Annotated in this window: 50 protein-coding genes (2 of these 50 only partly in view); 20 read left to right on the top strand and 30 right to left on the bottom strand. The window is 55.6% G+C overall.

All coding sequences use genetic code 11. From position 1 onward, the window contains the following. Positions 1–317, bottom strand: partial view of a response regulator gene (locus B3K78_RS04850; protein ID WP_204995311.1) — the 5' portion only. It extends 46 nt beyond the left edge of the window; 317 of the gene's 363 nt are visible here — the first part of the coding sequence; the start codon lies at positions 315–317; its stop codon lies off the left edge, out of view. A gap of 448 nt (positions 318–765) precedes the next feature. Here B3K78_RS04850 and B3K78_RS04845 point away from each other — a divergent pair, with 448 nt between their 5' ends. The 4 genes from B3K78_RS04845 to B3K78_RS04830 all read left to right on the top strand — a co-directional run bounded on the left by B3K78_RS04845 (position 766) and on the right by B3K78_RS04830 (position 7673). Beyond that, complete coding sequence (locus B3K78_RS04845; RefSeq protein WP_286694527.1) at positions 766–3171, top strand: hybrid sensor histidine kinase/response regulator; 2406 nt, start codon at positions 766–768, stop codon at positions 3169–3171. A gap of 3 nt (positions 3172–3174) precedes the next feature. Next, a complete protein-coding gene (locus B3K78_RS04840; RefSeq protein ID WP_286694526.1) occupies positions 3175–4065 on the top strand; it encodes a diguanylate cyclase in 891 nt (296 codons plus the stop codon). A 120-nt stretch (positions 4066–4185) separates the two neighbouring features. Next, positions 4186–4959, top strand: a complete 774-nt coding sequence (locus tag B3K78_RS04835) for an alpha/beta fold hydrolase (RefSeq protein WP_286694525.1) — start codon at positions 4186–4188, stop codon at positions 4957–4959. Between the two features lie 170 nt (positions 4960–5129). Continuing rightward, the gene (locus B3K78_RS04830; protein ID WP_286694524.1) at positions 5130–7673 is read left to right on the top strand and encodes a TonB-dependent receptor; all 2544 of its coding nucleotides are present in this window, start codon (positions 5130–5132) and stop codon (positions 7671–7673) included. A 74-nt stretch (positions 7674–7747) separates the two neighbouring features. Here the strand turns inward: B3K78_RS04830 and B3K78_RS04825 are convergent, their stop codons facing one another. The 3 genes from B3K78_RS04825 to B3K78_RS04815 are packed head-to-tail and all read right to left on the bottom strand — an operon-like array spanning position 7748 to position 9390. Then, positions 7748–8422 carry a ChrR family anti-sigma-E factor gene (locus tag B3K78_RS04825; RefSeq protein ID WP_286694523.1) on the bottom strand — a complete coding sequence of 225 codons (675 nt, stop codon included), beginning with the start codon at positions 8420–8422 and terminating at the stop codon, positions 7748–7750. Further along, positions 8419–8979 carry a sigma-70 family RNA polymerase sigma factor gene (locus tag B3K78_RS04820; RefSeq protein WP_036256790.1) on the bottom strand — a complete coding sequence of 187 codons (561 nt, stop codon included), beginning with the start codon at positions 8977–8979 and terminating at the stop codon, positions 8419–8421. The genes B3K78_RS04825 and B3K78_RS04820 overlap by 4 nt, the downstream gene beginning before the upstream one ends. Positions 8980–8982: 3 nt before the next feature. Continuing rightward, positions 8983–9390, bottom strand: a complete 408-nt coding sequence (locus B3K78_RS04815) for a DoxX family protein (protein WP_286694522.1) — start codon at positions 9388–9390, stop codon at positions 8983–8985. Between the two features lie 155 nt (positions 9391–9545). Between B3K78_RS04815 and B3K78_RS04810 the strand changes: the two genes are divergently transcribed. From B3K78_RS04810 to B3K78_RS04795, 4 genes are read left to right on the top strand one after another with little or no spacing between them, the layout of a single operon-like run. Continuing rightward, positions 9546–10547, top strand: a complete 1002-nt coding sequence (locus B3K78_RS04810) for a cysteine synthase A (protein WP_204995304.1) — start codon at positions 9546–9548, stop codon at positions 10545–10547. Between the two features lie 38 nt (positions 10548–10585). Next, positions 10586–11161 (top strand): LemA family protein, encoded by a 576-nt coding sequence (locus B3K78_RS04805; RefSeq protein WP_204995303.1) that lies wholly within the window; start codon positions 10586–10588, stop codon positions 11159–11161. 6 nt (positions 11162–11167) lie between these two features. Further along, positions 11168–12064, top strand: coding sequence for a GIDE domain-containing protein (locus B3K78_RS04800; RefSeq protein WP_204995302.1), 897 nt, complete (start codon positions 11168–11170; stop codon positions 12062–12064). Between the two features lie 10 nt (positions 12065–12074). Then, positions 12075–12671 carry a TetR/AcrR family transcriptional regulator gene (locus B3K78_RS04795; protein ID WP_051171304.1) on the top strand — a complete coding sequence of 199 codons (597 nt, stop codon included), beginning with the start codon at positions 12075–12077 and terminating at the stop codon, positions 12669–12671. A 5-nt stretch (positions 12672–12676) separates the two neighbouring features. Here the strand turns inward: B3K78_RS04795 and B3K78_RS04790 are convergent, their stop codons facing one another. After that, positions 12677–13150 carry a DUF2489 domain-containing protein gene (locus B3K78_RS04790; RefSeq protein ID WP_286694521.1) on the bottom strand — a complete coding sequence of 158 codons (474 nt, stop codon included), beginning with the start codon at positions 13148–13150 and terminating at the stop codon, positions 12677–12679. 97 nt (positions 13151–13247) lie between these two features. Here B3K78_RS04790 and mtnA point away from each other — a divergent pair, with 97 nt between their 5' ends. The 10 genes from mtnA (at position 13248) to B3K78_RS04740 (ending at position 23205) form a co-directional block, all read left to right on the top strand. Beyond that, complete coding sequence (gene mtnA, locus B3K78_RS04785) at positions 13248–14306, top strand: S-methyl-5-thioribose-1-phosphate isomerase (protein ID WP_286694520.1); 1059 nt, start codon at positions 13248–13250, stop codon at positions 14304–14306. Then, positions 14303–14926, top strand: coding sequence for a methylthioribulose 1-phosphate dehydratase (locus tag B3K78_RS04780; RefSeq protein ID WP_204995299.1), 624 nt, complete (start codon positions 14303–14305; stop codon positions 14924–14926). The genes mtnA and B3K78_RS04780 overlap by 4 nt, the downstream gene beginning before the upstream one ends. 15 nt (positions 14927–14941) lie before the next feature. Next, positions 14942–15490, top strand: a complete 549-nt coding sequence (locus B3K78_RS04775; protein ID WP_204995298.1) for a 1,2-dihydroxy-3-keto-5-methylthiopentene dioxygenase — start codon at positions 14942–14944, stop codon at positions 15488–15490. Beyond that, positions 15487–16167, top strand: coding sequence for an acireductone synthase (mtnC, locus tag B3K78_RS04770; RefSeq protein WP_286694519.1), 681 nt, complete (start codon positions 15487–15489; stop codon positions 16165–16167). The genes B3K78_RS04775 and mtnC overlap by 4 nt, the downstream gene beginning before the upstream one ends. Positions 16168–16249: 82 nt before the next feature. After that, positions 16250–16729: a MerR family transcriptional regulator gene (locus B3K78_RS04765; RefSeq protein ID WP_349676112.1), complete on the top strand. Its 480-nt coding sequence runs from the start codon at positions 16250–16252 to the stop codon at positions 16727–16729. 1 nt (position 16730) lies between these two features. Further along, positions 16731–17900, top strand: coding sequence for an isovaleryl-CoA dehydrogenase (locus B3K78_RS04760; RefSeq protein ID WP_286694518.1), 1170 nt, complete (start codon positions 16731–16733; stop codon positions 17898–17900). A gap of 17 nt (positions 17901–17917) precedes the next feature. Continuing rightward, positions 17918–19525, top strand: coding sequence for a carboxyl transferase domain-containing protein (locus B3K78_RS04755; protein WP_204995294.1), 1608 nt, complete (start codon positions 17918–17920; stop codon positions 19523–19525). 11 nt (positions 19526–19536) lie between these two features. Then, the gene (locus B3K78_RS04750) at positions 19537–20331 is read left to right on the top strand and encodes an enoyl-CoA hydratase/isomerase family protein (RefSeq protein WP_286694517.1); all 795 of its coding nucleotides are present in this window, start codon (positions 19537–19539) and stop codon (positions 20329–20331) included. A 1-nt stretch (position 20332) separates the two neighbouring features. Further along, positions 20333–22303 (top strand): acetyl/propionyl/methylcrotonyl-CoA carboxylase subunit alpha, encoded by a 1971-nt coding sequence (locus B3K78_RS04745; RefSeq protein ID WP_286694516.1) that lies wholly within the window; start codon positions 20333–20335, stop codon positions 22301–22303. Between the two features lie 2 nt (positions 22304–22305). Continuing rightward, positions 22306–23205: a hydroxymethylglutaryl-CoA lyase gene (locus B3K78_RS04740; protein WP_286694515.1), complete on the top strand. Its 900-nt coding sequence runs from the start codon at positions 22306–22308 to the stop codon at positions 23203–23205. 14 nt (positions 23206–23219) lie between these two features. Here the strand turns inward: B3K78_RS04740 and B3K78_RS04735 are convergent, their stop codons facing one another. The 17 genes from B3K78_RS04735 to B3K78_RS04655 all read right to left on the bottom strand — a co-directional run bounded on the left by B3K78_RS04735 (position 23220) and on the right by B3K78_RS04655 (position 39056). After that, positions 23220–23945, bottom strand: a complete 726-nt coding sequence (locus tag B3K78_RS04735; RefSeq protein ID WP_286694514.1) for a sulfite exporter TauE/SafE family protein — start codon at positions 23943–23945, stop codon at positions 23220–23222. Then, positions 23938–24111, bottom strand: a complete 174-nt coding sequence (gene ccoS / locus B3K78_RS04730) for a cbb3-type cytochrome oxidase assembly protein CcoS (protein WP_204995289.1) — start codon at positions 24109–24111, stop codon at positions 23938–23940. The genes B3K78_RS04735 and ccoS overlap by 8 nt, the downstream gene beginning before the upstream one ends. Beyond that, positions 24104–26542, bottom strand: a complete 2439-nt coding sequence (locus tag B3K78_RS04725; protein WP_286694513.1) for a heavy metal translocating P-type ATPase — start codon at positions 26540–26542, stop codon at positions 24104–24106. The genes ccoS and B3K78_RS04725 overlap by 8 nt, the downstream gene beginning before the upstream one ends. After that, on the bottom strand, positions 26535–27053 hold the full coding sequence (locus tag B3K78_RS04720) for a FixH family protein (protein WP_286694512.1): 519 nt from the start codon (positions 27051–27053) through the stop codon (positions 26535–26537). The genes B3K78_RS04725 and B3K78_RS04720 overlap by 8 nt, the downstream gene beginning before the upstream one ends. Before the next feature lie 15 nt (positions 27054–27068). After that, positions 27069–28523 carry a cytochrome c oxidase accessory protein CcoG gene (gene ccoG / locus B3K78_RS04715; protein ID WP_286694511.1) on the bottom strand — a complete coding sequence of 485 codons (1455 nt, stop codon included), beginning with the start codon at positions 28521–28523 and terminating at the stop codon, positions 27069–27071. Positions 28524–28529: 6 nt separating this feature from the next. Continuing rightward, positions 28530–29420 (bottom strand): cytochrome-c oxidase, cbb3-type subunit III, encoded by an 891-nt coding sequence (gene ccoP / locus B3K78_RS04710; protein ID WP_204995285.1) that lies wholly within the window; start codon positions 29418–29420, stop codon positions 28530–28532. Further along, on the bottom strand, positions 29413–29583 hold the full coding sequence (locus B3K78_RS04705; RefSeq protein ID WP_084498078.1) for a cbb3-type cytochrome oxidase subunit 3: 171 nt from the start codon (positions 29581–29583) through the stop codon (positions 29413–29415). Before B3K78_RS04705 ends, ccoP begins: the two co-directional genes overlap by 8 nt. A 9-nt stretch (positions 29584–29592) precedes the next feature. Beyond that, on the bottom strand, positions 29593–30201 hold the full coding sequence (gene ccoO, locus B3K78_RS04700; protein WP_286694510.1) for a cytochrome-c oxidase, cbb3-type subunit II: 609 nt from the start codon (positions 30199–30201) through the stop codon (positions 29593–29595). Further along, the gene (ccoN, locus tag B3K78_RS04695) at positions 30198–31631 is read right to left on the bottom strand and encodes a cytochrome-c oxidase, cbb3-type subunit I (protein ID WP_286694509.1); all 1434 of its coding nucleotides are present in this window, start codon (positions 31629–31631) and stop codon (positions 30198–30200) included. Before ccoN ends, ccoO begins: the two co-directional genes overlap by 4 nt. Positions 31632–31819: 188 nt before the next feature. Next, the gene (locus B3K78_RS04690) at positions 31820–32428 is read right to left on the bottom strand and encodes a Yip1 family protein (protein ID WP_286694508.1); all 609 of its coding nucleotides are present in this window, start codon (positions 32426–32428) and stop codon (positions 31820–31822) included. 108 nt (positions 32429–32536) lie between these two features. Then, positions 32537–33274 (bottom strand): fumarate/nitrate reduction transcriptional regulator Fnr, encoded by a 738-nt coding sequence (locus B3K78_RS04685; protein WP_286694507.1) that lies wholly within the window; start codon positions 33272–33274, stop codon positions 32537–32539. Between the two features lie 141 nt (positions 33275–33415). After that, a complete protein-coding gene (gene hemN / locus B3K78_RS04680) occupies positions 33416–34807 on the bottom strand; it encodes an oxygen-independent coproporphyrinogen III oxidase (RefSeq protein ID WP_286694506.1) in 1392 nt (463 codons plus the stop codon). A gap of 17 nt (positions 34808–34824) precedes the next feature. Next, positions 34825–35388 carry a hemerythrin domain-containing protein gene (locus B3K78_RS04675; RefSeq protein WP_286694505.1) on the bottom strand — a complete coding sequence of 188 codons (564 nt, stop codon included), beginning with the start codon at positions 35386–35388 and terminating at the stop codon, positions 34825–34827. A 158-nt stretch (positions 35389–35546) separates the two neighbouring features. Next, a complete protein-coding gene (locus tag B3K78_RS04670) occupies positions 35547–36317 on the bottom strand; it encodes an acetoacetate decarboxylase family protein (protein WP_027874681.1) in 771 nt (256 codons plus the stop codon). 50 nt (positions 36318–36367) lie between these two features. Continuing rightward, positions 36368–37342: a Rieske 2Fe-2S domain-containing protein gene (locus tag B3K78_RS04665; RefSeq protein ID WP_204995277.1), complete on the bottom strand. Its 975-nt coding sequence runs from the start codon at positions 37340–37342 to the stop codon at positions 36368–36370. A gap of 164 nt (positions 37343–37506) precedes the next feature. After that, positions 37507–38109 carry a TetR/AcrR family transcriptional regulator gene (locus B3K78_RS04660; protein ID WP_286694504.1) on the bottom strand — a complete coding sequence of 201 codons (603 nt, stop codon included), beginning with the start codon at positions 38107–38109 and terminating at the stop codon, positions 37507–37509. Between the two features lie 68 nt (positions 38110–38177). Next, positions 38178–39056, bottom strand: coding sequence for an SDR family NAD(P)-dependent oxidoreductase (locus tag B3K78_RS04655; protein ID WP_286694503.1), 879 nt, complete (start codon positions 39054–39056; stop codon positions 38178–38180). A gap of 154 nt (positions 39057–39210) precedes the next feature. Between B3K78_RS04655 and B3K78_RS04650 the strand changes: the two genes are divergently transcribed. Beyond that, positions 39211–40458, top strand: coding sequence for a cytochrome P450 (locus B3K78_RS04650; RefSeq protein ID WP_286694502.1), 1248 nt, complete (start codon positions 39211–39213; stop codon positions 40456–40458). Between the two features lie 88 nt (positions 40459–40546). Beyond that, positions 40547–41971 (top strand): Na+/H+ antiporter NhaC, encoded by a 1425-nt coding sequence (nhaC, locus tag B3K78_RS04645; protein WP_286694501.1) that lies wholly within the window; start codon positions 40547–40549, stop codon positions 41969–41971. Here nhaC and B3K78_RS04640 read toward each other — a convergent pair. The 8 genes from B3K78_RS04640 to B3K78_RS04605 all read right to left on the bottom strand — a co-directional run. Then, on the bottom strand, positions 41968–42741 hold the full coding sequence (locus tag B3K78_RS04640) for a 4'-phosphopantetheinyl transferase family protein (protein WP_286694500.1): 774 nt from the start codon (positions 42739–42741) through the stop codon (positions 41968–41970). The two genes, nhaC and B3K78_RS04640, sit on opposite strands and share 4 nt — an antisense overlap. Next, complete coding sequence (locus B3K78_RS04635) at positions 42686–43999, bottom strand: glycosyltransferase (protein ID WP_286694499.1); 1314 nt, start codon at positions 43997–43999, stop codon at positions 42686–42688. Before B3K78_RS04635 ends, B3K78_RS04640 begins: the two co-directional genes overlap by 56 nt. Before the next feature lie 5 nt (positions 44000–44004). Beyond that, the gene (locus B3K78_RS04630; protein WP_286694498.1) at positions 44005–48060 is read right to left on the bottom strand and encodes a non-ribosomal peptide synthetase; all 4056 of its coding nucleotides are present in this window, start codon (positions 48058–48060) and stop codon (positions 44005–44007) included. A 469-nt stretch (positions 48061–48529) separates the two neighbouring features. After that, positions 48530–49525 (bottom strand): sulfotransferase, encoded by a 996-nt coding sequence (locus tag B3K78_RS04625; RefSeq protein WP_286694497.1) that lies wholly within the window; start codon positions 49523–49525, stop codon positions 48530–48532. A 169-nt stretch (positions 49526–49694) separates the two neighbouring features. Next, positions 49695–51158: a M20 family peptidase gene (locus B3K78_RS04620; RefSeq protein WP_286694496.1), complete on the bottom strand. Its 1464-nt coding sequence runs from the start codon at positions 51156–51158 to the stop codon at positions 49695–49697. A gap of 105 nt (positions 51159–51263) precedes the next feature. Further along, on the bottom strand, positions 51264–53783 hold the full coding sequence (locus tag B3K78_RS04615; protein WP_286694495.1) for a TonB-dependent receptor: 2520 nt from the start codon (positions 53781–53783) through the stop codon (positions 51264–51266). Between the two features lie 83 nt (positions 53784–53866). Continuing rightward, the gene (locus B3K78_RS04610; RefSeq protein ID WP_286694494.1) at positions 53867–56002 is read right to left on the bottom strand and encodes a molybdopterin oxidoreductase family protein; all 2136 of its coding nucleotides are present in this window, start codon (positions 56000–56002) and stop codon (positions 53867–53869) included. Positions 56003–56099: 97 nt separating this feature from the next. Next, positions 56100–57671, bottom strand: the 3' portion of a protein-coding gene (locus tag B3K78_RS04605) for a beta-glucosidase (protein ID WP_286694493.1). Its footprint extends 810 nt past the window's final position; 1572 of the gene's 2382 nt are visible here — the last part of the coding sequence; its start codon lies beyond the right edge, outside the window; its stop codon occupies positions 56100–56102.

The following is a 57671-nucleotide window of genomic DNA, read 5'->3' as shown; positions in this document are numbered from 1 at the left end:
AACGGCTTCACTATCCAGCCTGTTGCACCGGCCTGTTTGCCACGCAGCTTCATATCAGATGCCGACTCGGTCGTCAGGATTAAAATGGGGGTAAACCGACAGGTATCCAGCTTGCGTAGATTTTCGGTAAGCGTAATACCATCCATTATCGGCATGTGGACGTCGGTAATGACCACGTCGTAGGCATTGGCTTCCGCCAGCTCCAATCCTTCTTGACCATCGCTTGCCGATTCCACACTATGGCCGGCCTTACTCAGCGTGGCAGACACCAGCTTCCGAATAGATGGTGAATCGTCTACCGCTAAAATATTCGCCATAGCCCCGCTCCGACTTTCTCGCTGCACTGCTGATTTTTAGAGTCCCCAACGCTATTCAGTACATAGACTTCACGAAAGCCTAAGTATTCGTAATTGTACTAATCTGAGCGGGACATCACGCAGGCAGAGCGCGGACACACGCTATGACTTGCCGGCATCACGACTCGACAAAGCCCCAACTTCGTTATGCGAATATCAGCTAGGTACAAACTCGAATCCCCTCTCTGATAAACATCTCAGATACTCTAATTCACATTGAACGCCACAAGGGATTCGCCGCTATGGAACGCAAGCAACCATCGGGACTCGCTATCTTCGCAAATGTCTTACTTCTGTGCGTGAGTGCGGCTGTCGCGCCGACTGAAATTAGCATCATGAGCGGCATCGCTATGCTAGCGATCTTGCTTCTCAGCGCTGCGGCGTTAAGTGGTTGGCACCGACATAGCTAATGTCATTACGCAAGCAATTAACGCTGATCTTATGCGGCTTCGCACTCCTGCCGCTGCTGTTCTTTGGTGCAGTGGACTATTCCATGTCCGTCGCTCACCTAAAGGCCGCCGCTATGCGGGAGCTAACAGCGTTAAGTGACATCCAGCGAGAACGCCTACTCAATCAAGTTAATCAACACAAACAACAAATGCTAATGATTGCCCAGGCACCCGCTGTGACGCAGGCGGCCTACGCGGTGTGGCAGGGCGATGCCGACAACAACAGTTTGGGCTCAGCGCTGGAAGAGGCGCTTTCCCTAGCGCCAAACGTGACCGAGGCGCATATCTATGGCCCCGCTAATACACTGCAGAGTCGCGTGTTTGGTGCGGGATATCATGCCCAGACACCCACCGACGGCCGCCGATATTCTGAGATCTCTTTATCCCACGACACCAATGGGCAGGCGCTGCTCGTCGATGAAGCCCCTATCTACCACAGCGGAAAATTTGTCGGCCGGATTCGTCTGTACACAAATGCTGAACCACTACTGCATATATTTACCGACTACAGCGGCATGGGTGAAACCGGCGAATCAATACTGATCCAACCCGACCAGGACCTTCGAGTCAAAGCGCTACACAAACGCCGATATAACGACAGTGGCGAATTGACCTACAACCCCTTTCGCGCGCCCTTTAATAGCAACCATAAAGAGGCTTACGACGTTTTTGATTATCGCGGCGAAGCGGTGCTCTTAGTGGGGCAATTCCTTCCCGAGTTGAACTGGGGAATTATTGTTAAGCGCGATATCAGCGAGATACTCGGTCCTGCCAAAGCTATGCTATCGCGCCTCAACATATTCATTATTGCGATTGCCGGGCTCAGCATAATTATTGCCCTGCGCGCAGCAGCGATCATTCATCGCCCTGTGGCGAAGCTAACGCAAACCGCACAGCGCATTCGCACAGGCGATCTGCGCAAGCGGGCCGATGAGAGCGGTCACAATGAAATGGCGGTATTGGGTCGCGCGATTAACGGCATGCTCGACCAACTTATCGACGACAATACCCAGCTCGAGAAAGCCGTCGCGCAGCGCACCTTCGAGGCAGAGTCAGCAAGAGAGCGAGCCGAGGAAAATAGCCGACTACAAAGCGAGTTCCTGGCCAATATGAGCCATGAAGTTCGCACACCACTGAATGGCATTATGGGTATCGCGAGCATACTCAAACGGTCGGTCAGTGACGACCGAACACAAGAGTACCTCGACATCATCGAAAACTCTGGGCAAAACCTGCTTGTCATTATCGACGACATATTAGAATTGTCGCGCGCAAACACCGGGCAACTCTGTCTTCACAACGACGACTTTGTCGCCCGCGATGCCTTTTCCACGGTACTGAAATCATCTGCTGAAGCGGCCAGAGAGAAGGGGCTAGTATTTACGGTGGCGTTTTCCGACAATGTGCCACGCACCTTACACGGCGACGCCACACGACTTACGCAAGTGCTAAAGCAGTTACTTAGCAATGCGTTGAAATTTACCCAGTCAGGTAGCATCGAGGTTAACATTAGCTGGTCGGCAACGTCCGCTTCTCGCGGTCAGCTTTGCCTGTCGGTTACCGATACCGGCATCGGTATCCCGCCATCAAAACAGCAAGATGTCTTCAAGCCCTTTGTTCAGGCTGACGGTGGCAGCACTCGCCGCTACGGGGGCAACGGCTTAGGATTGAGTATCGCCTCCCACATCGTCGCCCTCATGGACGGACGTATTGACGTCACCAGCGCGGAGAACCGCGGCACGACATTCACCGTAACTACCGACTTACTCGTTGCTGAGTCAGCGCCACTGGCAAGCCAGAGAACGGAGCGATTTAGTAGCAAACCTGCCGATGCGGGCGCGACACACATAGAGCCCGGCTCGCCAGCGAGTGGGAACGTACATCAACTACAGCCGTCGGCCCAGCGAGCGGCGCCAACCAGAATGAGACCTGCAACGGCGAAACTCTCATCACAAGCGGCTACACTGGCGTTTATGGATGACTGCGCATCGTTGGCAGAACCAGCGGTAGAGGACGATAGACACATGATACTGGATGAACAACGCCTGCGTGATATTACCCGCAACAAGCCTGCACTCATCACCAGCATTTCTCAGCTCTTTATCGATGAGCTTCCAGATATGTTGCAAAGTGTCGATGACGCCTACACCAAAGGCGAACGCGACGAGCTCGCTCAGGCCGTACACAGGCTGAAAAGCGCGCTGGGGAATTTCGCAACGCAGGAATACTATCGCGACATTAGCGGACTGGAAGCTCTGGCCAAGGAGTCTGGCGAACCACTATCCCTGTGGCGCGAAAAATGGGATACAGTCACCCTAAAACTACAATTACTGGAAAATGAGTTAAAGGATATAGCGGGCCTCTAGCCGATGGATATATTACTGGTCGACGACGACCCAATCACTCGCCTCGCACTTTGCGCCGCAGTCGAAGACTGGGGCTTTACGCCCGTTGTCGCGAAAAGTGGTGAACAAGCGCTCGAGATCCTGAATGAAGACAGCCCGCCTCACCTTCTTATCATCGACTGGTCGATGCCGGGAATGAGTGGCCCTGAACTTTGCGAAAATATACGGCTGCGAGATGACGGCCAGTTCTTCTACATTCTTATGCTCACCGGCAAAGAGGGCAACGAGGCGGTTATCGAAGCGATGGAGTCCGGCGCCGACGACTTCTTGAGCAAACCCTTTGATCACCGCGTGCTCAAGGTTCGGCTCGCCGCAGGCAGCCGCATCGTTCGCCTGGAGCAAACGCTCAATCAACTGGCTTCCCGCGACTCCTTAACCCAGTGCTGGAATCGTCGGATGATCGATGAGCTACTCGACTCAGCGATTGCAGAAGCCCGCCGCAAAACCTCAAATCTGTCGCTGATGGTGCTGGATATCGACCATTTTAAGAAAGTAAATGACACCCACGGCCACGCCGCCGGAGATGTTGCCCTCAAGCATATGGTCAATATTCTCAATACAAATTTGCGCGAGTACGACCAGGTCGGGCGCTATGGCGGAGAGGAATTTGTGGTGATCTTGCCCTCGACCGACAAAGATTCCGCCTGGGGCGTTGCCGAGCGTATCAGGGCCTCTCTGCAATACCACCCAGCACAGGTTGATGCCGAGCTCGATATATCAATGACAGTGAGCATTGGTATTACCGAGTTCCGACACGACGGCAGCGACAGCCGCATAAGCCTGTTTGAACGGGCCGACCGGGCTCTGTATACCGCTAAGCACTCGGGCCGAAACCGCGTCGTCTATGGTGATTAGGCGGTGAACTTTCTTTGGTATCGCGCTCGTTTTAATATAGGCGAATTAAAACCACCATAACACATCTCACTCGCCACGAGTCGCGTATAACGCCATATCACCAACACAATGGAAATGATCATGCCTAGCCCCAGTCTCACATTGAGCCATGGCTCTGATATTCGGCCTCCGCGTCTCTCGAACACCCTCGGAGAATTCGGTCGCGCCGCCAAGGAATGTAGCTTGCTAATATCCCGCCACCGGCAGCTCGCAAAATTACCCAGAGGCGACGGCCACCCTGTTATTGCCCTCCCCGGCTACGGTGGTGACGATGGCAGCATGTCAGCATTGCGTTACTGGCTGCGACGCTGGAACTACCAGGCCGAACCGTGGAAGCTTGGCCGCAATATTCCTGCCGGGCGCATCTCACAAATGGAGCACATGCATGAGTTTCAAGAGCATATGCTCAGCCGCATCCAGCAGCGCGTAGATGATTTATACGAGCTGTGCGACAGGCAGCCCATCAGTCTAATCGGCTGGAGCCTGGGGGGCATTTACGCCAACGCCATGGCGCAGCGTGAGCCAGAGAAAATCCGTCGCGTGATTAGCCTGGGCACCCCCTACGGTGACCCGAAAGGAACCGCCGCCTGGAATGTTCTCAAGTTACTCAATCGCAGCACAACGCCCGACCACGAGCAAAACACGGATCAGTGGGTAGAGTTGAATGCCGGGCCGCGCACCGTGCCGACAACGGTGATCTACAGCCCCTGCGACGGGATTGTGTCGCCCTCTATCGCCCGACTTGAGGGGCCAAATATCGATAATATCGAGGTCGAATCCAGCCACCTCGCCTTTGCCTGGAATCCCGCTGTTATGGAGAAAGTTGCCGAGGTTCTCGCTCGCCCCCTCCCCTGAGCACATCATCGCCGCCACGATGCGGCGATCCCCCCCACATCGTAGCGGCGCGCTCCCCCAGCGCGGTGTGCCAACAGCCTCTAGTACAAATGGGCTGTTGCGTGCAGTAGTCGAATATGCTTTAACTGCACACTGCAACATAACAATAATCAGCACCAATGGAGCACTACGTGAAGAACACAACCCCTATTGCAGCAGGGCTGTGCCTGCTCGCCAGCTCAATCGCCCAGTTAAGCTACGCCCAAGAGAAAAATACGCCTCGCGGCCTGGAAGAGGTGATTGTGACCGCTCAGAAAAAAGCGGAATCCCTACAGGATACGCCCATTTCGCTGACTGCCTTCGGCGAAGAGCGCCTAGAAATTGACGGCATCAACAACTTGAACGATATCGGCTCCAAGGTCCCCAGCCTGACGATTGAGCCATTTCCGATCAACAATGCAACACTGCGAATCTTTATCCGCGGTATCGGCCTGTCTGACGTTCAGGTAACGCAGGATCCGCCGATCGGGATTTATGTGGACGGCGTTTATATCGCACGCTCCACAGGCACCGCGCTCGACGTTGCTGAATTACAGCGTATAGAAGTACTCCGCGGCCCCCAGGGCACACTATACGGCCGCAACACCACTGGTGGCGCCATCAACCTAGTGACTAAGCGCCCAACGACTGAGGCCTTCGAATTCAAAGAAAAACTCACATGCGGCAACCGCAACCAGTTCACCTCTAAAACCACCGCGAACATTCCTATCAGCGATACCTTGGCGGCCAAGGTCGCCTATCTGACAACGGAAATGGACGGTTTCATCGAAAACACCGGCCCCGGCGGTGATTTTGGCGACCGAGAAGTCGAAGGCTATCGCATCGACTTTCGCTGGGATATCAGTGACACCATGACCTTGGATTACGCCTACGACAAATCCGAGTATGAATACATAAACTACATGTATCAGTCGATTCGCCCCGGCGAACAAAATAAAGGGCAAGCGGAGCCCGTTAGAGAGTTTTCGGTAAGCCAAGCTAAGCACAGTGAAGACCGCTTCAACTCCATGGAAACGTTCCGCCCGATGGAGACGTCAGAAACCGAAATTGAAGGCCACTCCCTCATCCTGACCAAAGATTTTGAAAATGTTCAGGTGAAGTACATCGCGGCCTATCGCGAATTGTATGACGCGTCGTATGCCGACTTAGGCGGCGGAATAGGCTCAGGCCGCTACCGCACCGATTCGCATGAATACTGCGGACCCGCAGTCGAGGCACAAACTGGCGAGGAATGCCTGCCTCTCGTCGTGCCGCAAATCTCTCAAGAACAAACCTCTCACGAGCTGCAGTTTGCAGGGAGCCTGTTTAAAGATTCTGTTGACTACATCGTGGGCGCGTACTACTTCGAAGAAGAAGCCACTGAAAACAACGCTCCGCTCCACCACCAGTTCAGCTCAGAAATCAGTGATAACGTTATTCCTATCCCCGTTTTGGGACAAATTCTGGGAAGCACGCTACTCACGGCTGGCGACGTTAAGATCGTTAATATGTTGTCGCAGCGCTACGACATCGAGAACACCGCCAAAGCGGTATTCGGTCAGTTTACCTGGACACCTGGCATTCTCGATGAACGCCTACACCTGACCTTCGGCGCTCGCTATTCCAAAGACTCCCGCGAAGCACTGAAGAATCAGACGGACAAGACCTACTTGGAAATCCGCACCTTGAACCAGGCGATCGACATGCAGAACCTCGGCCCCTTGCAACCGGTGCTGGGTGCAGGTGGCTTCTTATTACCGGGCGATCGCGCCTTCGATAATATCTACGCATCGAAGGATTTCACCGATAGCTCCTTCAGCTTTATTGCCGAGTTTGACCTGACCGAGGACATCAACCTCTACGGTAAATTTATCCAGGCCTATAAATCAGGCGGCTTCAACACGCGCGACCCACAGCGCGGCTCCACAGGCACACCCTCAGGGCCAACCACACCAGAGGGACGCGGTGATGACACAGATCAGCCCGCGCCAGATGGCGTCGTCTACGGCTACGGCTTTGCTGACGGCTTCGACGAGGAACACGTGGACTCTATTGAAGCGGGGATCAAGAGCGAGCTTCTGGATCGCCGACTGCGCATAAATGCCAACCTGTTTTACAGCGAGTACACAGACATTCAGCTCAACTTTATTCTCGCCGGCACCATTGCCGACACCAAAGTAGCGAATGCGGGTGAAGCGGAAATGCGCGGCCTCGAAGCAGACATCACCTTCCTGGCGACAGACAACTTGATGCTGATGCTGAACTACGCTTACCTCGACGCAGAAGTGACCAAGGCCGTGGACAAGGCCGGTAATGATGTTACCGATACCTTCGTGTTCTATTCCGCACCCGAGCACAGTTACACCGCGTCTGCGGACTGGACGATCGGCTCTTGGGATTGGGGCGTGCTGTCGGCCAACGTGAGCTATAACTTCATGGACGACCGCAACGGCGGTGTGCGTGAAGCCAATGCCGTCAACACCTTCATTGGTAGCTACGGCCTGTGGAACGGTCGTTTAAGTCTCAGCCAAGTGCCGGTAAGTCGATTTGGTACATTAAATATCGGCCTATGGGGTAAAAACCTCGGCGATGAGGAATACGAAATCACGGCTATCGACAATCTGCCACACAGTGACCGGGCGGTTATCTGGGGAGAGCCTCGGACCTATGGTATCGACGTGATCTACGAGTTCTAAATACCCACACCGAGTGTGATACTAAGCAATAAAAAAGGCAGCCCATGGGCTGCCTTTTTTCTACGCAATCCCTTCTAGATTTTGATAAAGGGTTGCACCAATTTAGCGATCCACCCGCGGAACTCCAGTGGCGCATCCATCCCTGCCAAACAGATGCAGTCCTGGTCTGCATCGGCGATCGGCTGGTGCTCAACCGAACCGTCCAAATCAGCAAAGTCTCCGGCGTTGAACTTACCGAGACTGTCGCTATAACCACCGCGCAGAATCAGTGTCAGTTCGTGGCCGCGGTGGGTGTGAACGGGCATTTGCTTGCCAGCCGCTATTCTCAATAACTTGGCGTCCCCTTCCCCGCACTTCAAATCCACCTGTTTCATGCCGGGGACAATACTTTTCCACGGCAGAGAATCGAAGTCATCTTGGTCCACCAGGTTGCGCAGCAAACGAGGTAACTCGCTCCGAGACGCCGCCGCAGGTGAACTTTCGCGCGCCGCGGCTGGGCTTGCTTCGCCGCCCGGGTTCGCATCCAGCAACGCCATCATGGATTCGCGTCGCCCGTCTGAGAGCGGCTTCTCCTGCAACTGCGACATCAAGCTACCGCCAACGGCGTCAGCCTGCGCTACTCGTTCCCGGCATGCGCTGCAGTATTGCAAATGGCAACCCACAACCAGCGCCATGGCGGCTGGTAACGAGCCGGCCGCGTAGCTCAAAATTGTTTCATCGTTTGGATGATGTTCGATGTGCCCCATCATTCATTATCTCCAAAGTGCTGGCGAAACGCGCGTATCGCCAGCCGTAAACTAGATTTCACACTGCCTAGAGGCATCCCGGTCTCTAGCGCTATCTCACTGTGGCTTTTGCCTTCGTAATAAGACTTGTACACCACTTGAGCCTGGTTGTTTGGCAACTGCTCAATGACTCTCAAAAGTCGGTCGCCGTCTGCATTAATGCTCGGCTCGGGTTCGTAAGTCTCTGTCAAATTCTCGTCAGATTCATACGCTATCCCACGTTGTTTACGCAAACGATCGATCCACAGATTTCGCGCCACGCGAAAAAGCCACGTACTTACCGCGGCTTTTTCGCGCTTATACAAATGCGCTTTATTCCACAAAGCGAGCAGTGCATCCTGCGTCAAATCTTCCGCTAGTGAGGCTTCCACGCCTTGGCCCAGCAAATAGGCGTTCACCCTGGGTGAAAAGTGATCAAAAAGCAGCATAAAGCTCTTTTTATCCCTCTCACCGGCAACGCGCTCCATGCAATCCGCCCAGAATGCCCCTGTGCGCTCTTGTTGTGTGGCTTCTTTTGCCATGTATTAACCTCTTGAGGCCTCGTTTACGTTGGAGGACTGATTACGGATCATCCCTGATGTTGCCCATAAAATAGCGGCTATCAGCACAAATTGCAGCGGTATGCGCAACCATAGAACCGTGTCAGGTAGCTCGCCGCCGGGGCCTGCAACGCCCGCCATAGCTTGGTAGATATTGGCGGGCAGAACAGCGATGCAATACAGCGCCATAATCTGGCCAACTCGCTGGCGCCAACGAGATAAAAATATCAGTGGCGCAATCACCAGTTCGAACACACCGGTTAACCAAACAATCCAAACTGGGTATGGCAGAAACGGCGGCACGATAGCAGCAAACTCCTGGGCGAACAGAAAATGTGCAACCCCGCCCGCTAGAAAGAATAAACAGATCAAGCCACGAATTACTGCCTTCACCCTAATCTCCATTTTTGCAAAGGTGTACCCTAGCACCGCGCTGGCAGATTCTACACAGATGCTATCGGCATTTATCAACAATAGTCTAAATACAGGCGCTTGTGACCGCGTCCACCGCTCGTTAACATGGACGTATTCGCTGTGGAGAAGTAGTAATGACCTATAAGAGCATGCCGGAGCTCATCGGCAACACCCCTTTAATACAGCTGAAGGGAGTATCAGAACTCACCGGCTGCACTATTCTTGGCAAGGCGGAGTTTCTTAACCCCGGAGGCTCCGTCAAAGACCGCACAGCACTCGGCATTATTCGCGAAGCAGAACGCGACGGCTCACTGCGCCCCGGCGGCACAATTGTAGAGGGCACCGCTGGCAATACGGGTATTGGTTTGACACTGATCGCCAATGCTCTGGGTTATAAAAGTGTTGTTGTAATGCCGCAAAGTCAAAGCCGCGAAAAGATTGAGTTACTCGATCTCTATGGTGCAGATTTGCGGCTCGTTCAAGCCACAAGCTACAGCGACCCCAATCACTATATTCATACCGCCCGCCGCCTCGCTGAAAGCCTCAATGACAGCGAAGCCAACGGGGCCATTTGGGCGCGCCAGTTCGATAATACGGCCAATGCAAAAATTCACCAGGAAACCACCGGCGAGGAAATTTGGCGTCAGACCGACGGGCAAGTTGACGGCTTTATCTGCGCCGTGGGCACTGGCGGAACGCTGGCCGGCGTCAGTCGCGCACTCAAAGCCCACAACAAGGACATACACATCGGTCTTGCCGACCCACAAGGCTCTGCACTCTACAACTACTACACCCACGGCGAGCTGCAGGGCGAAGGCCGTTCAATCGCCGAAGGCATTGGTATTAGTTTAATCACCGACAATTTACGCTTGGCGGAAGTCGACAGTGCCCACCAGATCGCAGACGCGGAAGCGCTGCCCTACATCTTTGATTTGCTCCGCAATGAAGGCCTGTGTCTTGGCGGCTCATCGGCAATTAATATCGCGGGCGCCGTTGCACTGGCCCGCAAGTTGGGTCCCGGCCATACGATTGTCACGATTCTTTGCGACTATGGCGACCGTTACAAAAGTAAGCTCTACAACCCGGTATTTTTGGAAAATATGGGCCTGCCCGCTCCAGATTGGCCGGTGAACTGAGTCCTGCAATAACAATACAACACGGAGAGCACATCGCCATGGCCGTAGGCACGATGGTATTTCTAGCAGTACTGGTATTTACCGTACTCTACTTGGTTCTTATGTATAACGGCTTGGTGAATCTCAAGCACAACGTTGCCAAGCACCTCGCCAACATCGATGTGCTGCTCAAACAGCGCCACGACGAACTCCCCAAGCTCGTCGAGACCTGTAAACAGTATATGCAGTTCGAGCAGGACACCCTGCAAAAGGTTATCCTGGCTCGCCAACAAGTCGCTGACGCACAAGCTCAACACGACATAAAAAGCCTCGGGCAAGCGGAAAATGGCTTGCGCAGCAGCCTCGGGCAGCTCTTCGCTCTCGCGGAAAATTACCCAGAGCTCAAAGCAGATGGGGTATTTCAAAATCTCCACACCCGCATTTCTGCGCTCGAGAATGCCATTGCGGACCGCCGCGAGGTCTACAACGAAGCCGTCAACAATAACAACGTGCGTATAGAACAGTTCCCGGACGTACTGATTGCCCGAGCATTTAACTTCAAGGCCTTCGACTTGTTACAGTTCGAAAAAGCAGAATTGAAGGATGTGAATATCAGCACCTTGTTCAACAGCTAGCGCAATATGGAAGGGCTTTTCCATATTGCCTTATTGGGCGTAATAAGCACTGTTGCCGCCGTTGCCAGCTTTTCTCGGCTGGGACGCGCGCGCCTCATCGAGGACACCCCAACATCCAAGATCCGCTCAGCCTCTCAGGGCTATGTGGAGCTAATCGGCAGCGGCGAACGCCCGGAGCAAACCACGCCGTTGCTTAGTAAGCTATCGGCCAGCCCCTGCATTTGGTTTCGCTATCGCATAGAACGCTATGAGCGCAGTGGCAAAAACAGCCGCTGGCGTAAAATAGAAGGCTTCAGCAGCGAGCAGCCTTTTTTGCTCAACGACGGCAGTGGTCGCTGCTACATCTTCCCCGACAAAGCAGATATATCCAGCCACCGCAAACGCAGCTGGTATGGCAGTAGCCGCTACCCGATTTCGGGGCAGAAGCACTCGCTGTTTGGCCGGCGTTACCGCTATACCGAAGAGCTTCTCTGCGAGGGCGACCTACTCTACGCGCTGGGCCTTTTTGAAACCCGCCACCCGCCGAGCGACGCTCAGCGCAATCAATCGCGAATGGCGGAGATTCTCAAGGACTGGAAACAGGACTACGACAAACTCGTGCAGCGCTTTGACCGCGATAACAATGGCGAGATAGACCCGGCTGAGTGGGAGCTGGCGCGCAGGGAGGCCCTTCGCATGGCAGAGCGAGAAGCGCGTAAAAGCTCGCCGAGCCAAGCAGTGAATACGCTCCGTCACTCGCCCAATCGACAACAACCGTTTATCATCGCCACCTCAGAACCCGAATCCCTGAGTCGACGCTACCGCTGGCAGGCGCTAGCATGGTTAATAGTGAGTGTGGGCTGCGCCGCTGGCGTGGCCTGGCTTTTGCTTCAGGAAAACCTGTCGACGATAGGCGCAGTATAGGACCAGCACCATGACAACGCGGCGCAACACCCGTGAGCGCATTTTACAAGTGGCAGAGGAACTGTTTGCACAGCAGGGCTTCGCCGCGACTTCTATCAGTGAAATCGCCGTGCAGGTTGGTATCAGCAGCCCCGGGATCTACAAACACTTCAGCAACAAACTCGCCATATACGAGGAAGTTTGCGAACGCCTGATGGCCCCCCTGGTGGAAAAAACCAGCAAACTCCACACGGCTGCCAACTTCCTGGAGATCCGCGAGCAAATTCACACCATCATGAGTGACCTGAGCGCTCGCCCCAATATTGCTCGTCTGGTGCAACACGCCACACTGGCGCAAGATGAAACGCTGACTCTGCTCAGCGAGCGCTGGTACCGGAAAATATTCGCCTTTATCAGCGACGGCGCGAACAACCCCAATATCGAGTGGATACACGCCCCCACTGCAATGGCCTTCCACTGTATGATTTTGGGCTACGTGACACTGGCCCCATTACATCAATCCATCTTTGGCATAGACCCGATGGAGCCAAAACAGTTAGAGGCGCAATTGCAGCTGCAGCACGATATGGTCGACGGCTTCAATTTACTGCTGCCCGAGCAGCAATAAACCCATTACCTGGCTAATATTTCCGCAGCTTCTCGCATGGCAGCGCCGTGTTTCTCCTCGAGCGCAGCCATATGCTTGCGATAGTTCTCACGCTCCGTGCGACCCAGTGATTTCCAGGCTTCGTGAGTGGGGATATCTGCCAGTTCTGCCGCCATTTCAACAAACACCGCGGCTTGCTGCCGAACCCCAGCATCGATAGCCGGCTGATCAACCAGCACTGCGACCCGCAAGCACAGCTCACTGCCCCCCACCTGCCCGTCGAGGAAACACTTTGCCAACACGCGAATACTCTCGCGCGCCCCCAAGGCGTGCTCGTTGCTCGCTGGCTGAAATTCTACCACTGCGTCGTCTGCGGCCTGCACTGCAGCGCGCTGGGCCTTGGATAGCGCGCGCAACCGCATCAGCAGTATCGCGGCATAACTGGCCAATACCAAAATGATCACCGCACCCGCCACAAGCCACACTGTGTAGCCTTCCATAATTCCCCCAAGCCGTTTCGTAAAGGCGAGCATTTTACCCGCTATCAGCGGAGAACGCCCTGCCTTATAATGGCGCCCCCAAAAACGGAGGCTTGCCGTGTCTACGCCAGATGCTATCCGCTGGAACAACAACCAGCTAGAACTACTCGATCAACGCGCACTGCCCAATACCTGCGCCTACTTGAGCTACGACCGTGCTGAAGACGTTGCCCACGCAATACGCGACATGGTCGTACGCGGCGCACCGGCCATCGGCATTACCGCCGCCTACGGCATGGCATTGGCGTGTAGACAATGTGGTGAGCAGCCCAGTGTTGCCGCTTGGACAAACGCCTTAGCGGCACCTCGCCAGGCCCTGGCAGACAGTCGCCCCACTGCCGTGAACCTGTTTTGGGCGCTGCAACGTTGCGATCTCGTCGTGGAACAGTACGGCAACGGCCCGGGCCTTGGATCGGCGATGCTGGCATTGGCCCAGCAAATCCACCAGGAAGACATCGATATTAACCGGCGCATCGGCGACCACGGCGCGACATTAATCGAGCCCGATAGCCTGGTGTATACCCACTGTAATGCCGGCGCGTTGGCGACCGGCGGCTACGGTACAGCGCTCGGCGTCATTCGCTCTGCATGGCGTGAAGGCACTCTCCGCGGCGTGATTGCCGGAGAAACCCGGCCGTGGATGCAGGGTGCCAGATTAACCAGCTGGGAACTCATGCAAGACGCTATCCCGGTAACGCTGGCAACCGAGGGTGCAGCCGCTCAATTAATGCGCGAATTGACACCCAGCTGGGTCATTGTCGGGGCCGACCGCGTCGCCGCCAATGGCGATGTCGCCAACAAAATCGGCACCTACAACCTCGCCATTATCGCGCGTCACCACGGCGTAAAGATGATGGTGGCCGCGCCAACGAGCACCTTTGACCGCACGATGGATGGCGCTGACATCCCCATCGAGCAGCGCAGCGCCTCGGAGATCACTCACAGCCAAGGCACTGCCATTGCGCCGCAAGGTTGCCCGGCACACAACCCGGCCTTCGATGTCACGCCCGCGTCACTCATTGATGCCATCGTGACCGAACACGGTGTCATACATCAGCCAGGGCGAGACACCATCGCCGCTCATCTCGACAAAGCAGCAACCGGGAGCGCCTCATGAAAAAGACCAAGACCTTTTTCGACAAAGCGATCGCGCTGGCTGCCGCGGGCGCCGAGCTGTATCAGCGCGGCTGGGTGCCAGCCACTAGCGGCAACTTTTCGCTCCGCCTGGACAGTGATAGCGCGCTGGTAACCGCCTCAGGTAAACACAAAGGCCAGCTCGGCCCCACCGACTTTATTGCCGTCGACTTCGACGGCGCCGCGCTTAGCGACGGCAAGCCCTCGGCGGAAACCCTGCTCCACACCGCCCTGTACCGCCGCTTCGCAGACCTCGGCGCGGTCCTGCACTGCCACAGCGCAACGGCGACCATTCTGTCGCGGCTCCACGCCAGCGACGGCAAAATCACGCTGCGTGACTACGAGTTGCTAAAGGCTTTTCCCAACATTGACAGTCACGCGACGTCGGTTGATATTCCGATCTTTGCAAATACGCAAGACATCGCCGAGTTGGCCATAGAAGTAGATCAGTACCTTCAGGAATACCCAGCGTGCCCAGGCTATCTGATAGAAGGTCACGGTCTGTACTGCTGGGGGCAAACCCTGAACGACTGTTTACGCCACCTGGAAGCCCTTGAATTTATGCTGGACTGCGAGCTGGAAATGCATCGCTTGCGCCGCTAACCGAGGATCAACACCATGACAGCATTGCGCGTGTACCGCGACGATAACAGCGACGACATCGTTACCCAAAGCACTGACGCTGCCGAGATTCAACACCAGCTCGCCGCGCTCGGCGTGCGCTTTGAACAGTGGCGCACGCGCAGCGAGGTCAAAGCCGGTGATGATGCCGAGACGGTGTTAAAAACGTATCAAGCCGAGGTAGACGCCCTGGTTGCGCAACAGGGCTACCAGAGCGTCGACGTTATCAGTCTTGATAACAGCCACCCCGACAAGGCTGCCCTGCGCGAGAAATTTTTATCCGAGCACTGCCACAGCGAAGACGAGGTGCGCTTTTTTGCCGACGGTTGCGGCCTGTTTGCACTGCATATTGGTGCCATGGTCTACGAAGTGCTTTGCGAGCGTGGCGACCTGATTAGCGTCCCGGCAAACACCCCACACTGGTTTGACCTGGGACCCACTCCGGCATTGCTCGCGATTCGATTTTTTAACAATCCCGACGGCTGGGTGGCGCACTACACTGGTAGCGATATTGCCCAGCGTTACTCTCGCCTGGACACACTATGATCAAGGCTATTGTCACCGACATCGAAGGCACAACCAGCGCCATCGACTTCGTTACCCAAATTCTGTTCCCTTACGCCCGCAAACATCTGGGTGACTTTGTCGTCGCGCACCATCGCGAGCCGAAAGTCAGCGGAATACTTAAAGAAACCGCCCGCATTGCCAAACTCAATGCAGATGACCACTCGGCCATCATCCGTGTTCTGGAGCAATGGATAGATGAAGACCGAAAAATAACACCTCTGAAAAGCTTACAGGGCCTAATCTGGGAGCACGGCTATGCGAATGGCGACTTCCGCGCCCATGTCTACAACGACGCTGTCGCCGCCCTGACGCAGTGGCATAAACAAGGCATCGCCCTCTATGTTTACAGCTCGGGCTCGATCCTCGCTCAGAAACTTTTTTTCGGGCACAGCGAGGCAGGTGACCTTCGCAAGCTGTTCAGTGACTACTTCGACACGACCACCGGCCCCAAACGCGATGCCGCCTCCTACCGGGAAATCAGCCGCGCACTGGACATACCAGCCACGCAAACGCTCTTTTTGTCCGACATTGTTGAAGAGCTCGACGCCGCCGCCCAAGCGGGCATGCGCACGGTCTGGGTTCAGCGCAGCGGTGACCTTGTCGGTCACGCAACACATCAGTGCGTTAGCCACTTTGGCCAAATCCAGTTGAATTAAGGCTAGGTCCCTCGCCGCTGCTTGCGAACAAGCGGCGGCTCCCTCCCCCCCTTTGCTCAGTTCGTTACAGCACAGCGAAAAAGTGACACAAAAAGTTGACGTTAACGTAAACGTAATCTATAACATGCAACACAACCGCCTGAACCCATTCAAAATGACGCAACAGTACAGCATCTCCGACCTCGCCTCGGAGTTTGACATTACCACCCGCAGTATTCGCTTCTACGAAGAGAAGGGGCTCCTGCGCCCCATACGCAGGGGCCAAACGCGAGTGTATAGCAGCGCTGACCGCACCAAGCTGAAACTGATTCTGCGCGGTAAACGGCTAGGCCTGTCACTGGAGGAGAGCCGCGACATTATTGAAATGTACGCCCCCCAGCGCGACAACAGCCCGCAGTTGCAAAGACTGATCGACAAAATTCGCGAAAAGCGCCAGCAGCTAGAGCAACAACTCAACGATATTCAAACCCTATTACAAGAACTCGATGCCGCAGAGACGCGATGCCTTGACGCTTTAGACAACGCCTCGCCTGACCAGAGCATCACTGCTAAGGAGCCCTGATATGAGCACCGCCTACCCCAGCCTTAACTTCGACCTCGGCGAAGACATCGATATGCTCCGAGAAACGGTTTATCGCTTTGCACAGGCCGAAATTGCCCCGCGTGCAGAGAGCATAGACAAGGACAACCAGTTCCCCTTGGATCTGTGGCGTAAATTCGGCGACCTGGGCCTGCTGGGTATCACCGTCAGCGAAGAATACGGCGGCAGCGATATGGGCTACCTGGCGCACGTTGTGGCGATGGAAGAGATCAGCCGCGCCTCGGCCTCTGTGGGCTTGTCCTACGGCGCGCATTCCAATTTGTGCGTAAACCAGATCTTTAAAAACGGCAACGCGGCACAGCGCGAGAAGTATCTGCCCAAGCTATGCAGCGGCGAGCATATCGGCGCGCTGGCGATGTCAGAACCCAACGCCGGCTCGGATGTGGTGAGCATGAAACTCCGGGCAGAGAAAAAAGGTGACCGCTATATCCTCAACGGCAACAAAATGTGGATCACCAACGGCCCCGACGCTCACACCTATGTGATCTATGCCAAAACTGATCCACAGGGCGGCTCCAAGGGAATCAGTGCCTTTATTGTCGAACGCGATTTCCCGGGCTTCTCCCGCTCCCCCAAACTCGACAAGCTAGGTATGCGCGGCTCAAATACCTGCGAGCTGGTATTCCAGGACTGTGAGGTCCCTGCAGAAAACCTCATGGGCAATGAGGGCGACGGCGCGCGCATTTTGATGAGCGGCCTGGACTTCGAGCGCACGGTGCTGTCTGGCGGGCCCACGGGGATTATGCTGGCTTGCATGGACGTCGTGGTGCCCTACTTACACGAGCGCACCCAATTCGGCCAGAGCATTGGCGAGTTTCAGTTAATGCAGGGCAAGGTCGCCGACATGTACTGCGATCTCAATGCCAGCCGGGCCTATTTGTACACTGTCGCAAAAAGCTGTGATCGCCGAGAAGAAACCCGCAAAGACGCCGCCGCCGTCATTCTGTATACCGCTGAAAAGGCCACACAAATGGCTCTGCAAGCCATTCAAACTCTCGGCGGCAACGGCTACATCAACGACTACCCGACAGGCCGCCTACTTCGCGATGCCAAGCTTTACGAGATTGGCGCAGGCACCTCTGAGGTTCGCCGTATGCTGATCGGTCGAGAACTGTTTAACGAAACCCGCTAAGTGATTGGAGACCTGCTATGACCGTGCTTAACACCCGTGTCGACAAACACAGCGCTGAGTTTCAGGAAAACTACCAGGCCCTGGCCAAAGAGGTCGAGGCACTTCGCAACAAGTCGGAAGAAATTGCCCAGGGCGGTGGTGAAAAAGCGCGTGAGCGCCATCACCAACGCGGAAAAATGCTGGCCCGCGAGCGCATCGACGCCCTGCTGGACCCCGGCGCCGCCTTTTTGGAAATCGCTCAGCTGGCGGCTGAAGGAGTCTACGGCGAGTCCGTGCCTGCGGCGGGCGTCATCGCCGGTATCGGGCAGGTTTGCGGCATCGAATGTATGATTGTCGCCAATGATGCCACGGTTAAAGGCGGCTCCTATTACCCCCTGTCTGTCAAAAAGCACCTGCGCGCGCAGACGATCGCCGAACAAAACCACTTACCCTGCATCTATCTGGTGGACTCCGGCGGTGCCAACCTGCCCCGCCAGGATGAGGTTTTTCCAGACCGCGAACACTTCGGCCGTATTTTCTATAACCAGGCGAATATGTCGGCGAAGAATATTCCTCAAATCGCCGTGGTGATGGGCTCCTGTACTGCCGGCGGCGCCTATGTGCCTGCCATGGCTGACGAGACCATTATTGTTAAACAGCAGGGCACCATCTTTCTGGCTGGCCCTCCGCTGGTAAAGGCGGCAACGGGGGAAGTGGTCACGGCCGAAGAGCTTGGCGGCGCCGACGTGCATTGCCGCGAGTCGGGCGTTGCTGATCACTACGCGGAAAACGATGAGCATGCCCTGCAGCTGGCCCGACAGGCCGTCTCAAAGCTCAATCGCCAAAAGCCGCAACAGCTGGAGCAATGCGAAACCAAAGCACCGCTCTACGCCGCCGATGAACTCTACGGCGTTATTCCCAACGATAGCCGCAAGCCCTTCGATGTGCGCGAAGTGATCGCGCGTATTGTTGACGGCTCCGACTTCGACGAATTTAAGGCGCTGTTTGGCAGCAGTTTGGTCTGTGGCTTCGCGCGGCTATACGGCTACCCGGTGGGCATCGTCGCGAACAATGGCATTCTGTTCAGTGAATCTGCACAAAAGGGCGCCCACTTTATCGAGCTGTGTGCACAGCGCAAGATCCCGCTGATATTCCTGCAGAACATCACCGGCTTTATGGTAGGAAAGCAGTACGAAGCCGGCGGCATTGCTCGTCACGGCGCCAAAATGGTGATGGCAGTCGCCTGCGCCCAGGTTCCAAAATTCACCGTCGTTATCGGCGGCTCCTACGGAGCGGGCAATTACGGTATGTGTGGCCGCGCGTATGAGCCGCGCTTTATGTATATGTGGCCCAACGCGCGAATCGGCGTGATGGGCGGCGAACAAGCGGCCGGTGTACTGGCCGACATTAAACGCGCGCAATACCAACGCCAGGGCGAGAGCTGGAGCGATGAACAGGAGCAGGCCTTCAAACAGCCGATCCTGGATAAATTTGCCGAGCAGAGCCATCCCTTCTATGCCTCGGCACGATTGTGGGATGACGGCGTTATCGACCCTGCGGATACCCGCCGTGTGCTGGGCATGAGTTTGTCTGCCAGCTTAAATAAAACCATCGACGACAGCCGCTTCGGCGTCTTCCGGATGTAGGAGTGCAGCCCATGACAGATGCGACCCTTATCTGCGACGTCGACCAACGCGGCGTCGCGACTCTTACGCTTAACCGGCCAGCACTTCACAACGCCTTTGACGATAGCCTTATCGCAGAGATACATGCCGCACTGACGACGCTGGCGGCCAACCCCGCGGTGCGCTTGTTGATATTAGCCGCCAACGGGAAGAGCTTTTCTGCCGGTGCCGATGCCAACTGGATGCGGCGCATGGCCAACTACAGCGTAGAGGAAAATCTGCGCGACGCCCGCGCATTAGCGGCCCTGCTAGATGCGCTGAACGGCTTCCCCCATCCGACCATCGCCCGGGTAAACGGCGCGGCCTTTGGCGGCGGTGTCGGCCTGGTCAGCTGCTGCGATATGGCGATTGGAAATACGCGAGCAAGCTTCTGCCTGAGCGAAGTAAAGATTGGCCTGATCCCCGCGACCATCAGCCCCTATGTGATCAATGCTATCGGTGGGCGCGCCGCGCGACGCTACTTTCTTAGCGCCGAGCGATTTGATGCCAACACCGCCACCGAACTCGGGCTGCTGAGTGAGTGTGTCGATGACGAGCAGCTCGACGACCGTCTGGATCAACTGGTTACACAGCTGCTCGCCAATGGCCCCTGCGCCATGCGGGCGGCAAAACAGCTAGTGTTGGACTATCAAAATTGCGAAACCAATAGCGCGCTGATCGAAGATAGCTGTCAGCGCATCGCCGATATTCGCGTCTCCCCCGAGGGGCAAGAGGGCCTGACCGCCTTCCTGGAAAAACGCCAAGCTGCTTGGCATAGCGGAGAGTAAAATGTTCAATAAAATCCTGATCGCCAACCGCGGCGAAATCGCTTGTCGGGTCATCGCCACAGCCAAACGCCTGGGCGTGGCAACCGTTGCCGTATACAGCGATGCCGACCGCAACGCCCAGCACGTTGCCCAGGCCGATGAGGCCTACTATATCGGCCCTTCAGCCGCGACTGAGTCTTACCTCTGCGCTGACAAAATTCTCGACGTCGCACAGCGCAGCGGCGCCGAAGCCGTCCACCCCGGCTACGGTTTTCTGTCGGAAAACGCTGACTTCTGTCGAGCATGTGATGCCGCTGGCATCGTCTTTATTGGGCCGCCTGTCAGCGCGATTGAGGCCATGGGTTCCAAGTCGGCAGCGAAGGCGATTATGAGCGAGGCCGCCGTGCCGCTGCTGCCAGGCTACCACGGGGACGACCAGGACGACGCGCTGCTAAAACAGGCGGCGGCCGATATTGGCTACCCGGTGCTACTCAAGGCCAGCGCCGGTGGCGGCGGTAAAGGCATGCGCATTATCTGGCAAGCCGAGGACTTTGACAGCGCTTTGGCGGCCACCCGCCGCGAGGCCATCAATGCATTTGGCGATGACAAAATGCTGGTGGAAAAATACCTCACCGGCCCTCGCCACGTGGAAATTCAGGTATTTTGTGACGGCCACGGCAATGCCGTTCATGTGTTTGAACGCGACTGCTCGCTGCAACGCCGCCACCAGAAAGTCATTGAAGAGGCGCCGGCCCCAGGCATGAGCGCGTCACTGCGTGAGGCGATGGGCGACGCCGCCGTGCAGGCCGCAAAAGCGATTGGCTACTGCGGCGCGGGTACGGTGGAGTTTCTGCTTAACAGCGACAACAGTTTCTATTTTATGGAAATGAATACCCGCCTGCAGGTAGAACACCCTGTCACTGAAATGATCAGCGGCCAGGACTTGGTGGAGTGGCAGCTTCTGGTCGCCAGCGGTGAGCCACTGCCCTGCCAACAACAGGAGCTGCAAATTCGCGGACACGCCTTTGAAGCCAGGCTCTACGCCGAAGACCCCGAGCAACAGTTCTTGCCGCAGACGGGACGCTTGAGCACCCTGCACTTTCCCACTGAAAACGCCCATACTCGCGTCGACTCAGGGGTCATCGCTGGTGATACCATCAGCATGTACTACGACCCCATGATCGCCAAATTGGTCGTGTGGGATGAAGACCGCGAGCGTGCGCTCAAACGCTTACAACAGGCACTGTGTGAATGTCATATTGATGGCCTGACCACGAACAGAGACTTCCTGTATCAACTGGCCAGCCACACTGCCTTTGAAGCCGCTGACTTTGACACCGGCTTCATCGACAAACACTACGACGATATGCGCCGCGACGAGCAACAGCGTCAAGCGGAGCAACAGCCCCATCTGCACGCCCTAGCCGCTCTCCACTACCTGCTTTGCGAAAGCACTCAGTGCAGTAGCGACTCACCCTGGAAACAGGACAGTTGGCGCTTGAACCTATCCCGCTCACGTGAACTCGCGTTAACGATCGACGGGCAGCGAGTCAATGTTGGCGTCAGCCACCTCAGTGATGGCTGGGCCTTAACCATCGATGGCCAGCGCTTCCACGTGAACGGCAACCTCAATGGCAACAGCGTTACGGTGGAGATCAATGGTTGTCGAAAACAGCTGCGGCGCAGCACTAAAGAGGACTGCCTGTTGTTCACCGAACGTGGCCAGGCATTGCGCTGTGAGCCCCATCGCTATCAAAGTGCCAGCGACGAGCAACATGGCGGGCTGTTAGCACCGATGAATGGGCGCATCGTCAGTCTACTGGTAGAGCCCATGCAGTCAGTCCAACAGGGCGATGTACTGATGATTATGGAAGCCATGAAAATGGAACACAGCGTGACCGCGCCATCAGCCGGCCACGTTGCCAGCTTCCACTTCGGCGAAGGTGACCTGGTTGAGGGTGGCGCCAGCTTACTCAGTTTCGAGGAGGCCTAGCCATGCTCCCCAATCGCGTAAAGCTGGTAGAAGTCGGCCCCCGCGACGGCTTACAGAATGAAAAACACGCCATCAGCGTTGCCGACAAAGTGGCTTTGATTCAGCGGCTTGCAAACGCTGGCGTCAAGCATATTGAAGCCGGTAGCTTCGTGAACCCCAAGTGGGTGCCGCAAATGGCCAACAGCGAAGCAGTGTTTGCCGCCCTTCCCGACGACGAAGTCTGTTACAGCGCATTGACGCCCAACCTGCAGGGACTCGACCGCGCGCTCGCCGCTGGGGCAAAAGAAGTGGCGGTATTTGCCGCTGCATCGGAGGGCTTCTCGCAAAAGAATATCAATTGCAGTATTGCCGACAGTCTCAAGCGCTTCGAAGCGGTAATGCAAAGGGCCAACGACGCCAAAATACGCGTGCGCGGCTATGTATCCTGCGTGCTCGGCTGCCCTTACGACGGCAGCGTTTCACCACAGAAGGTCCTCGAGGTGAGCCGGGAAATGCTGGCGATGGGCTGCTACGAAATATCGCTGGGCGACACCATTGGCGTGGGTACCCCCGCGTCGATGAACCGTTTACTCGACTGTTTGCTTGCCGAAATATCGCCCGAGCAGCTCGCCGTGCATTGTCACGACACCTATGGTCAGGCGCTGGTCAACATTTACGCTGCAATGCTGCGCGGCATTGCGACCATCGATAGTTCGGTTGCCGGCTTAGGGGGCTGCCCCTACGCAAAAGGGGCGTCGGGCAATGTGGCAAGTGAGGATGTTGTGTACCTGCTCAGCGGCCTCGGCATTCACCACGGCATTGACCTGTCTGCGCTTATCGATGCGGGTAACGCTATCTCGGGGATCTTGGGCCGCCCCAACCAATCCCGAACCGCACAAGCGCTGACGGAGCAGTCAGCGTAGCGGATCAGTAATTGTCAGTGGTGATGGTGCTCCATTGACTGGCCAGCACCATCAGTCGCCCCCGAGTGACCACCGTGCGAACCAAACAGGGTCGACGCGGAAAAGACCGCCCACAGGATCATGAATACCGCAACGATATTTCGAAAGAAGCTGTTGCGCAGCCATGCCAGTGCACTGCGCTGCGCGGCACTGACTGCCAACATCGCCGGAAGCGTGCCCAGGCCAAAGAAAAACATCAGTGCCGCCGCCTGCGACGCGCTGCCACTGGTACTGGCCCACGCCAGGCTGCTGTATATCAGCCCACAGGGCAAAAAGCCCCACAGTACACCCAGCGCCAGCGCTTTGGGCAAACGGTCAGCCGGCAGTAGTTTCACGGTAAGCGGCTGGATACGACGCCAAATTTTCGCGCCGCCGCGTTCAATAAGGCCACCGCCCCGCCACCAGCCTGCCAGTGCGACGGCGACCATAATCAGTAGCACGCTCGCCAATAATCGCAACGCCTTGCCAACGACCATAAACTCCGCGCCAAGCCACGCGGCAATACCGCCGCCGATCGCGCCAATGAGGGCGTAGCTGCTGATTCGACCAAATTGAAAGCCCAGCATTAAGGTTGGCGATCGCCCCGCGCTGGACGCCGCGCTAAGCGCGCTGATGGCACCGCACATTCCCAAGCAGTGCGGGCTGCCCATCAAGCCGAGCATAAACGCCGCCGTGTAATTGATGTTACTGGGATCAATCATCGTTTTTGTCTGCGCGCTTCTTACGGCGTTCGTCATCGTAGAGAATCCGCTGCGCCTCGCGGTCAAGATCGTCAAATTGACGATGATTCACCGCCCAAAAAAAGAGCGCGCAAATGGCGACGAAAAACACCAACGCGACCGGAAGTAGAATATATAAACTAGACACTGGCCAACTCCACATGCTGAGCATTCAGCGATCGCTGTTGTTCTTGCCTATCCAAACGCAGGGCATTTAACACCACGACCAGCGAGCTCAACGACATACCGATTGCTGCTAACCACGGCGGCACCAAGCCCGCTGCGGCCGCTGGCAAGGCCGTGCCGTTATACAGCAAGGCCCAGAATATATTTTGCCGAAGAATACGCCCCATCTTGGCGGATTTGGTAAACAACAACTCGATCAAGCTTAAGCGATCACTCAATAGCGCCACATCTGCACAGGAGCGCGTCAGGTCACTCGCCCCCGCCATCGCGACTGAGACATCGGCGGCGGCAATAACCGGCGCATCATTAACGCCGTCACCGACCATAAGTACCGTGCCGCCCATTGCCTGCAGTGAGCTAATACGGGCCAGTTTATCGGCAGCCGTGCAGCCCGCTTGATACTCATCAAAGCCCAAAGCGTTGGCGAGAACGGCGACTTGATCAGAGCTGTCACCGCTTAACAACACACTGCGCACACCGCGCTGCTTTAAAAAGGCCAGCGCCTGCGCAGCGCCATCACGCAGAGTGTCTTCAAGGAAAAAACGCGCCGCAAGTTTTCCGTTTTTAGCAAGGTACACAGTCATCAGCTCATCGCTGTCACCTTGCTCGGCAAGGCCGCAAAACTCACGTCGGCCAATTTTATAGCTGTCGCCATCAATAACGGCGCTAATTCCCTGCCCGGCCTGCAAATCGAGCTGACTGGGCGCCAGCGCTTTCAGTGCGTACCCCGCAGCACCGAGGGCATCGACTGAAAAAGCCTGCGCAATCGGGTGGCTGGATGGGGCTTCAAGTGCGGCGGCAATACTCAGTGCCTGGCATTCGTCTAACTCGCCGGCAAGTTCCACTTTCAACAGGCGAGGACGACCCTCGGTAAGCGTGCCGGTTTTATCAAAAATAACATGGCTGATGCCTGCCAAATTCTCAAGCACCGCCGCATTGGCAACCAAGGCTCCGCGGCGACGCAGGCCGCTGACCGCCGCAGAATAACTGCTGGGGGTAGCCAGCGATAATGCACAGGGGCAACTCACCACCAACACCGCAAGTGCGGTGAGAAAAGCACTGTGGCCAGGGTTGAAAGACCAATAGGTATAGGCCGCCGCTGCGCAGAACAACACAAACAAGGTGAAGTAGCCACTGATCCGGTCGGCGAGCTCTGCTATCGGGGGTTTAGCAAGGCGCGCACTGTCGAGCAACTGATCAATTTGCGACAAGCGACTTTGCTCTGGGTGGCCCTGAAGGCGAAGACACAAGCTGCCATCAATATTGTGGCTACCCGCCAGTACGGTATCGCCGGGCACTTTACTGCGCGGCATAAACTCGCCGGTGAAGGCGCTATCCTCAACACTACTCTGCCCGCTGACGACCACACCATCCACGGGCACCAGCTCACCGGGCTGCACCAGCAGCTCATCGCCATCCTGGAGTGCCGACAGCGCCACCCACTGGTTTGCACCGTCGGGCGCAACTTTCCTTGCTGTGAGGGGAAGTAGTGGTCGAATCGAGGATTCGCGGCGCAACTGCACCGCATTTTGCAGGTAGCGGCTGAGCAGCAAGAAAAAGCAAAACATGCTCACCGTATCGAAATAGACGTGACCTTCCCCGCTTACCGTCGCCCTTAGGCTGGCACCATAGGCGGCGAGCATAGCGATAGAAACCGGCACATCCATGCCCGCTCGGCCTGCCTTGAGACCCCGCCACGCGCCGGAAAAAAACGGTTGTGCGGAATACAAAATCACTGGCGTGGCAATCGCCAAACTAAACCAACGCAGCAATTGACGGATATCGGTGTCGATGCCTTGAAAGTCGCCAGCGTAAAGTGCGATGGCAGTCATCATTAACTGCATCATCGCCACGCCAGCCAAACCAAGGCGCCTTAACAGGCTTTTCTGTCCTTCTTGCAGTTGCTGGAGATGGGCCTCAGCAGACCAGGCTTGAACGCCGTAGCCGAGCTGATGAACCGACGCAAAAATCTCGCTGAGCTGAACCTGGGCGGGACACCACTCTACTGTTGCCATGCCGCGCTGCAAATTGACACGGACTGCGTTGACACCATCGATTGCACCGAGGCGATTTTCGATTAACCAGGCGCAGGCCGCACAATGCATATCACTGACACTGAGCTGGCTCTGCCAACATTCACCATCGGCGTGGGAGAACTGCTCGAATACGGCGGGAGAATCGTATTGCAGATAATCTTCAGCGCTGGCCGCAGGGCGGTTAGCTTGCTGGTCCCGCATGCGGTAGTAGTCGTCCAGACCCGCTCCCAATATGCACTCCGACACTGCGACGCAGGCCGGGCAGCACATCAACCGCTCTTGGCCATCGATAATTAAGCTGTAGCGGCCTTTCGCTGGCAACGGCTCACCGCAATGAAAGCAGCTTGTCTCAGCCACCGATACGGCTCACCAAGAGGGCTTCCCGCCGGCTATTCAGATCGACCTCTCCCTTTAAGCGCCAACTTTCCGCCTCGGGCAAACCGACACTCTGTAAGGTCAGATACCAACGTCCCTGCGGAAGCGTGTCGACATCAACGCGATAGCCGCCCTGAGACTCACGAGACAACACCACACTGTGATCAAGCTCCTGGCTGGTCGGGTGTTGTAACAGCAACTGCACATGGTCTGGCCATGACACGGTATTGCCGGAGAGCTCGAGGAGAATACTGCCACCCGAAGCAAAATCGATCGCCGCGGAGATATTACTCTCTGCGGCGCGGCGATCCTGCGACAAACGCTGGTTAATCGCCAAACCTTCTTTGTAGTAATCGTCGGCAACCAGGTTATCGGCGTGCTTCATCGAAATGGCGACGGTGGACAGCCCCGCCACCACGACAGCGCCTGGCAGTACAATTAAGAACCACGGCCAAAACTGGCGATACCAAGGGGTGTTAGCGGCGGCATTCATAGGCACAATTTAACCTTAACGCTGAGGAACCGGACCAAAGAAACTGCTTTCAACTTCGGCAACACTGCTCTCCTTGTCCATTTGCCGTACGCTGATCGTGATCGGCGAACGACTGGAAGGAAGGCTGTCTGCGCGAGCCTGCAGTCGCATTGGTAAGTCTAAGAGCTCTCCGGATTGTAAACTGATTTCCTGCTTGTGGAAGTTCTCGAAGTTTATCTCACTCTCGACAACGACCTGATAGCGATGCTCCTGCTGCGTTTTATTCGCGATCTTTACGGTATAGCTATTTTCAATCATGCCGTCCTGCACTTCGGTGAATAGCGCCTGACGGTCGCGCAGCACGCTTAATTCAATCACATCGCGATCAGCAATATTATAGGCTAACAGCCCCACCATCAGCGTCATCGCTACCACATAACCCAGCAGGCGCGGACGCATGATATGGGTCTTCTTGCCCTTTAAGCTATTTTCCGTTGCGTAGCGAATCAGCCCGGGCTCGTAACCCATTTTATCCATTACCGAGTTACAGGCATCCACACACAAGGCACAGCCAATACACTCGTATTGAAGACCATCGCGAATATCGATCCCAGTAGGACAGACTTGCACACACAACTGGCAATCTATGCAATCACCCAGGCCAACGTCCTGGGATTGCGCTTCCCGTTTTCGTGAGCCACGGGGTTCACCGCGCTTACTGTCGTAACTGATAATTAGCGTGTCGGGGTCGAACATCGCTGATTGAAAACGCGCGTAAGGACACATATACATGCACACTTGCTCACGCATCCAACCGGCATTGAGGTAGGTCGCGGCGGTAAAGAACGCGATCCAGAAGAAAGCCCAGCCATTCGCTGAGAGGTCAATAAAGTCGACGGCAAGCTCTCGAACGGGGGTAAAGTAGCCGACAAAGGTGAAGCCGGTTAAAAATGCAAAGCCCAGCCACATAGAGTGTTTGTACGCCTTCTTGCGCAGCTTTTCGAAGGACCAGGGCGCCGCGTCAAGCTTGATACGCTGGTTCCGCGTTCCCTCAGCCTTCTGCTCCATCCACATAAAGATACTGGTCCATACGGTCTGCGGGCAGCTGTAGCCGCACCACACTCGACCAGCGAGGTTGGTCACCGCGAAAAGACCAAAGGCAGCGATGATCAATACCCAGGCCAACATCGTCATGTCTTGTGGCCAAAAGGTGAGCCCGAGAACGTGAAATTGCCGCGCGGGCAGGTCAAACAGGACCGACTGACGGCCATCCCAATTTAACCACGGTAGAATGATATAGCCCAACAACAGCGGCCAACCGGTGAATACGCGAATGCGCTGATAAAACCCTTCAATTGCGCGAGTGTATATTTTTTCTCGCTTTTGGTAGAGATCGATTTCCCCAACTTCCGCCGGGACTACAATTTCTACCGCTAGGTTTTCTGGCTTTGTTTCACTACCGCCAGCCGGTTGCCGCTCCTGAGTGTTCATAGCAGATTATGGTTCCTCTTCTGCAAGCTGATAAACATAGGCACTGAGTAGGTGGATCTTCGCTGCGCTCAAATTGTCAGCATGCGCCGGCATTTTTCCTGACCGGCCATTGGCGATACTGTGGATAATCTTGCCGGTGTCACCACCGTACAGCCAAATGTCGTCATTCAACCGGGGGGCACCCATAGCAATATTGCCCTCGCCCGATGCACCGTGACAGCCTGCACACAGCATGGTGAACTTCTCGCGCGATTCGGCATGCTCCGCCGAGGCGCTCGCCTGAGCATCGCGTAAGCTTTGCACGTAAGCCCCCATCGACTTGACACCCTCGGCGCCGAGTACCGACTGCCAACCAGGCATCATGCCACTGCGACCATCGCGAATAGAGTGAGCAATTTGATCCGGACTGCCTCCGTACAACCAGTCGTTGTCGGTCAAGTTCGGAAAGCCGTAGCTCCCTTTTGCATCATTGCCGTGGCAAATCGCACAGTTATTGGCGAACACCCGCTTGGCAATACGCATCGCTTTGGGGTCGGCAACCAAGGCCTCGGCATCTTTCTGCATAAACTCAGCGTAGAGCGCTTCGTTCTTTTGCTTTGCCGCATCCACATTGCCCTGCCACTGCGAAACCGACGTCCAATTCAACAGGCCGGGGAATTTACCCATGCCAGGGTAGGCCAACAGGTAGCCCGCACCGAACACCATGCTGAGCACAAACATCTTGATCCACCAAGATGGCATAGGATTATCGTATTCCTCGATACCATCGTAAATGTGACCTGTTGTCGCACCGTCTTTATGCTGATTGATCTTGCGATTTGACAGCAGAAGCCATGCCAAAAGCACATAGGAGACTGCCGTTAGGACAATGATCCAGCCACTCCAAAAATCACTCATCTCGGCTCTCCTGCTTGGCTTTACTTTCGTCTACAAATGGCAGCTGAGCTGCTTCGTCATACATCGATTTACGGCTTCTTCTATACACGTTGAAACACACACCCATGAAAGCCAGGAACAGCAACAACGTTGATAAAGCACGTAGATTGTCTTGATCAAACATACATCCTCCTCAACGCTTGTACTTGATTAGTGTTCCCAGCTGCTGCAAGTAGGCAACCATGGCGTCGATCTCTTTCTTACCTTCCACTTGGGAGGCCGCTGTGGCGATGTCGTTATCGGTGTAGGGCACACCCACTTTGCGCAGCGCTCGCATTTTCTTCCCAACTTCATCGCCATCGATCTCGTTCTTAAACAGCCAGGGATACGACGGCATAATGGATTCGGGCACGACATCGCGCGGGTTATACAAGTGAGCACGGTGCCACTCGTCGCTATAACGTCCGCCTAAGCGCGCCAAATCGGGTCCTGTTCGCTTGGAGCCCCACAGGAAGGGGTGTTCGTAAACAGATTCACCAGCAACAGAGTAGTGTCCATAGCGCTCTGTTTCAGAGCGCATAGGGCGAACCATTTGCGAATGACATACGTGGCAGCCTTCACGGATATAGATATCTCGACCGGTTAGCTGCATAGCGTTTAATGGTTTCAAGCCAGCAATCGGCTCTGTCGTTTGCTTTTGGAAGAAAAGCGGCACGATCTCCACCAAGGCTCCAAAACTAATGGCGACAATGATAAAAATAATCATCAAGCCGATATTTTTCTCGACGACGTCGTGATTCATGCTTCAGCCCCCGCAGTATTTGCCACCAGTTCCTTAGTTTCTTTGCTGGAAATGGTTTTCCAAACGTTCCAAGCCATCAACAACATGCCGACCAGGAACAGGAACCCACCAAACAGTCGCACTACGTAGCCTGGGTGGCTGGCGATAACCGATTCAGCAAAACTGTAGGTCAGGCTGCCATCGGCGTTGTAGGCGCGCCACATCAGGCCCTGAACAATGCCGTTTACCCACATGGATGCGATGTAAAGCACGGTACCGATGGTGGATAGCCAAAAGTGTGTATTGATCATATTGACGCTGTACATTTGCTTGCGATCAAAGAGCACGGGAATCAAGTGATAAACCATGCCGATGGAGATCATCGCCACCCAGCCCAATGCGCCCGAATGAACATGACCAATCGTCCAATCAGTGTAATGAGAAAGAGAGTTAACGGTTTTGATCGACATCATCGGACCTTCAAACGTCGACATACCGTAGAAAGAAAGCGACACAATCAGGAAGCGCAGAATGGGGTCAGTGCGCAGTTTGTGCCAGGCACCACTGAGGGTCATCATACCGTTGATCATACCGCCCCATGAGGGTGCCAGCAGGATCAGCGACATCACCATACCCAGGCTCTGTGCCCAGTCAGGCAGCGCGGTATAGTGAAGGTGATGAGGGCCAGCCCAGATGTATACAGAGACCAACGCCCAGAAGTGAACGATCGATAGCCGATATGAGTAGACCGGACGCCCAGCCTGCTTAGGAACGAAGTAGTACATCATTCCCAAGAAGCCTGCCGTCAGGAAGAAGCCCACAGCATTGTGCCCGTACCACCACTGGATCATGGCGTCGACAGCACCGGAGTAGGCCGAATAAGACTTGGACATGCTCACTGGAATCGCGGCGCTATTGACGATGTGAAGCACCGCAATGGTCACGATAAACGCGCCGTAGAACCAGTTCGCCACATAAATATGCGACATCTTCCGACGCATGATCGTGCCGAAAAAGAGCACCGCATAGGCCACCCAAACTACGGCGATAAGCACATCTATCGGCCATTCAAGCTCGGCATACTCCTTAGCGGAGGTAAGCCCCATGGGAAGCGTAATCGCCGCCAGCAAGATGACCAGCTGCCACCCCCAGAAGACGAATGCCGCGAGGCGGTCCGACAGTAGCGCCGTTTGACAGGTGCGCTGCACCACAAACAGCGAAGACCCCATCAGAGCACAGCCACCAAACGCAAATATAACCGCGTTAGTATGCAGGGGTCGCAGTCGCCCAAAACTAAGCCAGGGCGTGTCGAAGTTGAGTTGCGGCCAAACCAATTGCGCTGCGATGAGAACGCCGACGGTCATTCCGACGATGCCCCATATCACAGTCATAATGGTGAATTGCCGCACCACTTTGTAGTTGTAAGTTGGATGTTCTTGCGAAGATGTCATGACAGTTCACGAACCTCAGGTGGACTATGCGCGAACCGGCAACAAGCGCCGTTCGGGCAGACATGATGGAGGTGGGTATTGTCCCAGCAGGTGGGGGCCGCAATGCTGACCCAGATCAACAGAAAGCTAAACAGGCCTGCGACACTATGCCGCAGAAAATTTACCTTCCTACCGACTCATTTATGCCGCTAATCAGTGAACACCGGTGTCATTCCCATATCCCAGAGAATAACCACCGCGCCCATTAGCGCCATAAATATCACCATACAGATTGCGACTACCGCCGAGGCGTACAAAAAGCCGCGCTCTTCAGGAATTCCCATCGCCAGCGGAATACCTAAATACAGCAGGTATACAGACCAACCCAAGGCCAGAATACCCAGGGTCAAATCAAACCAGAAAAGAGGAAAGAAACCGCAAAGCCCCGCAATGAACAGCGGAGTTGCCGTGTATCCAGATAAAACGATGCCCTTGAGCACCGACGAGGAAGCGCCATAGGTCTCGGACATCCAGTGAACGAAATAACCGATCACCGCCAACGAGCCCAACATCGCAAAATAGAAGGCAATGACAATCTGCAGAGCACTCGCCTGCGTCAGGCGCACCACCTCGCCATCGCCCACCGTCCAACCCACTTGGCTGGCACCGTAGTACCACGCAACGCATGGCCCAATGGCAAGAATGATGGGGTACAGCAGCTTGGCCGCCAAACCCTCATCGCCGGCATCGGCAACCATGCGCCACTGCTTACGGGGACTGAACAAAAAACCTAGGGGATTGCTAATTATTGCACTCACGGCCTACTCACTCTTTCCGGGGAGATTTATTGAAAGTTTACCGCCCAACGGGCGGCTCCGGTTGATCTGAGTCAAGCCTGTGCCACTACGGCACAATGACAGCCACAATTACGGCTGAAGGTTTGCGGCTGCCTTAAGGCCTTCGACATCGAGATCGCTAATTTCCTTATTGTCGATTCGAATTAAGTCTTGTTTTGCAAAACGGCTGAGAACGCGGCTTACGGTCTCGACGGTGAGCCCCAGAAAGCTGGCGATGTCCGCACGCGACATCGGCAATCTAAAAGCGGATGCCGACAATTTACGGCGCGCCTGGCGAGCGGAGATGCTCACTAACAGCGATGCGACACGCTCGTCAGCCGTATTTTTACTGAGCAAGGTAATGTGTCGCTGATCATCAACGATCTCGCTACTCAACAGCTTGAAAAAGTGTCGTTGAAGATTGGGCAACTGGCCGCTGAGATCTTCGATCTGCGAAAAAGGGATTTCACAAATCGCCGACACCTCTAATGAAACAGCGGAACTCGCGTAGCGGTTTTGACCAATACCATCCAAGCCAACAACTTCACCCGGAAAATAAAAACCGGTGACCTGCTCCTCTCCAGCATCGGTAATGCTATACGTTTTTACAGCACCAGAGCGCACGGCAAATACAGACGTAAACGCATCACCTTCTCGGAAAATATGACGGCTCTTTGGCAGGGGGCGACCGCGCTGCACAATATTGTCCAGCTTTACAATTTCATCGCTTTCCAAAGCCAGCGGCAAGCAGATGCCACTCAGTCGACAATTGTTGCAGCTAACAGCAGGGTTGTGTGGGCAGGCTTTGGGGGCTTCCGCGCGTCGCATGTGGTCTCCTTACACATGTCGGGGGGGGGGGATTACTGCCGCCATTGAACGCCTTATCTCCGGGTGGGTCAAGTCTACTTTCGGCGTAGTCGCGATAAAGTTACTACACAATAAAATAGCGCGCCAAAAGCCTGTAAACCGCTACAAGGTTTTGGAATACGCTCCGCGGTGCAGAGACAAACTTTCATCAAATAGCATGCAAACATTTCGCAAAACCGCCCGCCCAGCTTCCGTTATTTTTATCCCCTCACCACTGAGTAACAACACACCTGAATTGTGAAATTCTTCTAGCGAAGGTAGGACGTCAGCAAATTTTTCTCTAAAGCTGACCTGATAACGACCGTGCAACTCCTTAAAGTCCAGCTTTAAGTTACAGGCCAACTGCATAATAACGTAGCGACGAAGCATATCTTCTGCTGAAAGCTCTAACCCGCGAGTCACCGGCAATCGTCCGGCTTCAATCTCGGCGTAGTAGGCTTCGAGATCCTTCTCATTCTGCGCATAGCAGCGTCCCAAAGAGCTTATCGCCGACACCCCCATTCCGAGTACATCGGGTGAATGGCAGGTCGAATAGCCCTGGAAATTTCGCTGCAGACGACCCTGCTGCTGATAAATGGCCAGCTCGTCATTGGGCTTAACAAAATGATCCATACCAATATGCAAATACCCCGCAGCTTGCAATCGCTGACTCGCCAGAGCAAAAATTTTCAGTTTCTCTTCGCTATCCGGCATTGGGTATCTATCCATCGACTTTTGCCATTTAAAACGCTGTGGCATATGGGCATAATGGTAGATGGCAATTCTATCTGGCGACATCGCAATTAACGCGTCCAGCGTCGCTTTAAAACTTTCCTCGGTCTGTAGTGGCAGGCCGTATATTAAATCTGCACTCACCGATCTAAATTTAAAACGCCGCGCCAATGACACCAGCTCGGCGATCATATCTTCACTCTGTACGCGATTAATGGCCTGCTGCACATCGGGGTTCGTATCTTGCACACCAAAGCTGACACGGTTAAAACCCAAGCCTTTAAGCAAGGCCAAATAATCCTCATCGACGCAACGCGGATCCAACTCGATGGAAAATTCCCGGTCGTCACTGTCATCGAGATTGAAGTGACTGGCAAGTTGATGCACGAGCTCGGTCATTTCCGCTTTGTCTAGGTAATTGGGTGTTCCACCCCCGAGGTGAAGCTGACTTACACGGCGGGACACACCCACATGCCGCGACAGGAGCTGTAGCTCTCTGTTTAAGTGGTCCAGATAACGACGACTTGCTCGCGGGTCTTTGGTAATAATTTTATTGCATGCACAGTAGTAGCAGAGGCTTCGACAAAACGGAATGTGCACATATAAGGACAGCGGCGATGGGCTATTTCTTGCATCGTCAAGAAAGCGCACATAATCGCGATCGGTAAACGCTTCGCTAAAGTTCAGTGCCGTAGGGTACGACGTGTAGCGCGGCCCCTGTACTGCATAGCGGCGCACCATATCAGTGGCGTTATCAAATTCTCTTGCGATCGCAGTCGGCATGTATATTCCCTTCAATACTACTGTTTGAATGCACCAGAGTAAGACGCGTGCTCAGGCTTAAATGTCGATAGATAATCATCTCGCTCGTGCTGACCAACCGGCCCGATGACGGCATCTATCTCGCACTCAATCGCCTGCCAATCAGCGTCGCCAAACAACTCTCCAGCCATCTGAAAGATGCCTCGCTCTTCATGAATGTGCGATATCTGACGACTGTGATAATGCTTACTTAAGCGAATAATTGCCGGCCGCACGGGCTTTTCACTCAGCCGTAATTCAGAAAATATCAACGACAGCTGATCACTCAGGGCCTCCAGCATGCCGTGGTCTCGCAACACATTTTCCACGGCGTAGTGATTCACTCCGGGCTTGGTGAGTAGCTGCCTGAAAATGATATCTTCAACAGGGTGGTGCCATACTTCGGGGTAGATCTGGATGTAATCCAGGCAACGCATCATTGCATCGACATCAGCCGGCGCATCATGTAAGCCAAAGTAGCTCTCAATCTGATGATTGAGGTCATACAGCATTCGCTGCATGCGCTGATGATCCGTTTCCAACTGCAAAAAAATGGGATGCATGGCCCGCTCCATATTATTTTAGCCAAGGCATCATAATATGCGGCAACACCATTCCCATTGACCTGAATCAACAGCAATGAGGGGGATCAGCTTATCGGCGCGACAAGCTCACAGAAAAGCGGAAAAAAGCCGGGCGGTGATACCCGGCGAGGGTGATTCTAGGACTGTTTGGGGCCACCATTTTCACCGGGCCAGCGAGAGCCACCGATGGTGTCGGCAAAGGGCATAAAGCCCTCGGGGTCCAGCGGGCCTTCGAGCGTGATGCGGCGGTCGAGGAAAATCGGCGTCCACAGCCATGCCTCTGCCTCCGTTCGCATAGGCAGTTTGCTGGCCAGAGGGTCCCAAGGGCTGTCATTTAGCGTGACCTGGCCCTGCAATTTCTCGATATGCGCCGTGCCGTATTTTGCGTAAACACGCACAACGTGAGGTGGGAAGTCCCAGCTGGGGTTTTCCATATCCACACCGCGCAGGTGCTTTATCCACCACTCATTCGTTTCGTGCTCCGGGGGAATCTCGCCCTCACCGGTCACCTGCCCCTTAAACTCCAGAAAGGTATATCCGCGGTGGCTCACCTTTGCTGATACATAGTCCATCAAGCGGAAGTACTGGGTCTCCCCATAATACTTCGGCTGCCCCCAGCGTTCGTGACTACCGTAAATTGCCGCTTCCTGATCGATGGCAATACCCAGAGTGTACTCACCTTCAATGCCATTGTAGTTAGCGTCAACATTCACCACGCAACCATACTCGGGCTCATTTAATACCGGGAAGTTATAAATGGTAATGGTCACGCCCGGTTCTTTACCTGGCTCAATACCGGGCGGTAAAAGTTTCGCTATCGCCTCAGCATCCGTTTTATAGCGAATTTTTAGCATCGGCCAGTTGAGAATATCGCCGGGCTTACCCATAGGGGCGTTGGAGTCAGTCATGGTAGTTATTCCTCGTTATTATGGTTTTGGGACGGGTTGAGCACCGCGATCTACGCCGCGTAAAATTGCTCAAACCACTTACGGTATTTTGCGATCGGGCCGTCGCCATCACACAGCGTGGGGTGCTCCAGATACACTTTGTTTTCCCAGATAGGGATATCCTGACCGACTTGGCGAACGATCTCGTCTCGGAAGGCATTGGCGTATAGGGTGTGCTCACCACTCTGCTGTTTAGGCATAGAGAAGTTAAAGCGCATGTGAATGTTCTGGTCGTCGATAGGTGTGATGGTTCCCATCATGACAATATCGAACATGCGAGAGAATTTTTGGTAAGTTTGTCCTGGACCAAATGAATAGGTTTCCAGACGCCCCTGGTCATAGTTCTCGCCACTCAGGTCTACATTACCCTCTTCATCGATGGCGTGCTGTAGGCTGTCCATCAGCGTGCTGCGTTTGTAACCGTCGATGGTGACGTGGCCATCCGGCATTTCCGGAGACTCATGAACGGTCACAAAATGCGCGATGTCCACAGCATTTTCACCGGTCTCCTGAATGATCGAGTTAATCTGCCAATCGAAGACATCCATCTCCGTCCACTCGTCGGAGTGCAACTCGGCGTGGCGCTCAACCTCCCACAGCGGCGCCACCCCTTGGGGGTGATACCAGGCCCAAATCATTTGATTCAGCTCCACCACAGGGTAGTTGCCAATTGCCTGCTTGCCATCGACTTTAGGCGGCATATTTTTCGCGTAGGGCACCTTGGTACAAAAGCCCTCGCCGTTAAATTCCCAGGCGTGGAAGGGACAAGCGATGCTCTCCCCCTTTACCTGACCACCGTGCCCCAGGTGGGCACCCAAGTGCGGGCAGTGGGCGTCTAGCAATACTGCCTCACCCGATTCCGTGCGAAACAGCACGAGGTCCCGGCCGAAATACTTCAGCGGCTTCACATCCTTAGGGGCGAGCTCTTTGCTGTACTCAATGGCAAACCAGCCGCATGGGATGGGCTTCTTATATCTATTATTCATTCTCCCTCCTGACCCTTCTCTCAAAAAGGTAACCGTGATGTAAAAAAAGTATACGGTTTCCCTATTTCGGTCAAGCGAGAGCAGCGGAGAAATGATTACTGATTGGTAAGGCGGGAAAAGAAAAGTGCTGACATCGGTCTACCGATGCCAGCACAGCGGCGCTTTCAGGCAAGCATGCTGCTTTTTATAAAGGCGAGTAATTGACGATAACGGGTTTCTGAATCGTAACTTTCATCGTGCACCCAGTTCAGTGTGATGGCATTGAACATGCCCACGGTCATTTCCGCACAGAAAGCCGGACTCAGCTCCGGCTTTAAGGCCTGGCGATTGTGCTCATACAAACGCAGGAAGCTACTGTTAATAAAGGCCAACTGCCCCGCGCCCTGGCTAATATTCGCCGACATTGCGCCGACTGAATAGGCGATCAGCTCGCGTTCGATACCGCCCGCCAACTGCTCGCGATTGATAAACACCTCAATGATGTGACCGAGCTGTTGCTCAAAAGATTTACCGCTAGCCAGCACATCGTCAATCAATTGATCGGTGCGTTGCAGCAACTCCTCCTGACACAGCTCCACCATTAAGTCGTGTTTGGTCGCGTAGTAGTTGTAAAAGGTTTTCTTGGCGATATCCACGCAATCACAGATCGCATCGATGGTCAGCCCGTCTACCCCATGGCGGCCGATCAAGCGCAATGTCTCTTTACGAATGGTCTCGCGCACGGCCTTTTTTTTGCGCTCTCGCCGACCAAGCTGACTCGCTGGCACCGATGATTCTCCCATCTCTGTCAAAGCGTCGAATGGTAGCGTAAGCCGGTCCGTCAAGCGAATGCCTCCTACAGTACGTTTGGCGGCGTTGGCGTTACGCCATTGAGAATGCCCTGGGTGCGCTCAATAAAGGCGGCCCGGGACTTCTCCGACATTGGGGTAATCCAAAACTTGTCTTCGCGCAGCCCGTTGAGCGCAAACGCAGCAACTTCTTCCGGCTCGGTGGTTTTCAACTCCATATCGTATTGCGCCATGATCGCCTTCATATCATCGACCGAGTGGATACCTGAATCGGGCTTATTCGGGTCGACGGGCAAATCCTCAGGCCGATTGCGCTCAGAGTTAAAGATGCCGGTATTCACCACATGTGGGCCGGGAAACAGGGCATTGACCTTCACCGGCGATTGCTGGGCCTGCAACTGAAAATGCAGGTTTTCCGTAATCGCCTGCGCCGCCGCCTTGGTCGCGGTGTAGATCGGCGTATCCGGTAACATTAAGAACGCGCCATTCCCCGAGCCAGTCACCACAAAGTGCGCCTCTTCGCCCTGCTCCACCAAGCGGGGGACAAAGGCGTTAATGGTGTTAATCAAGCCCCAGGTATTTACCCGGAAGCCCCACTCCCAATCATTGGCGCTGTACTCCCACATGTTGCCGCCTTCGCCCGTCCCGACACCGGCGTTGGCAAAAACGAGGTGCACCCCGGAAAAGTGGGTAAACGCCGCCTCGGCAAGAGCAGCCATCGACTCTGGCTGCGTAACATCAGCGCGTTGCGCCAAACACTGGGCTCCGCGCTCCTCTAATTCCGATTTGCAGCGCTGCAAGGCATTTTCTTCGATGTCGGCAATCACCAACTTGGCTCCCTCATCGGCAAGCGCGAGCGCCAATGCGCGCCCCACACCACTGGCCCCGCCGGTGATTACCGCTACCTTGTCTGTAAAGTTTTGCATTCCCACTCCTTATTGTTATCGCCGCGACGCGCGGTAAATTAAAAATAATGTCACTTGAGAATAAAAATACACGGTAGTATATTTTTTCGCAAACACCGATATTTTTGCGAGCCGTTGCGGCGGTGCAAAACAATAAAGATAAGGAGTGTACGCAATGCAAACCACAGAACAGCGCGAGCTGCCCCCGATCGAATCTGTCTTCAATCCCAATTCCATGGAATATGCCTTGGACCCCGGCCCCCAGTGCAAGGCACTTTCCGAGCGCGGTCGCTTGGTGTGGTATGCCCCCTGGATGTGCTGGATTATGACCCGCATGCCCGACATTATGGATTGCTGGAAGAATGAGTACCTGAGCTCAGACTTTTACGACTGGGAGTTTGCGCCGCCACGGCCACTGGAAGAAAACTGGAATAACTTCGAGCGCGCCCTGGTGGGCCACAGCCTGCTGGCTGACCCGGACCACCACCGCCTTATTCGCAAAATCACTTCCCCGGCGTTTTCTCGCAATGTTGTTGATAACATCAACCGACGCATCGAGCCCGATATCGTCCGCCTTTTCGAGGGCTTAAAAGACGCCGATGAATTCGACTACATTGAAGATGTCGCGCGGCACATCCCCTTTATCTCCATCACTCGCATGGTGGGTATTCCAGAAAAATACTGGCCCCAGATCAAGCAAACGGTGCTGACCTTTACCGAAACCTGGAACCCGACTATCTCCGATGAGCGCCGGGAAAAAGCCCAGCAAGACAGCAACCTGGCCATCGATATCTTGCTGGAAGTCATCGCCGAGCGCCGCCTGTCACCCGTAGGTGAAGAGGACTTCCTCAGCGCGCTGCTGCAAGTGGAAGCGGAAAACGACGACTTCGACGAGTGGGATATCGTTACCCTGATCCTGGCATTGATTGGCGCTGGCGCCGACACTACGTTGATGGCGCAGCAGTGGTCGGCCTATGCCTTTCTGAAGAACCCAGATCAGATCCCCCTGGCATTGGAGTCTACCGCCACCTTCTCTAACGCCTTTAGCGAAATTATGCGCTGGGCAGGCAACTCGAAAATGGGCTTTGCCCGCTACGTTCCGGAAGACCGTGAACTGCTTGGACAACAGGTGAAAAAAGGGCAAATGGTGTTAATGATGCCCCACCTAAAAGATCACGACCCCGATTTTTTCGACGACCCCTATCGCCTGGATGTACGCCGCGAGTTCAATCCAGACGTACTCTTTGGTTATGGCCCTCGCTATTGCATCGGTGCCGCGCTGGCAAAACATCAGCTGTACTTGAGTATGCGCGAGTTTTTCCGTCAGTTCCCCAATGCCACACTGGCAGAGGAGCCCGAGCGCGACCTAGAGGACCACAACTCCATTAGCTTTAAATCCCTGCGGGTAAAAACCAACCGCTAAGCCTCTGCGGTGGCGCCAAAGTGGCGCCACCGCAACGCGCCCGCTATTCTGGCCACTACAAACAACAAGCAGCAATGTGTGGTAGCCAATGACCCCAGCCCGCTCTCATCATGTCGGCATAGCACTCCTCCCGCTATGCTTGGTAATCGGCCTGCTCGGTCTCAATGTCTATCTCTACGGCGATGCCGGTATAGAAGGCCCCAACCAGCTGGCACTGCTGCTCGGGGGCGGCGTCGCCGCTGTTATCGGCCTGCACCGCGGCCGTTCCTGGCAAGCCCTTCAAGACGGCATGCTGAAAGTGATCGGCGTTGCGATCATCCCCATCTTAATGCTGTTTATGATTGGCGCGCTATCCAGCACGTGGACGGTCGCCGGTATTGTACCGACGCTTATCTACTATGGGTTGCAACTGGCCGACCCCAGTTGGTTTTATGCTGCCGCGGCAATTGTCTGCGCCATTGTGTCAACGGCCATTGGCAGTTCCTGGACCACGGCGGCCACCATCGGCATTGCCATGATGGCAACCGGGGTGGGACTCGGCATGAGTGAAACCATCACCGCAGGCGCCGTCATCTCTGGCGCCTATTTTGGCGACAAGCTCTCTCCCCTTTCCGATACCACCAACCTGGCCGCAGGTGTGTGCAATGTCGAGCTGTTCAGTCACGTGCGCTACCTTGCGCTCACCACACTGCCCTCGTTTGCCATTGCCCTGCTCATTTTTGTTGGGCTGGGTATACACCACAGCAGTGGAAGGGAGGTTGCCGAAACGCAAGCGATTCTGAATGCCTTGAACACCAGCATGACCCTGTCGGGCTGGCTATTGCTTGCGCCACTGCTCGTCGTTGTCATGATCGTAAAACGCGTTCCGGCGCTGCCCGTGATGTTTATTGCAACGCTCATCGGCACAGTGATCTCCGCCTATGTGCAGCCGGAATTGGTCTATCAAATTGGTGGCGAGCGTTCGGCAAGCGGGCTGTACAAGGGGCTGGTGCAAACCATTGTAGGTAGTAGCGAGATCATCACCGGTCACAGCTTTAGCGATACCTTGCTGGCCAGCAGCGGCATGGCAGGCATGCTCAATACAATATGGCTTATTTTAAGCGCTGTGGTTTTCGGTGGCATGATGGAAGCCTCGGGCTTGCTCGGCGACATTACAAACGGACTAAAAAGACTGGCGCGCAGCCGGACGTCGCTCGTGGCAACCACGGCTGGCAGCTGTGGGGTGCTCAATCTCACGGCGGCCGAGCAGTATTTGACCATTCTTATTGGCGGGCGAATGTATGGCGACATGTACGCCCAGCAGGGGCTGAGTCAGCGCAACCTCAGCCGCACGCTGGAAGACGCCGGAACCGCCACCTCAGTACTGGTTCCCTGGAACACCTGCGGCGCATTTCATGCCACCGCCCTCGGCGTTGCAACGCTCAGCTACCTGCCCTTCTGCTTTTTTAATTTGATCAGCCCCTTTATGTCGATGCTGTATATGCGCTTCAACATTGCCATAGAAGAGACTTAGTCGCAGCGCGTATAACTTAGGCAGCGCTCTCCCAGCCACTGCCAATACACGGTAAATATACAGCCCCTTGGCAAGGCCAACCCCAGCGCGGAGCGCGGCTTGAACTGGAGCGTGCGCCGCTCCGGATCGACTGCGATAACACGCACTTCGGAAAAGTCGATGTAGCGCTGCAAGCGAGGGAACAGCGCTTTGTACAAGCTCTCTTTGGCAGAAAACAGCAGCGTTAACGCGCGATCGCGAGGCAACATAGAGAGCCGCTGCCATTCCTTGTCATCACCCACCAAGCGCCACAATTCGTCAATAGCATCGCTGGCGACTAATGGCTCAATATCGATCCCCAAATGCCCTCCACGTCCGACCACGCACAGCGCGCTGTCGTCGCAGTGGCTGATGGAGCCGGTAATCCCCTGCGGCCATATGACCTCGCCGGTATCTCGCCTTGCCGGGCTGTGATTCTCTACGTTTTCTATGCCCAGCGCATAACAAGCAGCATAACGACCGGCAAGGAATTGCGCCTGGCGCGCGGCGGACACCCGCGCCAAAGAGGCTGGCAAAGCAATGCCCCAAGACGCCAACAGGTCCGGGGTATAACGGCTTTGTTTAAAATGACAATGCACCGCGTTAACTGCCAATTCGGGCATTGGCAGCAGCGAAACCTGCTCGATAAATCCACCTTCGGGCAGGGGTGATGACAAGCTCAGCGTGTCCGCGCCACTATTGCGCAAGGCTGGGCTCGGCAAGGTCGCGATCAACAGCGGGGCTTGGCTCACTGACGGGGGTCAGGTAGCCCCATTTGGACAACTGCGCGATGGCCGCCGCCACGCCATCCTCGGCGCGAATTTGCGCGCCCACCGTGGCTGCGTGCTGACGCAGCGCCGCGTCGGTTGCCGACTCAATGGCCTGCTCAACATCCGCGACATTCAAGCTCTTGCGATCCAGTGAACAGGTGGCTACCCCAAGTTGCTGCAAGCGCCACGACCAAAATGGCTGATCGCCAAAAAACGGCATAATTATCGACGGAATCCCCGCCCTTGCCGCTGCCGCCGTCGTACCCGCCCCGCCGTGGTGAATGGCCGCCGCCACTCGCGGAAACAGCCAGTCGTGCGGCGCCGATGTCAGGCAGTACACATTGTCGTCGTCGACATCTGCCAAGCCTCCCCAACCGGTGGCAAAAATGGCGCGGCGGCCACTATTTCGCAACGCCTGTAAAAACACCTCACTGAGCGCCGCACTGTCATCACCGAGCATACTGCCAAAGCCGACATAAATGGGTTTGTCCCCGGCGGCTAAAAAGGCTTCCAGTGATTCCGGCGCCTGCCACGTCTGAGCTTCGTCGAGAAACCAATTACCCGCTACCCGCACCGACTCCGGCCAATAACGCGATGGCGGAATAATGCTCGGGCTAAACCCATACAACACATGGTGAGTCCGACGCCGCCGGTAAAACGGCCCATACCAGGGTAGCGGCGCCAAATCGAGTTTTTGACGAACCTGACGGTAGGCCGGGCTGAGCATCTGCCAGGTCAGCACGCGACAGGCGTGATACAAGCCTTGGTTTACCATACCGGGGCGCGGGCGGCGCGGCGGTGGCAACATCATCGGCGGAATATCAGGACACGGTGTCACCGGTTGCAAGTGGGTCTCGACCACCGGAATGTCATAGCGCTCGCCAATGGCGGTGGCCAGCGAGGCCACCATGCCACAGCCCAACAATAAGTCAGCCCCGTTCGCCGCCTGCGTGGCCTGTGTGACCCAGTCTGCAGACATTGCCAACAATTCCCGCCGCGCGGTGCGCAGAAGCGCAACGGGGTTCAGGCCGCGCTGAAGTACTTCCGGGTCCTTGGCCATCAACTCCAAAAAGTCGGCGGTCAGCGGCGCGTAATCGAGGCCATGACGACGCACCAACTGTTCACAGCTGTCGCCTGTGACAATGGATACTTGATGCCCCTGCGCCTGCAAACCCAAGCCTAGCGCGACAAAAGGGCGGACATCTCCCTGGGTGCCGATGGAGAAGATCGCGATTTTCATGCTTATCAACCTGCCAGCGCGCGCGCAACGAAGGGTCCGATTACTGCCAGCGGTTCCGCGTCCAGCATTTGCTGGTGATGGCATTCCACCGGATAAATATTGAGACCCGCGACGGCGTCCTGCCAGGCATCGGGGCGGTGGTGCAGCTCCTGTGACGTGGCCGTTTGCACCGCTTGGAAAAAGTGCAACTCCACATCTACAGGCCGCGGCTGGAAGTTCTGCAGCAGCTGCAGGTTATTGCTAATCACCGCACTGACATCGTCAATTAAGGCGCTTTGTTTACCCTGCAACTGTTTGACAAATTCCAAGTTAAGCACGTCGTATTCCCGGCACAGGAGTTCACTCAGCTCCTCCATGGTATCGGGCAGCTCGCCCTCTACCGCGATGTCGAGAAATTCCAAGATGCTGCGCACCTGACCGGCCTTGTCGTCACGCTGCTGCGACACGAAGGGGTAGGAATCCAAAGCACCAAGGAAGCTCACTGACTCGTCCAGCTCACGCAGCTGACGCGCCATTTCCTGAGCGATAACGCCGCCCATCGACCAGCCCAATATACGGTAGGGGCCCTGTGGCTGGCGGTCCCGCATCAATGCAATATAGTCTGCGGCAATTTCCTCGATGCTCGCAGGAAGCTCCTGCCCGCCAGAGAGGCCACGCGACTGAATGCCAAACAAGGCCGTTCCGTCAGGCAGGTATTGATTTAGCCCCGCAAAGCCCCAGCTCAAGCCGAGTACTGGGTGAATACAAAATAGCGCGTCACCCTCGCCACGCGCGGCTAAAGGATTGAGGGCTTGCACGCCTGCCAGGGGATCTATTTGATCACCGCGCTCCAGCTGCTCCGCCAATTCAGCGATCGTCGTCGCCTCAAAGATGGCCGCGAGGGGTACGTCTTTACCCACGACATCACGCAGACGCGATACCATGCGCGCCGCGGTAATCGAGTCAGCGCCGAGGTCGAAAAAGCTATCATGGATACCGATACGCGGCAGTTTGAAGATCTCACACCACAGCTTTGCCAGCTGCGTTTCCAACGCGTTACGCGGCGCCGTGTATTCGCTAACAAGTTGCCACTGAGGCTCCGGCAAGGCTTTGCGGTCCAGCTTGCCATTCACATTCAGCGGAAAATCATCCAGCACCTGATAGTGAGAGGGCAGCATGTATTCCGGGAGACTGCGCTCGATCTGCTGGCGCAATGTGGCGGCCTCCAACGCGGTGTGCTGGGCATCGAAGCCCTCCTCACTGAGCAGGAACGCCACCAGCTTTGGTACGCCAGCGGGGTCGTTACGCAGCACCACTGCCGCACGACGCACACCCTGACAGCGGATCAACTGCGATTCAATTTCTTCAGTCTCTACACGAAAGCCGCGAATTTTAATCTGGAAGTCGTTGCGCCCCAGGTATTCCAGTGCACCGTCATCGCGCCAGCGCGCAAGGTCACCGGTTTTATACAACAAGCCCTCACCGTGGGGATTGGCAATAAAACGTTCGGCGGTTAAGTCGGGACGTTTGTGGTACCCCAGCGCGAGGCCCTCGCCGCCAATATACAATTCACCGGCAGCGCCATTTGGCAACAACTGAAGATCGTCGCCCAGCACATAGACCTGCGTATTCCAGATTGGACGGCCAATGGCCGGCGTACCGCCCTCCAGCTTGTCCAGGGTCATCATCGTGGACCAAATCGTTGTCTCTGTCGGGCCGTATAAGTTGATAATCGGCGCTCCCAGCTTACGCATTTTGCGCGCCAGCTCCATCGGCAGCGCCTCACCGCCCACCAGCGGTTGAACACCCGTAAAGGCCTCGGCATTATCTTCAAGCAGCGCCTGCCAGTGCGAAGGCGTCGCTTGAATATGCGTGATCGCCTGCTCATTCACCAGCGCGGCCAGCGCCGCCGGGTCTCTGGCGATGTCGCGGGTAGCGACATGGACTTGAGCACCGGCAAGCAGTGGCAAAAACATCTCTAGCACAGCAATATCAAACGACACGGTCGTTAGCGCCAACATCCGCTGCTCGGGCTGAAGTGCCAAGGCATCCTGCATGGCCAGCAAAAAATTCATCAAGCTGCGATGGCCAATCACCACGCCCTTGGGGCGCCCCGTCGAACCGGAGGTGTAAATGATGTACGCCGGACTGTTTGCGCCAATATCGGCAAGGGGCACATCGTCGCCGGAAAAGGCGTTTAAGTTGAGCTCTTCCCACAGCAGCGTTTGTATTTCACAGTCAGGCAACTTTTCGGCGGTCTCAACGCTGCTGAGCAGCAAGCTGGGCTTGGCGTCGTCCAATATCATGGCCAGGCGCTCAGCGGGGGTTTCCGGGTCCAGCGGTAAATACGCCGCTCCGCATTTCATAATCGCCAACAGCGTCATCGGCATTGCCGCGGTGCGCGGCAGGGACACGGCCACCAACTTACCCGGCCCCACGCCCAATACATTCAATGCCCGGGCCAATTGATTGACCTGTTGCCCGAACGCTGAATAACTCAGCGTTTGCCCGGCGTCAGATACCGCGGCGTGGCTTGGGAAAGCGGCGACACTTTTGTCAAACAACGCTGGCAAGTGGCTGTCCGGCAACGGCTGCTTGGTATCGTTCCAGGCCTGCAGCTGCAGGTGCCGCTCCTGCTCGGAGAGCAGGTCAAAGTCACCGATCGCGCCCTCAGGGGCGGCAATCATCGCTTCGATTAATCGCGCCAATCGATCGCGGTGCTCATCGAGCTCTCGCTGACTGTAGAGCGCGGGGTTAGCGTCAATCACCACATTCATGCCCTGCTTGGCACCGCGATCAAACACAAACACTGTCATGTCTTCTACGGTGCCATTCGACAGGTTGTGTGCACTGCACTCGTGGCCACCGAAGCCCAGGTCGTAATCAAAGGGTTCAATATTCACCCCCATCCAGGAGATCTGCTGCCCCTGTGCAAGCAGGCCGAGATCACGCCGCAGCTCCTCATAGCGATACTGTTGGTGGCGAAGCGCATTCCTTACGGTTTTCGCTGTTTGCCCAAGCAGGTCGACAAGGCTCGCATCGTCGGCCATCGCCAGGCGAATCGCCACGGCGTTAGCCATCATTGCCGGAATGCTGCGCAGCGTACGGTTTGCTCGTGCCGTAACCGGCATACCGAAGACCAAGTCCTGCTGCCCCGTCATGCGGTAGGTGTAAACCGCGAGCATGGCAATTAATAACTGCGGTACTGAGCCGCCATATTGCTGGGCGATGTCGCGAATTTTCGCAGAGTGCTCTAGCGACAGGGTAATACCACTGCGCCGCAGGCCACCACTGCGCTGGGCATTGCGACGCGACAGCGAAATTGCATCGGGCAGGCCACTCAGTTGTTGCTTCCAGTAGTCTCGGTCACGCTCAAAACGTGCAGATTCGCGATAGAGCTTTTCCTGCTCCAACTGGGTTACCAAGGGTAAAAATGGCGACTCACCTGGCTCCTCGCCACTGAGCAGCGCATTATAAATTTCCGCCATCCGGCGCGCGATCAGACCGCCACCAAAACCGTCAATGGTGATGTGGTGGCAGCGGTGGTACCAAAAAAACCGTTCATCCTCGACCTTGATTAGCGCGCTGAACCACAGTGCATCGTCTGCGAGGTCTGCGGGGCGGCGCAACTCATCGTTCATCCACCGCAATGCACGCTGCTCGGCGTCGGCATGGCTACTGAAGTCGACAACCGGCAACTCTCCCATATAGGCCTCTGCCACCAATTGGCGAGGTCCATCGGCGGTTTCAATAATCTGTACTCGCGTTGACTCCGCCTCTTGGGTCAAGATGGAAGTCGCCCGGAGAAATACCGCGGCATCAATATGGCCGCGGATATCGACATACTCGGCAAGTTTATATACCGCATCGGCGGGGCCGATCTTTTCGCCCATCCACATACCGCGCTGCGCTGTTGCAATTGGCAACAGTTGGGGAACCTGCGTCAGAGGCCTGACGGGTGAGGCTGGCAACTCAAGTGCGCCGCCTGTGGCAACTTTACCCCGGCTTATATGCAGCTCGGCTTCAAGGTCCTTTCTCAGGTACGGGTCTCGCGAATTTTGCGAGCGGGGTAACTTTTCCATCTTCTTCGTCTCTCTGGCTAGGTATCGCACTAAACAGGAAACCTACCGACGAATCGGAAGCAGCCCCTGCTTAATTTTTTCATTTTTATTTCGGCTGTTAAGCAGCCGCATTTTTATATGTGTAAATCGCTAAGACACACAGAGATGATAAGGACATCACTAAACGACCAGCGTGACTTAAGTCACACCTAAGAACATGGGGATAAGAATTTTTACTTATATTTCAATACCTTGCAGCACACTGAGACACGAGTGTGACATAGTCAATTCGCACCTAATGTGTAATAGTGTTTTTTTGAGCAATAAAACACTTGCCATACAGTCGCTTACAAATAGCTATAGGGGTTTATGCGTATATGAGTAAATAACGCCCTGCCGATGGCGCATATTTTTTGTCAATGAGGGGAAATATCTGCGGGAGAATAAGGCCTGTTTCCAGGCCTTGAGGGAATGACGGGGGCACCCCTTATCAAGCGGCGCCCAGTTCTCGCTCCACTAACCTATCCAGGTGCTCGGCGTAATCGCGCAAAACCGGATTAACGGGCCGCCCGGCAGTGACCGCTCGCATACTTTCAGCGCTGGCGCTGCGCGACACGGCCAGTAACGGCGCTAGACTCGCCATCACGGCGTCGGGGCTCTCTCGCAACGCGGAATAATCCACCTCGACCGTCTGGTCGCTCGGCATTGCCGCCAACTCGCGGCGGTAGGCCGCCACTTGCTTGGCCACCGTTCGCGCCAGCAGCGGCCTTGCCAGGCGGGCAATGGCACGGCGGCCAATCAGCTTGCGTAGTCCCCGCAGTCCGAGCCATACGATATAACCGGCGCGATAACTTCGGCGCCCGTCACCACGGTCCAACAGCATTTCAAGATAGTGTTGAGGCCCCTCTAAATAGGAAAGCAGCGCGTTTAGCATGCTATTGAGCACCGCGATAGGCTCACGGCTGATGTAAATAAACCTCGCCTCGGGGAATCGCTCCGCCATCCAGCGCGCATTGCCGGTGTCCCAGGGGTTCTTAAGCAAGACCGCCTCACTACCGGCATGCACGGTCAACAGCTTTCGGCACATTTCCTCAAAAAACGCGGCGCTGTGCTCGTTGAGCTGAAAACTGCCGAAGCGGCGTCTGAGCAGGTAGCCGTACTCTTCAACTTCCTCGGCGGAAACGGGCACCGAGTCGATATTGCGGTCTTTAATCCCCAGCGCGGCGAAGCAGGCATTCAAGCGCTGTGCATCTTGTTTCGCACCGCCCTGCTGATGGTTGCGAAGCAGACGGTCATAGTAAAAAAAATCGTAAAGGGTTAACTGTGCCAGAGGAAAGGCCCTCGCCACACTGTCGTAGAGAAAGGTAGTGCCGGAACGGTGCAAGCCCATAATAAAAATGGGCTTCACCTTTTGCTCAGCAAGATCAGCTTTCAGTGGTGCATCTTCATCGCGCACTGGGAAATGGGGGTCAACGGGATAACGCATGTGGAGTCTCTCGGGCTATTAAACAGCGCTGTTTCACGCTTTGGGCGGCAATGTATAAGAATAGCGGTAAGAAAATCCAAGAACGGATAGACGTTTTTGGGCGCCAACAACAAAAAGCGGGCTTTTTTTACCCGCTATAACACACAGCAATAGTGGCGAGAAGCAGCTCCTATAATTCAGCGCTGCGGCGAAGAAGGTGATAGTAAATACGCACCGCCTCAACATAACTGGCAATAGAGACGCGCTCATCGGTACCGTGAATACCCTTCATTTCTTTCGGGCCAACCTCTACCCCGATAAAACGATAACTGTTTTCCGACACCTCCTCGAAATGTCGGGCATCAGTCGCCGCCACCACTAATCGCGGTGCGACTAAGGTGCCTGGGCTCACTTGTCGGACGAGATCGGCAAGCACGTTGAAGCCTGCCGAGTCGGGCGAGGCCACCGCAGAGGGATTGTTCCCGAAGCCGCCGTAGGTCTCAATGCGAATGCGAGGATCATCAATGATCTCCGCCACCTTCTGCTGCACACCGTCAATCGTATCGCCCGGTAGAATGCGGAAGTTCACCACGGCATAGGCAATAATCGGCAGAACATTGTCCCGCACACTGCCCTGCAACATGGTAACGGCCGTTGTTGTGCGCATCCCGGCGTTGATCGGCGCTTGACTGCTCAGTACTTTTTCCAGAAGCGGCTCAAACAACCAGTTATTCGCAAACAGCAAGCGTTGGTAAAAAGGTACGCTGTCACCCAAATAACGAATAAAGTCCACCGTATATTGCATATCAGCAGGTAGCGGATTGGCTTCAAGGCGCGCCACTGCCGCCGCAACAACGCCTGCCGCACTTTGCTGCGGCGGCATAGAGGAGTGGCCACCGCCACCGTCGGCACTGAGCTTCAAACTGACATAGCCCTTTTCCGCCGGGCCGATCAATGCGACGCGCTCCGCGACACCGGGTAGCATGTCCTTGGCGATCACCCCGCCTTCATCTAATAAGAAGGCCAGCGACTCGCCGCGCTCCGCCAATAGTGTCGCCATGGCCTGCGCGCCCTTACCGCCCACCTCTTCGTCGTGACCAAACCCTAAATAGACCGTGCGCGGCGGAACAAAACCCTCTTCAAGCAAACGCTCGGTGGCTTCTAAAATACCGATGACACTGGCTTTATCATCGATTGCTCCCCGGCCCCAAATGTAACCATCGGCGATGGTTCCCGCGAAGGGAGGATAGCTCCACTGATCTTCAGTACCCGGTATCACGGGTACCACGTCTTGGTGGGCGATCAGCATAATGGGCTTTAAAGCTTCACTGCTGCCCGACCAGCGAAACAGCAAGGTACCGCCCGGCAGGCGCTGGTGGGGAATTTGTGCAAACACCCTGGGGAAACGCTGTTTTAAATACGCCTGAAAGTCTTCAAATGCCTGCTGGTCTACGGCATCAGCATCGATATTCGAAATGGTGGGAAAACGCAGCGCTCCGGCAAGCCCCGCCGCCAACTCCGCCTCTGACCAATCAACGTCAGCCAAGGTTTCGCTCGCCTCAAATTGAGGTGGCGCGAATTGCAGTGTGCGAATTACCAGTACCGCGGTCAGTAGCAGCACTGCACCAAGCAACATGCCAAATATACGCTTCATAGTCCCTCGTCCATTTCTCGTGGCCGGCTGTCGGCCGCGTCCATCTTTATCAACGCGAGTGCCCGTAAATGGCCTAACCATCCACGAGCCTGGCGGCATTACGGTTTATTGAAATTGGTAGCTAAACTCTACGCCCACCTCTCGCGGCGTTCCGGGAACGCGATTGGCAACACCGATCACGCTGGTTACTGCGATCCCGCCAACAAAGTAGGGGTCATCTTTTAGGTTATTCACGTAGGCCGATACGCCCATCTGTTCATTGATCTGCCAGCGCGCCCTGGCATTGAAAAGCTCGTACTGACCGATGGTCGAGCTCGCGTAGTCACCGCTGAGGTAATCAGTACCGATGAATATTTCATCGGAATAGTAGTACTGCAGCTGTGGAATAATCAGACCAATCGGCGAGTGCCAATCATATTGCACGACAACGCCGCGAACATTTTGCGGCACCTGGGGAAACGCCTCGCCGCTGCGGTCAACAATCGCAAAGCCATCAGCGGTATTGGTACCCAGGTCATAGTCAATAAAGTCGCCGTCGGTATACCCGGCATTGGCATTGATGGTGAAATCACCCAGCAGGGCGGTAATCTCAAATTCAAATCCGTCGACCACGGCCTCGCCCGCATTGCCGGTAAACTGCACCACTTCTGTTTGAGTGGTGCCGCGCTCATAAAGCGCGACCTGTAGATCGGTGTAATCCATCTGGAACACCGCTACATTGAAACGCAGGCGGCTATCCAAAGCGTCTAATTTAAAACCGATCTCTTTGTTGACGACAATCTCAGGCTCAAACTGCTTGATCGACGAATCGGTCTGCGTCGAGCGCACATCCAAACCACCCGACTTAAAGCCCTTGCTCACGGTGGCATAGGCGATAAAGCTGTCGAGATTCAGGGACTCAAGCAGTTCATCATCGGCCAGGTAATTGAGCGTGACCGCTGGCGTAAATTCCGAGAAGCGCGTATCACCGTGCAGCGGCGCCGCATACAGCAGAGGAACCGAGGGCGCCTCATAGGCAAAATACTGCGCCAGCGGCACCGGCGAAAAAATACCGTCCATCACATGGGTGACGGGCAGCAATATTGCGGGGTTGCTGCCGATCTGGGCATTGAGCCGACTCGCGTATTCATCGTAGTCCGGCGTGCCTTGAATTTGCACCGTACTGCGCTCTTCTTCGGTATAGCGCAAACCCAATGTCAGCTGCAGGGTCTCGGTCATATCCCATGTTCCCTGCGCAAACACTGCCGCAGTGGTGTTTTCGTAGTCGGCCAAGGCAACGGCGTTGGCCTGCACGGGCAACACCAGGGCATTGGGAAGCGGAATGCCCAGATCAACCGCAGCGCCCGGCCCTACCGCCACCAAGCCGTTGTCGCCCACCTCGGTGCCGTCAATGCTATTTTCCAAACTCTCCTCGGCGTAGAACACACCAAAGGTGTAGTTCAAGGTATCGTCCCAGGCGGTGCCGTTGAACTTCACCTCCTGACTGAATTGCTCACGCACAGCATCGCCGACCGACGGATCATCGGAGCCATTGAGTACCTGATAACCGGCATCAGGGCCAACCGCCACTGCACGAATCGCCGTGCCATCAGAGTCGCCACTAATTCGGATATTGTCCTGCATCGCGTAGCTGGTAATGCTCTCTACATCTATTCCCGCAACCGAGCCGCGCAAGGTGAGTGCCAGCATATGGTTGTCGATCGCATAGACCGCATCCTCCGCGGTTTGACTGACCTTAAAGGTTTTCGCCAATTCAGAGCTCTCGTTACAGGCGGCCTGTAAATCCGAACCATCAGCCCCTCGGTAAATGCCCTGCGCAAGAATGGCACTGCTGTTTTGAAAAACGCAGTTGTAGGGTGAGCCGCGCTCATCGATGCGACTTAAAAACCCGAAGACGTCGACTTCGAACTCATCGTTGACATACCAAATCAGCCGCGATGACACCGCCATGCGGTCCTGATCAAACAGCGCATAGTCAGCGGCGACATTATCGATTGAGCCATCGCTTCGCTTGGCATTCACCGCGACACGCATAGCGATGCTGTCGCTGAGCGGTAGGTTGGCATCGAGCTTGGCACTTTTCTGCCCGTAATTCCCCGCGCCAAGTTTTGCGCCAAATTCAAAGCCGTCGGTAAACGGTTTTTTCGAATCAACCAGTATGGCGCCACCAATATTGTTCTTGCCGAATAGCGTACCCTGAGGGCCGCGCAATACCTGTATCGACGCCACATCAACCGCATCGAGCAGCTGGGCATCGGAGCGTGGCACGTAGACGCCGTTCAAGTACATGCCCACCCCCGGGTCCAGCACGGGATTACCCGAGCGCTGGCCAATGCCGCGAATAAAGACCGCCGGCGCTTTGTAGTTGGTCTGCGAGAACTGCAGACTGGGCGCCAGTGTTTCCACGTCTTCAATATCGCTGATACCCATTTGCTCAAGCATATCCGAGCCCAACGCCGATACCGCCAGCGGGGTATCCTGCAGGCTCTCTTCGCGCCGCCGAGCGGTGACCACCACCTCTTCCAGCATGGCGCGATTTTCAGTTTGCGCAAAACTCGGCGCGACGCACAACGTCGATAGCGCAGACATCGCCAGCGGGAACAACACAGCTTTGTTCGTTTTCATTTACAGCTCTCCAGCATTCCATGGAACATGGTTATCTTTTTTTATTATTGGCAAACCCTGCGTGGCAAATCCCGTGCCATCGCCTATGCAACCGCTTCTACGTTCACCGGCACACCGTTCAGCGCCGCATTTCCCGACAGGCTGTCAATAAACTGCTCGTCAGTGAGGTCGTTAACACTCACCCCGGCATTGGCCTCTGCGCGGCGCCAGGCCGTGCCACTGCGGTGATGGCCCCAACCGTGTGGAATGCTAACCACACCGGGCATCACCTCGTCGCTGACTGATGCCGGTAACTCAACACTGCCAACCCGCGAACTGACTCGCACGGTGTCATCGTCGGCAATATTCAAGCGCCGGGCATCATCGGGGTGAACCAATACCGTGCAGCGCGACTTCCCTTTCACTAAGCGCTGGCTGTTATGCAACCAAGAATTATTGCTGCGCACATCCCGGCGGCCGATAAGTAAGAATGCTGCCGCGCGCTGTTGCTCGAAGAAGCGTTGCTCAACACGGGGCAGGTCAGCCAGGAAAAACGCCGCGCTCAAGTGAATACGCTTATCTTTATGATAAAGCCCCTTCGGCAACTGCTGCTGCAGCGGCCCCAGATCAATACCGTGTGGCGCGGATTTCAGTTTAGACAGAGTCAATCCCTTAAAGGGATGCAAACCTGCGCCGTAGGGGCCCCGGCGCAATAGGAAGGCCAACAGGCCGCTTGGCCCGAGGCGTTGTTCAACGCGGCGGCTCAGCCGTTCCTTCATCGAGCGAGGCGGTGCCAGACGGTCCCGCAGGCCCAACAAAATTTGCCAATCGTGGCGGGCTTCAGCACCGGGAGGGAATAATGCTGGCGCGTAGCGAACATTGTTGCGCACCGCCAACAGATTGAAAATCACATCGAAATGCTCGCGCTCAAGCGGGCTGACCGGCGGCAAAATAAAATCGGCATGGCGGCTACTTTCATTCAGATAGAAGTCTACCGACACCAGTAAGTCCAAGCTGGCAAAGGCCTTATCTAACTGGTCGCCATTGGGCGTAGACAGTACCGGGTTTCCCGCGATCAGCACCATGCCTTTAATCTGGCCTTCACCGGGGGTGGTAATTTCCTCTGCCAGCGTGGAGACCGGCAGCTCGCCATTAAATTCTGGTAGCTGGCGAACCCGGCTGTGAAAGCGCCCCATGTTTCCGCGCCCGGTCTGGGGCAAAATGTCGGCTGCGGGCGTGGTGAACATCAAGCCGCCGGGGCTATCGAGCGTACCGGTAAGCACGTTGAACAGCATAATCAAGTACTGACACAGCGCGCCAAACTCCTGCACCGACACGCCCATGCGCCCATACAACACCGGCGCCTCGGCCGCACAAAACTCGTCCACCAGTCTGCGAATATCAGCGGCACTGATGCCAATATGTTCCGCCACCCGCTCGGGAGTGTAGGCATCAAAATGCGGTTTGAGCGCCACTGGGTCGCTATCGAGCAAACTGCGATAGTGGCCGGACGTCACCTGCGCTGAGGCAAACAAGTGATTCAACATCGCCAAGAGCAGCAGTACATCGCTACCGGGGCGTATAAAGTGATGCTCATTAGCCAGCTCTGCCGTTTGACTTCGCCGCGGGTCAATCACCACCACTTTGCCGCGCTGCCTTACCTGCTTTAACCGACCGCGCACGTCCGCCACACTCATAATGCTGCCGTTCGACGCCAGCGGGTTACCGCCCATAATGACAAAATAATCACTGCGATCGATGTCGGGAACAGGGATGCGCAATTGATGCCCGAACAGTTTCCAGGCGACCATATGGTGGGGCAGTTGGTCTACCGACGTCGCCGAAAATTTATTGCGCGTTTTCAGCGCGCGCAAAAAACCGCCGTTGAGCAGGGTTCCACCCAGATTATGCACATTTGGGTTACCCAAATAGACCCCAAGTGCATCCTTCCCATGCTCCTCCTGAAGCCGGCGCATGCGCTCGGCAACGTTATCCAGCGCCTCCTCCCACTCCAGCTCATGCCACTGGCCATCGCGCTTTTCCATCGGCTTGCGCAGGCGATCGGGATCTTCATACAGGTCTTTTAGAGCCAGCGCTTTGGGGCAGATATGGCCGCGACTAAAAGGGTCGTTTTCATCCCCTTTTATCGCGATAATCTGCTCCTCTTCCAGCGTTATCGCCACACCGCACATGGCTTCACAGAGGTTACAGGTTCGATAAAACGTACCGGATCGCGGCATAACAGGCCTCTCTTGCACACGCTTATTATTATCTGCGCGCCATCGCGCACAATGTATTCAGTGAATACACTCTAGCAGCAAGCGCCGTAAACTGCACTCACAGGCCACCCAGCGATAGCTGCTGTTGCATAACACGGTCGCGAGAGGACCAGCCCAGCGCGAATTGGTAGTCACCGGCCGCCATGGCCCAGTCTTTGGCGCTGTCATCCCAATAGCTCAAATCCCGTGAGCTAAGCTGATAGCGCAGGCTTGCTGACTCGCCCGGTGCCAACCAATGCTTGGAGAAGCCTTTTAGCGCCCACGGCGGCTGCTCAATACCAGCAGCCGGGCTTGGCAGGCCAACATATAGCTGCGGCACCACCCAACCGGCGCGGTCGCCGATATTGCTCGCCCGCGCCGTTACCACGACCCCACCCTCGTCGCGGATAACTCGCAAGTCCGTCAACGAATACTCGCTATAAGACAAGCCGTAGCCGAAGGGGTAGGCGGGCTCTCGCGATTGCTGATCAAACCAACGATAGCCGATAAAAACGCCTTCACTATGCTCCGCTTGATTGGCAAGGCCCGGGTAGCGCCGAGGGTCTCCGGCAACAGGGTTGTCCAGCTCCTCCTCCGGAAAGCTCAGCGGCAGGCGGCCGCCCGGGTCGGTATCGCCAAACAGCAGCCGGGCAATGGCACTACCGCCCTCCTGCCCTGGGTACCAGACCTGCAATAGCGCGTTAACCTGCTCGCGCCACGGCGTGAGCACCGCCCCCGAATTTTGTAACACCACCACAGAGTCGCTATTTGCTGCCGCCACCACAGAGATTAATGCATCCTGGTTGTCGTGAGACACCGGCAGCAACGGCGCGCCTAACAGCAGCGGCGCAAACAGTTGATCAAGTACCTCGCGTATTGGCGAACTGGCAAATACCGGATCTGTCAGCTGATCCAATAAGGTGGGGGCTCCCCCTTGGAGGTTGTTTAGCAATAGGGAGTCAGGCGCATCGGCGAGTGTGCAGTCGAGTGCCAAACAAAAACGATCGCTGCCCTCGGTTGCCAAATTGCTGGCAAACACCAATGCGACATCTGCCTCGGCGGCGCCCGATACTGCGGCAGCGATATCACTACCGTCATAGTAAGAGACCGCTACGTCGTCGCCCGCCCGCTCCGTTAACGCCTCGAGTGGCGTTTTAAAACGAAATGGCGTCACGAAAGAGGAACCACCGCCGCTCGGGCGCGTTTGCGCCGACGCGCCGATCACCGCGATGCGGCGAACATCGTCGTTCAACGGCAACACCCCTTCGTTGCGCAGCAGCACCGCCCCTTGCTCGGCAACATCTTGCGCCAATACCGCATGGGCCGCCTGGTCGATATTGTCGTCGTTGCGCTGATAACGGGCGCGGTCAAAAAAGCCGACGCTGAACAAGCGCCGAAATATCTGCGTAAGGTTGTCGTTCAGAACCTGCTCAGGCACCGCGCCAGACTGCACAGCCGCCTGCAACAAAGGCTGGGAGAAAAATACGCCGTAGGGCATTTCGATCATGGGCGAGGCATTTGCGGTTTGCACAGTATCTTTCTGGGCAAAGAAGTAATCGGTGACTAAAAAGCCGTCAAAACCCCATTCATCGCGTAATACGCTTTTCAACAAGTACTCTGAAGAACACGCTGGAGCACCGTTCACGTAGTT

The organism is Spongiibacter sp. UBA1325 (assembly GCF_002306875.1).
Taxonomy (GTDB): Bacteria; Pseudomonadota; Gammaproteobacteria; order Pseudomonadales; family Spongiibacteraceae; genus Spongiibacter; species Spongiibacter marinus.
Note: the sequence above shows the minus strand (reverse complement) of the source record. Positions and strands in the feature narration are given on the sequence as shown.

Coding starts and splice junctions, on each gene's coding strand:
- B3K78_RS04845 (WP_286694527.1), top strand. CDS start 766: ATGTCATTACGCAAGCAATTAACGCTGATCTTATGCGGCTTCGCACTC.
- B3K78_RS04840 (WP_286694526.1), top strand. CDS start 3,175: ATGGATATATTACTGGTCGACGACGACCCAATCACTCGCCTCGCACTT.
- B3K78_RS04835 (WP_286694525.1), top strand. CDS start 4,186: ATGCCTAGCCCCAGTCTCACATTGAGCCATGGCTCTGATATTCGGCCT.
- B3K78_RS04825 (WP_286694523.1), bottom strand. CDS start 8,422: ATGATGGGGCACATCGAACATCATCCAAACGATGAAACAATTTTGAGC.
- B3K78_RS04820 (WP_036256790.1), bottom strand. CDS start 8,979: ATGGCAAAAGAAGCCACACAACAAGAGCGCACAGGGGCATTCTGGGCG.
- B3K78_RS04810 (WP_204995304.1), top strand. CDS start 9,546: ATGACCTATAAGAGCATGCCGGAGCTCATCGGCAACACCCCTTTAATA.
- B3K78_RS04805 (WP_204995303.1), top strand. CDS start 10,586: ATGGCCGTAGGCACGATGGTATTTCTAGCAGTACTGGTATTTACCGTA.
- B3K78_RS04800 (WP_204995302.1), top strand. CDS start 11,168: ATGGAAGGGCTTTTCCATATTGCCTTATTGGGCGTAATAAGCACTGTT.
- B3K78_RS04795 (WP_051171304.1), top strand. CDS start 12,075: ATGACAACGCGGCGCAACACCCGTGAGCGCATTTTACAAGTGGCAGAG.
- B3K78_RS04790 (WP_286694521.1), bottom strand. CDS start 13,150: ATGGAAGGCTACACAGTGTGGCTTGTGGCGGGTGCGGTGATCATTTTG.
- B3K78_RS04780 (WP_204995299.1), top strand. CDS start 14,303: ATGAAAAAGACCAAGACCTTTTTCGACAAAGCGATCGCGCTGGCTGCC.
- B3K78_RS04775 (WP_204995298.1), top strand. CDS start 14,942: ATGACAGCATTGCGCGTGTACCGCGACGATAACAGCGACGACATCGTT.
- mtnC (WP_286694519.1), top strand. CDS start 15,487: ATGATCAAGGCTATTGTCACCGACATCGAAGGCACAACCAGCGCCATC.
- B3K78_RS04760 (WP_286694518.1), top strand. CDS start 16,731: ATGAGCACCGCCTACCCCAGCCTTAACTTCGACCTCGGCGAAGACATC.
- B3K78_RS04755 (WP_204995294.1), top strand. CDS start 17,918: ATGACCGTGCTTAACACCCGTGTCGACAAACACAGCGCTGAGTTTCAG.
- B3K78_RS04750 (WP_286694517.1), top strand. CDS start 19,537: ATGACAGATGCGACCCTTATCTGCGACGTCGACCAACGCGGCGTCGCG.
- B3K78_RS04745 (WP_286694516.1), top strand. CDS start 20,333: ATGTTCAATAAAATCCTGATCGCCAACCGCGGCGAAATCGCTTGTCGG.
- B3K78_RS04740 (WP_286694515.1), top strand. CDS start 22,306: ATGCTCCCCAATCGCGTAAAGCTGGTAGAAGTCGGCCCCCGCGACGGC.
- B3K78_RS04735 (WP_286694514.1), bottom strand. CDS start 23,945: ATGATTGATCCCAGTAACATCAATTACACGGCGGCGTTTATGCTCGGC.
- B3K78_RS04720 (WP_286694512.1), bottom strand. CDS start 27,053: ATGAATGCCGCCGCTAACACCCCTTGGTATCGCCAGTTTTGGCCGTGG.
- ccoG (WP_286694511.1), bottom strand. CDS start 28,523: ATGAACACTCAGGAGCGGCAACCGGCTGGCGGTAGTGAAACAAAGCCA.
- ccoP (WP_204995285.1), bottom strand. CDS start 29,420: ATGAGTGATTTTTGGAGTGGCTGGATCATTGTCCTAACGGCAGTCTCC.
- B3K78_RS04705 (WP_084498078.1), bottom strand. CDS start 29,583: ATGTTTGATCAAGACAATCTACGTGCTTTATCAACGTTGTTGCTGTTC.
- ccoO (WP_286694510.1), bottom strand. CDS start 30,201: ATGAATCACGACGTCGTCGAGAAAAATATCGGCTTGATGATTATTTTT.
- ccoN (WP_286694509.1), bottom strand. CDS start 31,631: ATGACATCTTCGCAAGAACATCCAACTTACAACTACAAAGTGGTGCGG.
- B3K78_RS04685 (WP_286694507.1), bottom strand. CDS start 33,274: ATGCGACGCGCGGAAGCCCCCAAAGCCTGCCCACACAACCCTGCTGTT.
- hemN (WP_286694506.1), bottom strand. CDS start 34,807: ATGCCGACTGCGATCGCAAGAGAATTTGATAACGCCACTGATATGGTG.
- B3K78_RS04675 (WP_286694505.1), bottom strand. CDS start 35,388: ATGCATCCCATTTTTTTGCAGTTGGAAACGGATCATCAGCGCATGCAG.
- B3K78_RS04670 (WP_027874681.1), bottom strand. CDS start 36,317: ATGACTGACTCCAACGCCCCTATGGGTAAGCCCGGCGATATTCTCAAC.
- B3K78_RS04665 (WP_204995277.1), bottom strand. CDS start 37,342: ATGAATAATAGATATAAGAAGCCCATCCCATGCGGCTGGTTTGCCATT.
- B3K78_RS04655 (WP_286694503.1), bottom strand. CDS start 39,056: ATGCAAAACTTTACAGACAAGGTAGCGGTAATCACCGGCGGGGCCAGT.
- B3K78_RS04650 (WP_286694502.1), top strand. CDS start 39,211: ATGCAAACCACAGAACAGCGCGAGCTGCCCCCGATCGAATCTGTCTTC.
- nhaC (WP_286694501.1), top strand. CDS start 40,547: ATGACCCCAGCCCGCTCTCATCATGTCGGCATAGCACTCCTCCCGCTA.
- B3K78_RS04635 (WP_286694499.1), bottom strand. CDS start 43,999: ATGAAAATCGCGATCTTCTCCATCGGCACCCAGGGAGATGTCCGCCCT.
- B3K78_RS04630 (WP_286694498.1), bottom strand. CDS start 48,060: ATGGAAAAGTTACCCCGCTCGCAAAATTCGCGAGACCCGTACCTGAGA.
- B3K78_RS04625 (WP_286694497.1), bottom strand. CDS start 49,525: ATGCGTTATCCCGTTGACCCCCATTTCCCAGTGCGCGATGAAGATGCA.
- B3K78_RS04620 (WP_286694496.1), bottom strand. CDS start 51,158: ATGAAGCGTATATTTGGCATGTTGCTTGGTGCAGTGCTGCTACTGACC.
- B3K78_RS04615 (WP_286694495.1), bottom strand. CDS start 53,783: ATGAAAACGAACAAAGCTGTGTTGTTCCCGCTGGCGATGTCTGCGCTA.
- B3K78_RS04610 (WP_286694494.1), bottom strand. CDS start 56,002: ATGCCGCGATCCGGTACGTTTTATCGAACCTGTAACCTCTGTGAAGCC.